Origin of the sequence: Pseudomonas sp. ABFPK (assembly GCF_001586765.1) — a bacterium.
Taxonomy (GTDB): domain Bacteria; phylum Pseudomonadota; class Gammaproteobacteria; order Pseudomonadales; family Pseudomonadaceae; genus Aquipseudomonas; species Aquipseudomonas asiatica.
Genome location: NZ_LQXW01000016.1, coordinates 1 through 56343, shown reverse-complemented (window position 1 = coordinate 56343; position 56343 = coordinate 1). Strand labels below are relative to the sequence as shown.

Genomic DNA, 56343 nt, shown 5'->3' with positions numbered 1-56343 from the left:
CCCCGGGCTTCGAAGGTGACGGCATCGTCCTGACCCAGAACTCGCTGGCCGCCGTGGTCGGTGACTGGGGCCGCGTGTTCGTCAGTGTGGCACTGTCGCTGTTCGTGTTCACCTGCATCCTCTACAACTACTACCTGGGCGAAAACAGCCTGCAGTTCCTCAGCCGCAATCGTGTGGTACTGATGGTATTCCGTGGCCTGGTACTGGCGCTGGTTGTATGGGGCTCGTTGCAGGACCTGTCGACTGTGTTCGCCTTTGCCGATATCACCATGACCTGCCTGGCCTTCGTCAACCTGGTGGCCCTGGCCCTGCTGTTCAAGGTCGGCCTGCGGGTGATGCGCGACTACGACGACCAGCGCAAGGCGGGCGTCGACCAACCGGTGTTCGACTCGGCCAAGTTTGCCGACCTGGACCTGGATCGCAATGCCTGGCCTGCCAATCCGCAGGCGGAAACAGCCACTGACAAAGCAGTCGGCGAAGTCCAGACTCAACGCTGATACTCTCCCCTGCCAGCCGCCCCGTCCGTGGGCGGCTTACCTTCTTCCGCTCACCGCTACGGATACTTCCCATGCGAGCAGTAAAGAATCTCCTCGTGCTCTATACCGGGGGCACCATCGGCATGCTCGAAACCCCCGAAGGCCTGGCGCCCGCCGGTGGCTTCGAAGCACGCATGCGCGAACACTTTGCCCAGTTGGCCGACGCCCCCCAGGTGCAATGGACCTTGCAGGAACTGAACCCGCTGCTCGACAGCGCCAACATGCAACAGCACAACTGGCTGGCGATGCGCGATGCAATCGTCGCAGCGGTAGAGGTGGCTGGCCATGATGGCGTGCTCGTGCTGCATGGCACCGACAGCCTGGCCTACAGCGCCGCGGCGTTGTCGTTCCTGCTGCTGGGCCTGCCGGTGCCGGTGCTGCTGACCGGCTCGATGCTGCCGGCAGGTAGCGCGGACAGCGACGCCTGGGGCAACTTGTGCGGCGCACTGCGCCAGTTCGAACAAGGGCTGGAAGATGGCGTGCAGCTGTACTTCCATGGGCAGCTGCTGCATGGCTGCCGGGCGTCGAAGCTGCGCAGCGAGGCGTTCGATGCCTTTGCCGCGCTGCCGCGTCATCGTGACAGTGAGCGCGCAACGGCGATCCCTGCCGAGCTTGGCTACAAGCACCCGCGCCAGCCGGTCAACCTGGCGGTAGTGCCGGTGTTCCCGGGCCTGCAAGCCGGGCATTTGCAAGCACTGCTGGGCAGCGGCGTGCAGGGATTGCTGCTGGAGTGCTACGGCAGCGGTACCGGGCCGTCGGATGACCAGGCGTTACTGGATGTGCTGAGCGCGGCACGCCAGCGGGGTGTGATGCTGGCGGCTATCAGCCAGTGCCCTGAAGGGTCGGTGGTGTTCGATACCTATGCGGCGGGTAACCGCTTACGCGGGGCCGGGCTGGTCAGTGGCGGGGGCATGACCCGGGAGGCGGCGCTGGCCAAGATGGTTGCGTTGCTGGGGGCCGGGCTGGATGTCGAAACGGCAGAGCGGTGGTTTGCCCTGGACCTGTGTGGGGAACGGGCCTGAGTGTTGCCGACGATAGGGCCCTGACAGGCAAAGGAAAATGGCGGAAGGCAGCGGGAGTCGAACCTGCCCGGGAACGGCTGCCGTCCCCAACCGGGTTTGAAGCCCGGCCGCGCCACCGGGCGCGATTGCCTTCCTTGAACTCAGTGCCTGGCCTGCTGCTGGGCCAGGGCGCTGTCGGCGCGAATGTGACGCTGATCGGCCACCCTCCGGGTCAGGCCGATGCGGTCGAAGTACTCCAGAATCTGCACACTGCGCTTGCGACCGATGCCCAACATATCGCGAAACGCGGCAACCTGCACTATCGGCGTTTCACTGGCCTGCCCCAGCAGCAGCTCTGCCATGCGCTGTAGCGTCGCCTCGGGGTAGAACAGGTCGCGCACCACCTGGTGCACCAGGCCCAACCGGGCCAGCTTGCGCAGCAACAGGCGCACATCGGCTTCGGCACAATTTTCCTCGCTCGCCAGCGTCCGGACCCAGGGCGGATCGTATTGCCCCGCCAGCAACTTCGGTTGCAGACTCGCCCATAATGCACTGTCGGCTTCGCTCAACTGCACCTTGTGATCGGGCAGGTGCAGCCAAGGCCCGCTGCTGGCAATGGCGCCGTCTTCGAGCAACTCATCCAGCAGGCTGACAAAAGCGGGCCGCTCCAGCGGCAAGGCAGCAAAGCGGCGCAGGCGGTCGCGGTCCGGGCCGAGCTGGTCGGGCTCCTGTTCATGGAACCGCACCAACTGCTCCAGCACCTGGCGCTTGAGCGCCTGCCACCGGACACTGGCAAACAGCAGTTGGCCCTGCCGCGTGGCCACCACCAGCACATCTTCCGGCAACTGCCAGGTTTCGCGCAGGCGATTGAACTGCCGTTCCAGACGTTGCGGGTCGATACCCCCGGGTGCGCTGGCAAGCAGTGCCGGCAAGGCCTGCTCCAGGTCCTCGGCATCACGCAGCACCTGCAATTGGCGCAGGCGCTCATCACTGCGACGCTGACGGCTTGGCGCGAACGGATCGAGTACCTTGCCGCCCCCCAGTGTGCGCTGGGCACGCTGATCGCGCAGCACCAAGCGGTCGCCGTGTACCGCCTGCAGCGACGCGTTGAGCAGCAACTGGGCGAACATGCGCTGGCCTGCCACCAAGGTTTCACCCTCGAGCAAGGCTACCCGGGCCGTTACATCCTGGGTGCCCAGGTGCACGTGCACAGCGCTGAAATGCTCGAAGGTACGGGTCTCGCCCGGCAACAGGTTCAGCTCGATATCCACCCGCACGCTAGGCGCATGCAGCCACTCGGGCACCAGCCAGTCCCCCCGGCGCACCTGCTCCACCGCCAGGCGTTCGGCAGCAATGTTCAGTGCCACCCGCTGGCCCGCTTCGGCCACCAGTGCGGCCTGGTTCTGCGCATGCAGGCCACGCACCCGCACCGGTTTGCCGGCCTTGCCCAGTAACAAGGTGTCACCGGCACTGACCCGCCCGGCCAGCGCCGTGCCCGTGACCACCACACCCGCACCGGTAACGGCAAAGGCGCGGTCGACGGCCAGGCGGAAACCGCCGCGCACGCTGCGCTGGCACACGCGCTGTTGCGCGGCCAGCAAGGCCTGGCGCAAGGCATCGATACCTTCGCCGGTCACACTGGACAACGGAAACTGCCGCGCACCGGCATATGGGCCCGGCGCGAGAAGTTCGCTGACCTGTGCCTGCACTTCGGCCAGGCGGGCCGGCTCTACACGGTCGCATTTGCTGATCGCCACCAAGGCTTGTGGGATGCCCAGCAACTCGATGATCGCCAGGTGCTCGCGGGTTTGAGGCATCACCCCGTCGTCGGCCGCGACTACCAGCAGCACCAGATCGATACCATGGGCGCCGGCCAGCATGTTGTGGATAAAGCGCTCGTGACCGGGCACGTCGATGAAGCCGGTCAGCGCTGCGCCCTCGGTCAACGCCGCATAGCGATAGCCAAGGTCGATGGTCATGCCACGGGCGCGCTCCTCCTGGCGCTGGTCACCGGCCTGGCCGGTCAGGGCCTGGAGCAGTGCGGTCTTGCCGTGGTCGATGTGGCCGGCGGTACCAACGATCACTGTACCGGCCCCAATTGCAGGGTGGGCAACTGAACCAGCCACTGGGCCTCGTCATCCAGTTGGCGCAGGTCCAGCCACAGGGCGTCATCGTCGATTCGGCCGAGCACTGGCACGGGCAGACCGCGCAAGGCGCGCTCCAGTACATGCAGGCTGCGCCCGCGCAACTTCTTCGGCACCTGCGGGCGCAGGCACAATGCCGCGCTTGGCAGGCGGGCCACCGGTTGGCTGCCACTGCCAATCATGCCCAACGCCGGCTCCACACTGACCGCCCATTGCTCGCCGAGGCGGGCTTTGATTTCAGGGGCCAGGCGCTCGGCCTGGGCCTGGATTTCGGCCTGGCTGCGGGTCAGCAGGCGCAGGCTGGGCAGGCGCTCGGCCAGGCGGTCGGGGTTGCGGTACAACGCCAGCACCGCTTCGAGTGCGGCAAGGGTGATCTTGTCGACCCGCAGCGCGCGCTTGAGCGGGTTCTTCTTGATTCTGGCGATCAGCTCCTTGCGCCCGACGATGATTCCGGCTTGCGGCCCGCCCAGCAGTTTGTCGCCGCTGAAGGTGACGATATCGGCGCCGTCAGCCAGGGCCTGACGCACAGTAGGCTCGGCGGGCAGGCCCCAGCGGGTAAGGTCAAGCAGGCTGCCGCTGCCAAGGTCTTCAAGCAACGGCAAGTCATGTTGGTGGGCGATACGCGCCAGCTCGGCGGTGGGCACCTGGGTAGTGAAGCCCTGAATGCTGTAGTTGCTGCAATGCACCCGCATCAGCAGGCCCGTACGCGGGCTGATGGCGGCCTCGTAGTCACGGGCATGGGTGCGGTTGGTGGTGCCGACTTCGTGCAGCTTCACGCCGGCGCGGGCCATGATGTCGGGGATGCGGAAGGCACCGCCGATCTCGATCAGTTCACCGCGTGAGATGATCCCCTCCTTGCGCGCACCCAGGCTGTTGAGCGCCAGCAGCACGGCGGCGGCGTTGTTGTTGACCACGGTGACGGCTTCGGCGCCTGTCAGCTCGCGGATCAGGCCCTCGATCAGATCGTCACGGTCGCCGCGCTTGCCGGTGGCCAGGTCGAATTCCAGGTTGAGCGGGTAGCGGGCGGCGGTCTGCATGGCCTCGATGGCCTCCTCCGGCAACAGGGCGCGGCCGAGGTTGGTGTGCAACACGGTGCCGGTGAGGTTGAACACTCGGCGGACCTGGCTGCGTTGCTGGGTGGCCAAGCGTTCGCCAGTGCGGCCCAGCAGGACTTCAGCGGCCAGTTCGGCGGTGCTGAGCTGGCCGGTGCGGGCGGGGTCGCGCAGGTCGTCGAGCAGTTGCCGCAGGGTGGCGAGGACCGCGTCGCGACCGTGGCGGTCGATCAGCGGGAGGCAGGCTGGGTGGCGCAAAAGGGTGTCGATGGAGGGCAGGCGTGGGGTGTCGCTGGCTAGGCTGGAGGACATGCGGTACTACCTTGGACTGATCCGTTGTCTGTACTGGCCTCTCGCGGGTAAACCCGCTCCTACAAGGGCGCGCAAGCCTCAAAAGCTGCGCGGGCCCTGTGGGAGCGGGTTTACCCGCGAAGAAGGCGACTCGGTCTTACAGTGTAGACACTCTCCATTACCCGGGTGCGAGCATCAGGTTCGGTGCCAACCGATGGAAGCCCTCCTCGTCCAGGCGAATGTCCAGTGCCAGGCTGGCCAGGTCATCGGCCAGCGGCTCAGCCGCCGCGTCGTTTTCCAGGTAGTTCTGCTTCAGGTAGCTCTCGCACTCCGGGCAGCACTCCGTCCGTAGCGGCGCCTTGCCCGGCGCATGGCGGTCATCGTCAAGGCTGGTATAGCGCAGGTCCTTGCTCGACTCGCAGTACACGCATTTGACCCGCACCACGTGCCATTCGCAGGCACACAGCGAACAAGCCAGGTAGCGCAGGCCATTGTGCTTGCCGCGGTTGCGCACCACCCCGGCCATCGCCGGCGAACCGCAGGCCGGGCACTGGGCCAGGCTGTCGGCGGGCTTGAGCTCTGGCGCGGGCAGCGCCAGCAACCAGCTGGACCAGGCCGCCTGCAAGGCCGCCCCAATGAACGGCACCAGTGCTGCGGGCACTGCGTCGTACTGGCCGGCGAGCAAGGCGATGCCCCAACCCTTGCGTTGATGGTCGTCACTGCTGCGCAGGGTTTGCAGCGCCTCCCCCAACGGACCGCTGGTGTCCGCGTCGAGGTGCTCAAGCAAGGCCTGCAGCCAGACCAGCCAAGGCCCTTCACGCACCAGGCTGTCCGCCGCCAGTGGCGGCAAACCATGACTTATGCACAGGCGCTGACGCTCCTCGGCCACCGGCATGCCAGCGGGCGGGTTATCCACAAGCTGCTGCTGGATACGGCACAAACGAGCCACCAGCTTCAGGTATTCGCCAAGGGCATTGCCCTCAGCCAGCTGCTCCAGACGCGCGGCGCGCAGTTCGAACAGGTTGGCGGGGGGCAGGTGCAGAAACGGCGGCATCACTGCCGACGCTTCGATCTGCCCGGGTTCGAGTATCGTGCTCAAGCGCTCATCCTTCTTTTCGTCCGTGATTGCCCGGCGTCTTGTCACCAGTCACTTCGCGGTACCACAACTCATGGTGCTTGCGCGCCCAGGCGCGGCTGACCCAGCCATGCAGCATGGCGCCGATCGAGCCCTTGATCCAGATACCGGCGTAGATGTGCACGATGATGCTGAGGATCAGCACGAACGCCGCCAGGGCGTGGAGCAGCGCAGACAGGCGAATGACCTCGATGCCGAACAAATGGCTGAAGTATGCGCGCCAGATCACCACGCCGCTGACCAGCAGAACCAGCATGCACACCAGCAGGGTCCAGAACAACAGCTTCTGCCCGGCGTTGTACTTGCCGATCGGTGGCACACCCTCCTCCTTGTTGAGCATCACCCGGTCCACCCGGCGCAGCCACAGTCGGTCATTGGCAGTGATGAAATTGGCGCGCCAGAAACGCAGCACCAGGCCGAGGAAGAACACGAACATCGCCACCCCGAGGAAGGGGTGCAGGATGCGTGTCCAGGGCCCACCGCCGAACAGGTTGCTGAGCCAGAACAGCGCCGGATGGAACAGCGCCAGCCCCGACAGGCCAGCCAGGATGAACAGGATCGCGACGACCCAGTGGTTGCTGCGCTCGTTGGCGTTGTAGCGCAGGATGGGTTTGTTGTCGTTCATGGTCGCTGCTCCCCTTGCCCACCGGGCTTGGTCGGATCATAGACATGGACCGACGGGTCCACCTGGTGCACGCTTTCATCCGCGGGTGTCGGGTGTTCGTCCTCCTCCACCCGCTGTGGCCCCACCCGCACATAGTGGAAGAACCCTGCCAGCACCGCAGCCCCCATGGCCAGCAGCGCCAGCGGCTTGGTAAAGCCCTTCCACAGCCCCACCAGCGGGCTGATCACCGGCTGGTCCGGCAGGCCGGCGTACAGCTTCGGCGTGTCGGCATGGTGCAGCACATACATCACGTGGGTGCCACCGACGCCGTCCGGGTCGTACAGCCCAGCCTTGTCGTAGCCTCGCGACTTGAGATCGACGATGCGCTCGGCAGCATGCACCTTCATCTCATCCTTGGTGCCGAACACGATCGCCCCGGTCGGGCAGGTTTTCACGCAGGCCGGCTCCAGGCCCACGGTCACGCGGTCGGAACACAGGGTGCACTTGTACGCCTTGTGGTCCTTCTGCGAAATACGCGGGATATTGAACGGGCAACCGGTGATGCAGTACCCACAACCGATGCAGTGGTCCTGGTTGAAGTCGACGATGCCGTTGGCGTGCTTGATGATCGCTCCCGGGCTCGGGCACGCCTTCAGGCAACCTGGCTCGGCGCAGTGCATGCAGCCATCCTTGCGAATCAGCCACTCCAGGTTGCCGTCGTCGCGCTCGTGCTCGGTGAAGCGCATCAGGGTCCAGGTCTCGGCGGTGAGGTCCTGGGGGTTGTCGTAGGTGCCGTAGTTGTGGCCGACCTCGTCACGCAGTTCGTTCCACTCCGAACACGCCACCTGGCAAGCCTTGCAGCCGATGCACTTGGTGGTGTCGATCAGCTTGGCGACTTCCTGCTGCTGGCGTACCGAAGGCGGTACGGTGGTGGTGGCCGAGCGGGCGATGATGTCTTGGCTGGCCATCAGAGTTTCTCCACTTTGACGAGGAACGACTTGGACTCTGGCGTCTGGGTATTGCCGTCACCCAGGAAAGGCACCAGGGTGTTGGTCAGGTAGCCATGCCGCGTAGCCCCGGTGAAGCCCCAGTGCAGCGGGATGCCGATCTGGTGCACGGTCTGGTTGTTGACCTGGAGCGGGCGAATCCGCTTGGTCACTACCGCCACCGCATCGATGTGCCCGCGCTTGCTCGATACCCGCACCCGGTCACCGGCCTTGATACCTTTCTCGTTGGCCAGCACCTCGCCGATTTCGACGAACTGCTCGGGCTGGGCAATGGCGTTAAGCCGGCAATGCTTGCTCCAGAAGTGGAAGTGCTCGGTCAGCCTGTACGTGGTCGCCGCGTACGGGAACTCGTCGTGCTTGCCGAGGGTGTCCCACACCGAGTCGAACACCCGCCCGGCCGGGTTGCTGGTGGCCTTCTTGTTCTGCGGGTGCAGCGGGTTGATGCCAATCGGCGTCTCGAACGGCTCGTAGTGCTCGGGGAACGGACCTTCGGCCATCTTGTCGATGGCAAAGAACCGCGCCACGCCTTCGGGGTTCATGATGAACGGGTTCATCCCCGCCTCGGGCGGCGAGTCGACCTTGAAGTCGGGCACATCGGTCCCGGTCCAGGCCTTGCCGTTCCACCACACCAGGCGCTTCTTCTCCGGGTCCCACGGCTTGCCTTGCGGGTCGCTGGAAGCACGGTTGTAGAGGATGCGGCGGTTGGCCGGCCAGGCCCAGGCCCAGTTCTGCACTTGGTGCATGCCGTACGGGTCGCTGTTGTCACGGCGAGCCATCTGGTTACCCTGCTCGGTCCAGCTGCCGGAGAAGATCCAGCAACCGGAAGCAGTGCTGCCGTCGTCCTTGAGCTGGCCAAAGCCCGCCAGTTGCTGGCCGGCCTTGAGCACTGCGCCAGTCGGATCGGTGACGTCCGTCACCGCCCAGCCGTTCATTTCCTTGGCCAGCTCCTCCGGGGATGGCTCTTCAGGGACCTTGTATGGCCAGTTGATGTTCATCAGCGCGTCAGGATAGGCGCCGCCTTCGGCCTGGTAGCGTCGGCGCAGGCGCAGGAACAGCTCGCTCATGATGTGAACGTCGGTGCGGGTCTCGCCCGGGCCATCGGCGCCCTTCCAGTGCCACTGCAGCCAGCGGCTGCTGTTGACCAGCGAGCCGTCTTCCTCGGCGAAGCAGGTAGTGGGCAGGCGGATCACTTCGGTCTGGATGTTGGCCGTGTCGACATCGTTGAACGGCCCGGCGTTGCGCCAGAACTCCGAGGTCTCGGTGGCCAGCGGGTCCATGATCACCAGCCACTTGAGTTTGCTCAGGGCGGCAGTGACACGGTTCTTGTCCGGCAGCGCGGCAATCGGGTTGAAACCTTGGCACATGTAGCCGTTTACCTTGCCCTGGCCCATCATCTCGAACATGCGCAGCACGTCGTAGGCCGGCACATCGAGCTTGGGCAGCCAGTCGTAGCCCCAGTTGTTCTCCGCCGTGGCATTGGCGCCGTACCACGCCTTCATCAGGCTGACATGGAACTTGCCGTAGTTCTGCCAGTACGACAGTTGGCCAGGACGCAGTGGCTTGGAGGCGCGCTTGTCGATATAGGCGGCATAGTCCTGCTCGGCATCGCCGGCAAGGGTCAAGTAACCCGGCAACGAGTTGGACAGCAGGCCGAGGTCGGTCAGGCCCTGGATGTTGGAGTGCCCGCGCAAGGCGTTGACCCCGCCACCCGGCATGCCGACGTTGCCCAGCAGCAACTGCACCATGGCCGCACTGCGGATGATCTGCGCACCGATCGAGTGCTGCGTCCAGCCCAGCGCGTAGAGGATCGTCATGGTCTTGCCCGGTACCGAGCAGGTGGCGATCTCTTCCCAGATCTTCAACATGGCGTCCTGCGGCATGCCACAGGTCATGCTTGCCAGTTCCGGTGTATAGCGGCTGTAGTGCTGCTTCATCAACTGGAACACGCAGCGCGGGTGCTGCAGCGTCGGGTCAACCTTGGCAAAGCCGTCTGCACCCAGCTCGTAACCCCAGCCGGACTTGTCGGAATACACGCGCTTGGCCTCGTCGTACCCGCTGAACAGGCCATCCTCGAAGCCATAGTTCTCTTTGACGATGAACGACACATCGGTGTAGTTGCGCACGTACTCGTGCTGGATCTTGTCATTGCTCAGCAAGTAATTGATCAACCCGCCCATGAAGGCGATGTCGGTACCGGTACGAATCGGTGCGTAGTAGTCGGCCACCGAAGCGGTACGGGTAAACCGCGGGTCGACCACGATCAGCCGCGCCTTGTTGTGCGCCTTGGCCTCGGTCACCCACTTGAAGCCGCACGGATGCGCTTCTGCTGCGTTGCCACCCATCACCAGGACCAGATTCGCATTGGCGATATCGGACCAGTGGTTGGTCATGGCGCCACGGCCGTACGTCGGGGCAAGACTTGCCACCGTCGGGCCATGTCAGACACGAGCCTGGTTATCGAACCCCAGCATGCCTGTTGCGCGGATGACCTTGTGGGTCAGGTAGCCGGCCTCGCTGGAGGCAGCGGAAGCAGCAAGAAAACCGGTGGTGAGCCAGCGGTTGACCGTTTGCCCCTGGGCGTTCTTTTCGATGAAGTTGGCGTCGCGGTCCTGCTTCATCAGGTCGGCGACGCGATCGAGCGCCTCGTCCCAGCTGACCCGCACCCACTCCTTGCTGCCCGGCTTGCGTACCTCGGGGTACTGCAGGCGGCTCGGGCTGTGGATGAAGTCCAGCAAGCCGGCGCCTTTCGGGCAGAGGGTGCCGCGGTTGACCGGGTGGTCGGCGTCACCTTCGATATGGATGATGTTCTGTTTGACGTTCTTGCCCGCATCGCCCTGGCTGTACATGATCAGGCCGCAGCCGACCGAGCAGTAAGGGCAGGTGTTACGGGTTTCCTTGGTATGCGCCAGCTTGAAGTGACGCACCTGCTCGGCAAATGCTGGTGTCGGGGCCATGCCCAACGCCGCAAGGCTCGAGCCTCCAAGGCCGACGGCGGCGACCTTGAAGAACTGCCGACGGTTCAGGTCCATCGTGCACTCCTGATCAGGTGGTGGACGCACGGAACATGGCCGGCGCCTCTTGGTAGTCACGGTGGCGGCCAATTGATGGCCGCCAACAGTAAAGACTAGCCAAGAATCGAGAAGGTGCGATGACATGGGTCAGCTGAAGGCGCTGTGCTGCCTGATTCGCGGGTGAACCCGCTCCCACAGTTACTGCACATGCCCGAAGCAGGGCGCCATTCCTGTTGGAGCGGGCGTGCCCGCGAACACCGGCAACACCGGTGCCATCCACCACCGGCCGATCAGCAAGCCGGCAGGTTGCGCACCACGTTCAGCGCCGCACTGCTCTGGGCCACCGGCATGATCTCGATGGTATTGATGTTCACATGCGCCGGCTGCTCGGCAATCCAGGCCACCGTGGCCGCGATGTCCTCGGGCAGGATGGCCTCCACGTCCCGATACAGCGCCTGCACGGCATCCAGATCACCGTTCAGGCGCACCACCGAGAAATCGGTCCCCGAGCACAGCCCAGGCTCGATGTTGCTCACTCGAACGCGGGTGCCCGCCAGATCGGCGCGCAGGTTGAGGCTGAACTGGCGAACGAAGGCCTTGCTGGCGCCATACACGTTACCGCCCGGGTAGGGATAGGTGCCGGCGATCGAGCCGATATTGATGATCATGCCGCTGTCAGCTTCCACCATCTGCGGCAGGATCTTGTGGGTGACCATGGCCAGGCCAGTGATGTTGGTGTCGATCATCCGCTGCCAGTTTTCCGCACTACTGGCCTGGGCACGGTCCACGCCCAGCGCCAGCCCGGCATTATTGACCAGCAGGTCGACCTGCAGTGACGCATCAGTAATCTGCTCGACCGCCTTCTCGAGCGACACCGGGTCGGTGACATCCAGCGCCAGCGGAATGAAATTGACGCCTAGCTCGGCGGCCAGCGCTTGCAGCTTGTCCATGCGCCGGGCGCCACCGATCACGCGGTAGCCTTTGCCGATCAAGGTACGGCAGATGGCGCGGCCAAAGCCCGAGGAGGCGCCGGTTACGAATGCAGTTTTCATCAGTTGTCTCCTGTGGAAGGGTCAGGCCAGGTACTTCACGCCCAGGCTGGTGAACAGGCAGAGCATCGAGAACACCAGCGCCTTGCGCACCACTTCGTTGCCCTTGCGCAGGGCCAGTGCACTGCCAAGGTGGTTACCGAGGATGTTGCAGGCCACCAGCGGCACCGCCAGCAGGTAGACGACCTTGCCGGCAATGACGAAGGCCACCAAAGCGCCGATGTTGGATGCGAAGTTGAAGGTTTTTGAATTGGCCGAGCTGGAGACCAGGTCCATGCGCAGCAGGTAGTGGAACGCGATGATGAACATGCTGCCGGTACCCGGGCCGAAGAAGCCGTCGTAGAAGCCGATGACCAGGCAGGTCAGCGGCACCACGGTGAAGAGCATGCGCGATGACAGTTCGCGCTCCTCGACCGGGCGGTCCTTAGGGGTGAGGAAGATGAGGATGCCGAAGGGGATCAGCGCCAGGATGATCTTGCCCACGGCTTCCTGGGAGATCGAGACGATCAGGTGCGCTCCCAGGTAGGCACCGAGCAACGAGAATGGCACGCCGACCAGCGCCACCTGCCAGACCATCTTGCTATTGGCCAGGAAGTTGCGAATGGCTGCCAGTGTGCCAAGGGTACTGACCAGTTTTTCCTGGCCGAGGGCAACCTGCGGCGGCATGCCGACCAGCAGAAAGCCCGGCACCAGGAACAACCCGCCGCCACCGGCAATGCTGTCTACGAAGCCGGCAACGAAAGCGATAGCCCCAAGCATGAGCACCGCCAGCAACCAGTGTTCCGCCCAGAAAGCGCCCAGAATTTCCATAGCGAAGTCCATCCAGTGGAGTGTCCGGCCAAGCACAACGCAAGTGTGCATGTCCCAATCAGCGCGATGATTGTAATTACAAAAATTGAATCGATGCAATATCGAATTAAATCGACTCAATGACGAAGATTGCCATCATTACCCGCATCCTGGCTTTCATGTTAGGCTGCGCGCAATTGCAGAATCTGGTGCCATTTCCATGTGGGTCCCTCAATACGGCGATCAAACCCAGCCGGTTTACCTGATGATCGCTAATGCCCTTGAACAGGACATCGAAAGTGGTCGGCTTGCAGCAGGCGATCGTTTGCCCACCCTCAAAGACCTTGCCGAGGCACTGAATGTAACCCCCGGCACCGTTGGAAGAGCCTACGACGAAGCCGCCAAGCGCGGCCTGGTGGTTGGAGAGGTAGGCCGTGGCACATTTGTCAGGCAGTTGCGACAGCGGTTATCCGCCCCGTCGGTGCCTACACCAGTTACTGGCGAAAGCAGCCAGATCGATCTCTCGATCATCAAACCCAACGACGCCCACATGAGTGAGTGGCTGGGTGCAGCCATCAGCGAGCTGGCCACCTCTGCGGACCTGGGACAGGTACTCGACTATGTGACAGAAGGTGGTCACACCTCCCACAAACAAGCAGGTGCAGACTGGATTCGGCGCTGGCTGCCTGGCGCGCGCTGGCAACAAGTTGTACTGACCTCTGGCGCCCAGCATGGACTATTGGTGGCCATAAGCAGCCTGTCGAAGAGCGACGATGTGGTGCTGTGCGAATCGTTCTGCTACCCAGGCATCATCTCCCTGGCCCACAGCATGGGCCGACGCCTGCGTGGCGTGGCCATGGACGAGCATGGCCTTATTCCCGAGGCATTGCGCGCGGCCTGCCTGGAGCATCGCCCTTCCCTGCTGGTGTGTGTCACCACCCACCAGAACCCCACCAACTCAATCATGCCCCACGCACGGCGCCAGGCCATCGCAGAGATCGCCCGCGAGTTCGACCTGTTCATCGTCGATGACGATATCTACGGCTTCCTTGAACCCGCACCGGATTACCAGCCACTGGCGGCGTACGCGCCAGAACGTTCGGTGTATCTCACCAGCCTGTCCAAAAGTGTGCTGCCGGCGCTGCGTATCGGTTACCTGTACGCCCCACCGCAAACCCTCTCGCGGCTATCGTCGATGGTACGCAGCAGCGTCTGGATGCCATCGCCGTTGATGGCACAACTGGCCAGCAACCTGATCAACAGCGGCATGGCCGACCAGTTGGTGCGAGAACAACAGGAAGAGGCTGCCGCGCGCCAGCAAATGGCCCAGGAGATCCTTGGCAAGTACAAGATCCGCAGCCAGCCCAACAGCTTCCACATCTGGCTGGAGTTGCCCGAGCCGTGGACCAGCGACGAATTCGCCAACCTGGCGCGTAACAACGGCGTCACTGTAGTCAGTGGCAGCCAGTTCCTGCCAGAGCGCAGCCACGCCAGCTGCGGCGTGCGCATCGCCTTGATGGCCCCCAGCCGTCAGGAGTTGGGCTTTGCCCTGACCAAGCTGGTCAGCCTGCTGGACTCGCCGGAGCCACGGTTGTTCTATTGATCAGGCTCGCTACTGGAGTGGCAGTCGGTACCAATTCATTCTCGGGCAAACCCGCCCACAAAAAGGTACGCGGCACCGCCCATAAAAAAACCCAGGGCAACTGCCCTGGGTTTCTGGTCTTGCCAGACGCCTAACCGTTCTGATCAGAACGGAATATCGTCATCGAAGCTGTCGAAGTCAGCCGCCGGCTGCGGGGCTGGCTGCTGCGGGGCCGGGCGCTGAGGAGCCTGTTGCGGGCGCGGGGCCTGCTGGCGTGGGGCCTGGTTGTACTGCTGCGGCTGGCCGCCACCGTAGTTGCCGCCACCCTGGTTGTACGGGTCACCGCCCTGCTGCTGGTTCTGCGGACGACCGCCGAGCAGCTGCATGGTGCCGTTGATGTCGACGATGATCTCGGTGGTGTAGCGCTTGATGCCGTCTTTTTCCCACTCGCGGGTCTGCAGCTTGCCTTCGATGTAGCACTGCGAACCTTTGCGCAGATATTCGCCGGCGATTTCGGCAACCTTGCCGAACAGCGACACACGGTGCCACTCGGTACGCTCGACCTTCTGGCCCGACTGCTTGTCGGTCCACTGCTCGCTGGTAGCCAGGCTCAGGTTGGTCACGGCGTTACCGTTGGGCAGGTAGCGGACTTCGGGATCCTGGCCACAGGTGCCGACCAGAATGACTTTGTTAACCCCACGGGCCATAACGTTCTCCTAGGCTTCGCACGCCGAAGAGGCCGGGTTCACCAGGCGCTCGAGGGTCGTACGGTCCAAAATTTTCGTATCCAGTTTGATATAGATGGCGGCTTCTTCCGCCACCACGACGGCGTCGGTCACACCTGGCACAGCCATCAGGCGCTCGGTCAGGCCGGCTTCCCGGACTGCCTCTGGCGTCAGCGGCATGCGCAGGCTGGTCACATAGGGCGGCTCGTTCATGCGCAAGGCGACGACCAACCAGATGGCACACAGTACCGCACAACCGAGGAACACCATGTTCAGCCCGCCGTGCTGGAACAACCAGCCACCGAGGATTCCTCCCAGGGCAGCGCCGAGGAACTGGCTGGTGGAGTAGACCCCCATTGCCGTCCCCTTGCCACCTGCAGGCGACACCTTGCTCACCAGCGAAGGCAGCGATGCCTCCAGCAGGTTGAATGCAGTAAAGAATACCACGGTGCCGATCACCAGTCCGCGCAAACCGTCAGCCCACTGCCAGAAGAACACCTCCACCAGCAGCAACACACTGACCGCCCCGGCCAGCACGCGTTTCATCTTGCGCTTTTTTTCGCCATAGATGATGAACGGGACCATTGCAAAAAATGAGATGAACAACGCGGTCAGGTACACCCACCAGTGCTGTTCCTTCGGAAGACCGCCGCGCTCGACAAAGGCCAGTGGCAATGCGACGAAGCTGGCCATGAGGATGGCGTGGAGGATGAAGATGCCCACATCCAGGCGCAGAAGGTCCGGATGGCGCAGGGTCGGGCCGATGGCCTGGCGCGCCACACCCGACTCACGGTGCTGCAGGATGCTGTGGGTATTGGGCACCACAAAGGCGATCAGCAGGATGCCGACCAGGGCAAGTCCTGCCGTGGCGAGGAACAATCCTGACAAGCCAAAGGCACGAGTCAGCAATGGGCCGACGACCATGGCGACAGCAAACGAAAGGCCGATGCTCATGCCGATCATGGCCATGGCCTTGGTCCGATGCTGCTCGCGGGTGAGGTCGGACAGCAGCGCCATGACCGCAGCGGAAATCGCCCCGGCACCCTGCAGGATACGCCCGGCAATCACACCCCAGATGGAGTCGGCCTGGGCCGCCAATACACTGCCCAGGGCAAAGATGACCAGCCCCAGGTAAATCACAGGCCGGCGGCCGATGCGATCGGAAATGATCCCGAACGGGATCTGCAATACGGCCTGGGTCAGGCCATAGGCACCAATGGCCAGGCCGATCAGCGCAGGCGTGGCACCGGCCAGGTCCATGCCGTAGGTGGCCAGCACCGGCAAGACCATGAACATGCCCAGCATACGAAAGGCAAAGACCAGGGCCAGGCCGCCAGCGGCGCGGGTTTCGCCGCCACTCATACGCTCGTTGTGGGTGTCGTGCATGGATTAACCTCGTGTGAACCGGCGGCGATTCTATCAGTCCGACAGCTTGACGGCATCTACGCGACGCTTTGCCGCGTAATGGCAGGGCGCCGTATACTTCCTTGTTTATGCCCGCCGAGCGAGGCCGCAGTGGACAAGATCCTGATTCGTGGGGCACGTACCCACAACCTGAAGAACATCGACCTGACCCTGCCCCGGGACAAGCTGATCGTGATCACCGGCCTGTCCGGTTCCGGCAAGTCGTCCCTGGCATTCGACACCCTGTACGCCGAAGGCCAGCGCCGCTATGTGGAATCGCTGTCGGCCTACGCCCGGCAGTTCCTGTCGATGATGGAAAAGCCCGACGTCGACACCATCGAAGGCCTGTCGCCGGCCATTTCCATCGAGCAGAAGTCGACCTCGCACAACCCCCGCTCCACGGTCGGCACCATCACCGAAATCTACGACTATCTGCGCCTGCTGTACGCTCGCGTGGGTACCCCACGCTGCCCGGATCACGATATCCCGCTGGAAGCGCAAACGATCAGCCAGATGGTCGACCTGGTGCTGGAGCGACCGGAAGGCAGCAAGCTGATGCTGCTGGCGCCGGTGGTGCGCGAGCGCAAGGGCGAGCACCTGGCGGTGTTCGACGAGCTGCGCGCCCAGGGCTTCGTGCGCGCCCGGGTAAACGGCAAGCTCTACGAACTCGACGAACTGCCCAAGCTGGACAAGCAGAAAAAACACAGCATCGATGTGGTGGTGGACCGTTTCAAGGTCCGCGCCGACCTGCAACAGCGCCTGGCCGAGTCGTTCGAGACCGCGCTCAAGCTGGCCGACGGCATAGCCCTGGTAGCGCCGATGGATGACGAGCCAGGCGAGGAGACGATTTTCTCCGCGCGTTTCGCCTGCCCGGTCTGTGGCCACGCCATCAGCGAGCTGGAGCCGAAGCTGTTCTCCTTCAACAACCCCGCCGGCGCCTGCCCTACCTGCGATGGCCTGGGGGTGAAGCAGTTCTTCGACACCAAGCGCCTGGTCAATGCCGAGCTCACCTTGGCCGAAGGCGCGATCCGCGGCTGGGACCGGCGCAACGTGTACTACTTCCAGATGCTCGGCTCGCTGGCCGCGCATTACGGCTTCAGCCTGGAGGAACCATTCGGCCAGCTTTCGGCCGAGCACCAGAAGGTGATCCTGCAGGGCAGCGGCAAGCAGAGCGTCGACTTCAAGTACCTCAACGACCGTGGCGACATCGTCAAGCGCTCGCACCCGTTCGAAGGCATCGTGCCGAACCTGGAGCGTCGCTACCGCGAGACCGAGTCGGCCACCGTGCGCGAAGAACTGGCCAAGTTTCTCGGCACCCAGCCGTGCCCCGATTGCCGCGGCACCCGCCTGCGCCGTGAGGCAAGGTATGTGTGGGTGGGCGAAAAAACGCTACCGGCAGTGACCAACCTGCCGATCGGTGAAGCCAGCAACTACTTCGGCGAGCTGACTCTGACCGGACGCCGTGGCGAGATTGCGGCGAAGATCCTCAAGGAAATCTGCGAGCGCCTGCAGTTCCTGGTGAACGTCGGTCTCGACTATCTCACCCTGGACCGCAGCGCTGATACCCTGTCCGGTGGCGAAGCGCAGCGTATCCGCCTGGCCAGCCAGATCGGTGCTGGCCTGGTGGGAGTGATGTACATCCTCGATGAGCCGTCCATCGGCCTTCATCAGCGTGACAACGACCGCCTGCTGGCCACCCTCAATCACCTGCGCGACCTGGGCAACACGGTGATCGTGGTGGAACACGACGAGGACGCCATTCGCCTGGCCGACTACGTGGTGGACATCGGCCCTGGGGCCGGCGTGCACGGCGGTCAGATCGTCGCCGAGGGGTCGCCGCAGGAGGTCATGGAGCACCCCGACTCGCTGACCGGCAAGTACCTGTCAGGGCGCAAGAAGATCGTAGTGCCGGCCAAGCGCACGCCGCGCAACAAGAAGCTGCAACTCAAGCTCAAGGGCGCGCGTGGCAACAACCTGCAAAACGTCGACCTTGAAATCCCGATCGGCCTGCTGACCTGCGTGACGGGGGTGTCCGGTTCGGGCAAGTCGACACTGATCAACAACACCCTGTTCCCACTGGCCGCGACCGCCCTGAATGGCTCAAGCAGCCTGGAAGCGGCGCCGCATGCCAGCATGGATGGCCTGCAGCACCTGGACAAGGTAGTGGACATCGACCAGAGCCCGATCGGCCGCACCCCTCGCTCGAACCCGGCGACCTACACCGGCATCTTCACGCCGATCCGCGAGCTGTTCTCCGGTGTGCCGGAATCGCGTTCGCGCGGCTATGGTCCGGGGCGTTTCTCGTTCAACGTCAAGGGAGGCCGTTGCGAGGCCTGCCAGGGCGATGGCCTGATCAAGGTGGAGATGCACTTCCTGCCGGACATCTATGTGCCGTGCGACGTGTGCAAGAGCAAGCGCTACAACCGCGAAACCCTGGAGATCAAGTACAAGGGCAAGAACATCCACGAGGTGCTGGAAATGACCATCGAGGATGCCCGCGAGTTCTTCGACGCAGTGCCGGCGCTGGCGCGCAAGCTGCAGACGTTGATGGATGTGGGGCTGTCATACATCAAGCTGGGCCAGTCGGCGACCACGCTGTCGGGCGGTGAGGCACAGCGAGTGAAGCTGTCGCGCGAACTGTCCAAGCGTGACACCGGCAAGACCCTGTACATCCTCGACGAGCCGACCACGGGCCTGCACTTTGCCGATATTCAGCAGTTGCTGGACGTGCTGCATCGCCTGCGCGACCACGGCAATACCGTGGTGGTGATCGAGCACAACCTGGATGTGATCAAGACCGCGGATTGGCTGGTGGATCTGGGGCCGGAGGGTGGTTCGAAAGGCGGGCAAATCATTGCCTGCGGTACGCCGGAAGAACTGAGTACGATGAAGCAGTCGTATACCGGGCACTACCTGAAACCGTTGCTGGAGCGGGATCGGGCATAAGGCCTTGGGGGCGCTTTGCGCCCTTTTCGCGACAAAAGGCCGCTCCACAGGAGGAATGCATTTCCCTGTGGGAGCGGCCTTTTGTCGCGATAGGGCTGCAGAGCAGCCCCAGCCTTTTACATCTGCGACTGCAGGTAATTCTCGAGGCCAATGGCCTTGATCAGCCCCTGCTGCTTCTCCAGCCAGTAGGTGTGATCTTCTTCGGTATCAGCCAACTGAGCGCGCAGGATGTCGCGGCTGATGTAGTCCTTGTGCAATTCGCACAGTTCGATGCCTTTGCACAGCGCGCCGCGTACCTTGTACTCGAGCTTGAGGTCGGCCTCGATCATTTCCGGCACGGTGCTGCCCACTTCCAGGTCATCCGCGCGCATGTCAGGGGTGCCTTCGAGCATGAGGATGCGACGCATCAGGGCATCGGCGTGCTGCGTCTCTTCTTCCATTTCGTGGTTGATGCGCTCGTAGAGCTTGGACAGGCCCCAGTCTTCGTACATACGCGAGTGAATGAAGTACTGGTCGCGAGCCGCCAGTTCGCCCTTCAGCAGCGTAACGAGGTAGTTGATTACGTCCGGGTGACCTTGCATCGCCCTGCTTCTCCATGTGAAAACGTCTATGCCATATAGTGTGAACCAGCTTTTGCCCGCGGTCACTGAAAACCGCGCAATTAGAAGCAAAAAATCGGTTAAACAGTAGTGATATTCATTGAAAAACCGCCCAAATGAGGGCGGTTCTTCTTATCACTTCGACTTAGGCGAGATTGATGCCCAAGGCCTTGGCAACCCCTTCGCCATAGGCCGGATCGGCCTTGAAGAAGTATTGCAGCTGACGCTGGATAACGTCTTCGCTGACGCCTGCCATGGTGCCGGCAATGTTGTTTATCAGTAGGGCTTTCTGCTCATCGCTCATCAGGCGGAACAGCGCGCCGGCGTGGCTGTAGTAGTCGGTGTCCTCGCGGTGGTCGTAGCGGTCTGCCGAACCATTCAGGGCCAGTGCAGGCTCGGCGTGGCCTGGTGACTGCTTCGGCGCATCGCTGTAGCTGTTGGGCTCATAGTTCGGCGCGCTGCCGTAACTGCCAGCGGCCATGGAACCATCACGCTGGTAGCTGTTGACCGGGCAGCGTGGTGCGTTCACCGGCAGCTGCTGGTGGTTGGTACCCACCCGGTAGCGATGCGCGTCGGCGTAGGCGAATACCCGCCCTTGCAGCATGCGGTCCGGCGACAGGCCAACACCCGGCACCATGTTGCTCGGGCCAAACGCAGCCTGCTCGACCTCGGCAAAGTAGTTGAGCGGGTTACGGTTGAGCTCCAGCACACCCACTTCAATCAGCGGGTAGACCTTCTGCGACCAGGTCTTGGTAACGTCGAAGGGGTTTTCGTCGCGGCTGGCAGCCTCGGCTTCGCTCATCACCTGGATGCATACGGTCCAGCGTGGGTAATCGCCCCGCTCGATGGCTTCGAACAGGTCGCGCTGGGCGTAGTCCGGGTCAGTACCTGCCAGACGCGCAGCATCTGCCGGAGCGAGGTTCTTGATGCCTTGCTGGGTCTTGAAGTGCCATTTGACCCAGGTGCGTTCACCCTTGGCATTGATCAGGCTGTAGGTATGGCTACCGAAGCCGTGCATGTGGCGGTAGCCGTCCGGAATGCCGCGATCGGAGAACAGAATGGTGACCTGATGCAGCGCCTCGGGAGAGTGCGACCAGAAGTCCCACATCATCTGAGCGTTCTTCAGGTTGGATTGTGGGTGACGCTTCTGGGTGTGGATAAAGTCCGGAAACTTCAGTGGGTCGCGGATGAAGAACACCGGCGTATTGTTGCCGACGATATCCCAGTTGCCCTCCTCGGTGTAGAACTTGACGGCAAAACCACGGGGATCGCGCTCGGTATCAGCGGAGCCACGCTCACCACCAACGGTCGAGAAGCGCAGGAAGGTTTCGGTCTCCTTGCCAACCTGTTCAAACAACTTGGCACTGGTGTAATCGGTGATATCGCGGGTGACGGTAAAGGTGCCGTAAGCTCCCGAGCCTTTTGCGTGTACGCGGCGCTCAGGAATGTTCTCGCGGTTGAAGTGGGCAAGCTTCTCGATCAGATGGAAGTCGTCGAGCAGCAGCGGGCCGCGCGGGCCGGCGGAACGGGAATTCTGGTTGTCTGCTACAGGTGCACCGCTGGCGGTGGTGAGAATCTTGCTCATGGGCTCTCCTTATCGGTCTTCAAGCGCCGGCTAATCGGCTCTGGAGAGAGTATTGACGAGCAAGGTTACAAGAACAAATGCATTACATGACTTGAATCAATAGAAATAAACAATACATGTTGAAACAAAAAACCGGGCACTAGGCCCGGTTCTTTGTAGCAGACAGAACGTCTTACTCAGCAGCTTCTACAGCGCCGCCGACCGGACGATCAACCAGCTCGACGTACGCCATAGGAGCGTTGTCGCCAGCGCGGAAACCGCACTTCAGGATGCGCAGGTAGCCGCCCTGACGGGTGGCGTAACGCTTGCCCAGGTCGTTGAACAGCTTGCCAACAGCGGACTTCGAACGGGTACGATCGAAGGCCAGACGGCGGTTAGCTACGCTGTCTTCCTTGGCCAGGGTGATCAGCGGCTCGGCAACGCGGCGCAGTTCCTTGGCTTTCGGCAGGGTGGTTTTGATCAGCTCGTGCTCGATCAGCGACACTGCCATGTTCTGGAACATAGCCTTGCGGTGAGAGCTGGTACGGCTCAGGTGACGTCCACTTTTACGATGACGCATGATTCATTCCTTACCAAACACTACGTTCGGTGATTACGACGATCAGGCGGTCGCCTTGTCGTCTTTCTTAAGACTTGCAGGCGGCCAGTTGTCGAGGCGCATGCCGAGAGACAGACCACGAGAGGCCAGGACGTCCTTGATTTCAGTCAGGGACTTCTTGCCCAGGTTAGGAGTCTTCAACAGTTCTACTTCGGTACGCTGAATCAGGTCGCCGATGTAGTAGATGTTCTCCGCCTTGAGGCAGTTGGCCGAACGTACAGTCAGTTCCAGGTCGTCAACCGGACGCAGCAGGATCGGATCGATCTCGTCTTCCTGCTCGACTACGACAGGCTCGCTGTCACCTTTGAGGTCGACGAACGCGGCCAGCTGCTGTTGCAGGATGGTCGCAGCGCGGCGGATAGCCTCTTCAGGATCCAGGGTGCCGTTGGTTTCCAGATCAATGACCAGCTTGTCCAGGTTGGTACGCTGTTCAACACGGGCGTTCTCGACCACATAGGCGATACGACGCACCGGGCTGAACGAAGCGTCCAACTGCAGACGGCCAATGCTACGGCTTTCGTCTTCGTCGGTTTGACGGGAGTCGGCCGGCTCGTAACCACGACCACGAGCTACAGTGAGCTTCATGTTCAGGGCGCCGTTCGACGCCAGGTTCGCGATTACGTGATCGGGGTTGACGATCTCGACATCGTGATCCAGCTGAATATCGGCAGCGGTAACCACCCCCGAACCCTTTTTCGACAAGGTCAGCGTAACTTCGTCACGACCGTGCAGTTTGATAGCCAGGCCTTTCAGGTTCAACAGGATTTCAATGACGTCTTCCTGAACACCTTCGATCGCGGAGTACTCGTGGAGTACGCCGTCGATCTCGGCCTCGACTACTGCACAGCCAGGCATGGAGGACAACAGGATGCGGCGCAGCGCGTTGCCCAGGGTATGGCCGAAACCACGCTCGAGAGGCTCGAGCGTAATCTTGGCGCGGGTCGGACTGACTACCTGCACATCAATGTGGCGGGGAGTCAGGAACTCATTTACCGAAATCTGCATGGATGCACCTATTTTCTAGCCCTTACTTGGAGTAGAGCTCGACAATCAGGTTCTCGTTGATGTCGGCAGACAGGTCACTGCGAGCAGGAACGTTCTTGAAAACGCCCGACTTTTTAGCAGCATCCACGTCAACCCACTCAACGCGGCCACGCTGGGCGCACAGTTCAAGGGCTTGAACAATGCGCAGCTGGTTCAGCGACTTCTCGCGAACCGCGACCACGTCACCCGGACGAACTTGGTAGGATGGAATGTTTACAGTCTTACCGTTGACGCTGATCGCTTTGTGCGAAACCAGCTGACGGGACTCGGAACGAGTCGAGCCGAAGCCCATACGGTAGACGACGTTATCCAGACGGCACTCGAGCAGTTGCAGCAGGTTCTCACCGGTTGCGCCTTTTTTCGAGGCTGCAGCCTGGTAGTAACCGCGGAACTGACGCTCCAGAACACCGTAGATACGACGAACTTTTTGCTTCTCGCGCAGCTGGGTACCGTAGTCGGACTGACGGCCACGGCGCTGGCCGTGGATACCTGGGGCTGCTTCGATGTTGCACTTCGATTCCAGAGCGCGAACGCCGCTCTTCAGGAACAGGTCAGTGCCTTCACGACGAGACAGTTTGCATTTTGGACCAATGTAACGTGCCATTTATCTGTCTCCTGATTACACGCGACGCTTCTTCGGCGGACGGCACCCGTTGTGCGGGATTGGCGTCACGTCGGTGATGCTGGCGATCTTGTAGCCGCAGCTGTTCAGTGCACGAACGGCGGACTCACGACCTGGACCTGGACCCTTGACGTTTACGTCGAGGTTCTTCAGACCGTATTCCAGCGCAGCTTGACCAGCACGCTCAGCAGCGATCTGGGCTGCGAACGGGGTGGATTTGCGCGAACCACGGAAACCCGAACCACCGGAGGTCGCCCAGGACAAAGCGTTGCCCTGACGGTCGGTGATGGTCACGATGGTGTTGTTGAAAGAGGCATGGATGTGGGCGATGCCATCAACCACTGTCTTTTTGACTTTCTTACGAGGACGAGCAGCAGGTTTTGCCATGTCTATATTCCTGGGCGATTACTTGCGGATCGGCTTACGCGGGCCCTTACGGGTGCGTGCGTTGGTCTTGGTGCGCTGACCGCGAACCGGCAGACCTTTACGATGACGCAGGCCGCGGTAGCAACCCAGGTCCATCAAGCGCTTGATCTTCATGTTGATGTCACGACGCAGGTCACCTTCGGTGGTGAACTTCGCGACTTCGCCACGCAGGGTTTCGATTTGCTCGTCGCTCAGATCCTTGATCTTAGCGGCTGGGTTTACACCAGCGTCTGCACAGATCTTCTGTGCAGTAGTGCGACCGACACCATAGATGTAGGTCAGCGAGATAACAGCATGCTTGTTATCTGGAATGTTGACGCCTGCAATACGGGCCATTCAGTGGGACTCCAATTGACAGCTACCTACGCCCCGGAAGCCAAGAAATAGGGCGCGAGATAATATCGCTGTAGAAACGAATAATCAACCCAGCAGCACACTAGCTGCTGGGTTTGAAGCGCAGATCACACTCAGCCTTGGCGCTGTTTGTGACGCGGTTCCGCGCTGCAGATCACTCGTACGACGCCTTCGCGACGGATGATCTTGCAGTTACGGCACAGCTTTTTCACCGATGCACGAACTTTCATTACCGACTCCTCGAACCTTAGGGGCGTATCAGCGCAGCAGACCGCTGCCACCGTAGCCTTTCAGGTTGGCTTTCTTCATCAGGGATTCGTACTGGTGCGAAACGAGGTGCGATTGTACTTGGGACATGAAGTCCATCACAACCACTACCACAATCAGCAACGAGGTCCCGCCAAGGTAGAACGGCACATTTGCTGCCACCACCAGGAACTGGGGCAGAAGGCAGACGGCCATCATGTAAAGAGCACCGAACATGGTCAGACGGGTCAGAACGCCATCAATGTAGCGTGCCGACTGCTCACCAGGACGGATACCCGGAATAAAGGCACCGGACTTCTTCAGGTTTTCCGCTACGTCTTTCGGGTTGAACATCAGCGCTGTGTAGAAGAAGCAGAAGAAAATGATCCCTGCACTAAACAGCAGAATGTTCAACGGCTGACCAGGAGCGATCGACTGCGAGATGTCCTGCAGCCAGCCCATACCTTCGGACTGACCGAACCAGGCACCCAGCGAAGCCGGGAACAGCAGAATGCTGCTCGCGAAAATGGCCGGGATAACCCCCGCCATGTTCACCTTCAGCGGCAAGTGGCTGGTCTGCGCAGCGAAGACCTTGCGGCCCTGCTGACGCTTGGCGTAGTGAACGGCGATACGACGCTGACCACGCTCAATGAACACCACAAAACCGATAATCGCTACTGCCAGCAAACCGATAGCGACCAGGGCGAAAATGTTGATATCGCCTGTGCGCGCAGACTCGAAAGACTGCCCGATTGCTCTCGGAAGACCGGCAACGATACCCGCGAAGATCAACATCGAGATACCGTTGCCCACACCGCGCTCGGTGATCTGCTCGCCCAGCCACATCATGAACATCGCGCCTGCCACGAAGGTGGAGACGGCAACGACATGGAAGCCCAGGCCTACAGAAAACGCCACGCCCTGGTTGGCCAGGCCAATGGACATGCCAATGGCTTGAACCAGTGCCAGGATAACGGTGCCGTAGCGGGTGTACTGGCTGATCTTGCGACGGCCAGCTTCACCTTCCTTCTTCAACTGTTCCAGTTGCGGGCTGACCGCCGTCATCAGCTGCATGATGATCGATGCCGAGATGTACGGCATGATCCCCAGTGCAAAGATGCTCATGCGCTCAAGCGCGCCACCGGAAAACATGTTGAACAAGCTAAGAATGGTCCCCTCATTCTGCCGAAACAGATCCGCCAGACGGTCTGGATTGATGCCAGGAACCGGGATATGCGCACCTATCCGATAGACGATGATCGCCATGAACAGAAAGCGCAGACGAGCCCAGAGTTCCGACATCCCGCCCTTACCGAGCGAAGAGAGAGCACCTTGCTTAGCCATTTATTCCTCGAACTTGCCGCCAGCTGCTTCGATAGCCGCACGCGCACCCTTGGTGGCTGCGATACCCTTGATGGTGACTGCGCGAGTGACTTCGCCAGACAGCATGATTTTCACGCGCTGTACGTTCTGGCCGATCACGTTGGCATCCTTCAGGGATTGCACGGAGATCACGTCGCCTTCCACCTTGGCCAGCTCGGACAGACGCACTTCGGCGCGATCCATGGCTTTCAGGGAAACGAAGCCGAACTTCGGCAGACGACGGTGCAGCGGCTGTTGACCGCCTTCGAAGCCAGGAGCGATCGAACCACCTGAACGGGAAGTCTGACCTTTGTGGCCACGGCCGCCGGTCTTACCCAGACCGCTACCGATACCACGACCTGGACGATGCTTCTCGCGACGGGAACCCGGCGCTGGACTCAGATCATTGAGTTTCATCGATTAACCCTCGACCTTCAGCATGTAGTAAGCCTTGTTGATCATCCCGCGGTTTTCGGGAGTATCCTGGACTTCTACAGTGTGACCGATGCGACGCAGACCCAGGCCCTTAACGCACAGCTTGTGGTTAGGCAGACGGCCCGAGACGCTCTTGATCAGCGTTACTTTTACGGTTGCCATGATCAGAAGATCTCCTCGACGCTCTTGCCGCGCTTGGCAGCAATGGATTCAGGAGATTGCATGGCTTTCAGACCCTTGAAGGTGGCGTAAACCACGTTCACTGGGTTGGTCGAACCGTAGCACTTGGCCAGAACGTTCTGAACACCAGCAACTTCCAGGACAGCACGCATTGCGCCACCGGCGATGATACCGGTACCTTCCGAGGCAGGCTGCATGTAAACCTTCGAGGCGCCGTGGGCAGCCTTGGTGGCGTACTGCAGGGTGGTGCCCTTCAGGTCAACCTGGATCATGTTGCGGCGAGCAGCTTCCATGGCTTTCTGGATCGCGGCAGGTACTTCGCGCGACTTGCCACGGCCGAAGCCAACACGGCCCTTACCATCACCTACCACGGTCAGCGCGGTGAAGGTGAAGATACGGCCGCCTTTTACGGTTTTGGCAACGCGGTTAACTTGAACCAGCTTCTCGATGTAGCCTTCGTCGCGCTTTTGATCGTTATTTGCCATAACTTAGAACTCCAGCCCGCCTTCACGAGCAGCATCAGCCAGCGCTTTGACGCGGCCGTGGTACTTGAAGCCGGAACGGTCAAAGGCAACTTGAGATACACCGGCGGCTTTCGCACGCTCAGCTACCAGCTTGCCAACCTTAGTGGCCGCGTCGATGTTGCCAGTGGCGCCATCACGCAGTTCTTTGTCCAAGGTCGAGGCGCTTGCCAGAACCTTGCTGCCGTCGGCCGAAATGACCTGGGCGTAGATGTGCTGCGAGGAGCGGAACACGCACAGGCGCACGACTTCGAGTTCGTGCATCTTGAGACGTGCTTTGCGAGCGCGACGCAGTCGAGTAACTTTTTTGTCGGTCATTTGCTAGGCCCTACTTCTTCTTGGCTTCTTTACGACGGACTACTTCGTCCGCGTAACGCACACCCTTGCCTTTGTAAGGCTCTGGCGGACGGAAGTCGCGGATTTCAGCGGCCACCTGACCCACCAGCTGCTTGTCGATACCCTTGATCAGGATGTCGGTCTGGCTTGGGGTTTCAGCGGTGATACCGGCTGGCAGTTCGTAGTCCACTGGGTGCGAGAAGCCCAGGGCCAGGTTCAGGACGGTGCCCTTGGCCTGTGCCTTGTAACCAACACCGACCAGCTGGAGCTTGCGCTCGAAGCCTTGGCTTACGCCCTGGACCATGTTGTTCACCAGAGCGCGGGTGGTACCGGCCATGGCGCGAGCTTGCTGGTCACCGTTACGAGCGACGAAACGCAGCTCGCCAGACTCTTCGGTAACTTCAACAGACGAGTGAACGTTCAGTTCGAGAGTGCCTTTGGCACCCTTCACCGAAAGCTGCTGGCCGGCGAATTTGACTTCGACGCCTGCTGGCAGCTTAACGGGGTTCTTAGCGACGCGAGACATGCCTATCTCCCCTTAGAACACTGTGCACAGAACTTCGCCGCCGACACCGGCAGCGCGCGCAGCGCGATCAGTCATCACACCTTTGTTGGTGGAGACGATAGACACGCCCAGACCGCCACGTACTTTCGGCAGTTCTGCGACGGACTTGTACTGGCGCAGGCCTGGACGGCTGGAGCGCTTCAGCTCCTCGATGACCGGACGGCCTTCGAAGTACTTCAGTTCGATCGACAGGGAAGGCTTGGCCTCACCAGTTACCTGGTAGCCGGCGATGTAACCTTCGTCTTTCAGAACTTTGGCAACCGCGACCTTCAGGGTGGAGGAAGGCATGCTTACGACGGACTTTTCAGCCATCTGGGCATTACGGATGCGAGTTAGCATGTCCGCTAACGGGTCCTGCATACTCATGGGCTAGATGCTCCTGATACAAGAATTATTAGCCTTGCGGCTATCACAACCACCCGAGCGGACAGGGCAAAAAACCCAGGCTCAGGTGAGCCGGTCATTCTAGACACAAGGTAGAAACGAAACAAGCCCCATATAGGGGCTTGTTTGTTGGCGAGGTCACCGGCGGTCGGAAGATTGCTCCCCTTCCGCCGGGATCCAGCCTGCAGCGATTACCAGGAGGCCTTGACCAGACCTGGTACGTCACCGCGCATTGCAGCTTGACGCAGCATGTTACGGCCCAGGCCGAACTTACGGTATACACCGTGAGGACGACCGGTCAGGCGGCAACGGTTGCGCAGACGCGAAGCGCTGGCATCACGTGGCTGCTTCTGCAGGGCGACAACGGCAGCGAAACGCTCTTCAGGAGAGGCGTTCAGGTTGACGATGGTCGCTTTCAGCTCGGCACGCTTTTTGGCGTACTTGGCTACCGTGAGCTGACGCTTCAGCTCGCGGTTTTTCATGCTCTTCTTGGCCATTTTCCTACTCCAATCAGTTGCGGAACGGGAACTTGAAAGCACGCAGCAGAGCGCGGCCTTCGTCGTCCGAACGAGCAGTGGTGGTCAGGGTGATGTCCAAACCGCGCAGAGCATCGATCTTGTCGTAGTCGATTTCCGGGAAGATGATCTGCTCTTTCACGCCCATGCTGTAGTTGCCACGGCCGTCGAAGGACTTGGCATTCAGGCCGCGGAAGTCGCGAACCCGAGGCAGGGAGATCGCCAGCAGGCGGTCCAGGAATTCGTACATTTTGTCGCGACGCAGGGTCACCTTGACACCGATCGGCCAGCCTTCACGGACTTTGAAGCCCGCGATGGATTTACGAGCGAAAGTCACAACCGGCTTTTGACCAGTGATCTTTTCCAGGTCGGCAACAGCGTGCTCGATGACTTTCTTGTCGCCGATCGCTTCGCCCAGACCCATGTTCAGGGTGATCTTGGTAACGCGCGGAACTTCCATCACGTTCGACAGCTTAAGTTCTTCCTTAAGCTTAGGAGCGATTTCGTTCCGGTAAATCTCTTTCAGTCGTGCCATGGTCTTCTACCTAGCAGTGTTCAAGCATCAACCGCTTTTTGGGTCGACTTGAAGACACGAATTTTTTTACCGTCTTCTACTTTGAAACCAACGCGGTCAGCCTTGTTGGTTTCGCCGTTGAAGATGGCAACGTTGGAAGCGTGCAGAGGCGCTTCTTTTTCGACGATACCGCCCTGTACGCCCGCCATCGGGTTAGGCTTGGTATGACGCTTGACCAGGTTCACACCACCAACAACCAGACGGTTGTCAGCCAGAACCTTCAGCACCTTACCGCGCTTACCTTTGTCTTTGCCGGCGATCACGATGATCTCGTCGTCACGACGAATCTTTTGCATGTCGGATCTCCTTACAGCACTTCAGGGGCGAGCGAGACGATCTTCATGAACTTCTCGGTACGAAGTTCACGGGTCACTGGCCCGAAGATGCGAGTGCCGATCGGCTCTTGCTTGTTGTTCAGCAGAACAGCAGCGTTGCCGTCGAAACGAATGATGGAACCGTCAGCGCGACGAACACCGTGACGGGTGCGCACGACAACAGCAGTCATCACTTGGCCTTTCTTGACCTTACCGCGCGGAATTGCTTCCTTGACGGTTACCTTGATGATGTCACCGATGCCGGCGTAACGGCGGTGCGAACCACCGAGCACCTTGATGCACATGACGCGACGAGCGCCGCTGTTATCGGCCACATCGAGCATGGATTGAGTCTGAATCATAAAATTTCTCCGACCCCTAGCCCTTAGACTTCAACAGCGCGTTCGAGGACTTCAACCAGTGCCCAGGACTTGGTCTTGGCCAGCGGACGGGTTTCACGGATGGAAACCTTGTCGCCGATCTTGCACTGGTTGGCTTCGTCGTGCGCGTGCAGCTTAGTCGAACGCTTAACGTATTTACCGTAGATCGGGTGCTTTACGCGACGCTCGATCAGAACGGTGATGGTCTTGTCCATTTTGTCGCTGACGACACGGCCAGTCAGCGTACGGACGGTTTTTTCAGCTTCAGCCATGATCACTTACCTGCCTGCTGGTTGAGCACAGTTTTCACGCGAGCGATGTCACGCTTAACTTGCGAGAGCAGGTGCGACTGCCCCAACTGGCCAGTTGCTTTCTGCATACGCAGATTGAACTGGTCGCGCAGCAAGCCGAGCAGTTGCTCATTCAGTTGCTGTGCCGATTTTTCACGAAGTTCATTCGCTTTCATCACATCACCGTCCGCTTAACAAAGGAGGTGGCGAGAGGCAGCTTTGCAGCAGCCAGGGCGAAAGCTTCGCGCGCCAGCTCTTCAGAAACACCCTCGATTTCATACAGGACTTTGCCTGGCTGAATCTGGGCAACCCAGTATTCCACGGAACCCTTACCTTTACCCATACGAACCTCGAGAGGCTTCTTGGAGATCGGCTTGTCCGGGAACACACGGATCCAGATCTTACCGCCACGTTTTACGTGACGGGTCAGCGCACGACGTGCGGACTCGATCTGGCGAGCGGTGAGGCGACCGCGAGCAACAGCTTTCAGGGCGAATTCGCCGAAGCTGACTTTGCTACCGCGCAGTGCCAGACCACGGTTGTGGCCAGTCATCTGCTTGCGGAATTTTGTACGCTTTGGTTGCAACATTTGGCGTACCCCTTACTTAGCAGCTTTTTTACGAGGCGCTGGTGCTTGTGGTTTCAGTTCTTCTTGGCGACCACCAATAACTTCGCCTTTGAAGATCCAAACCTTCACACCGATCACACCGTAAGTGGTGTGAGCTTCGTAGGTGTTGTAGTCGATATCGGCACGCAGGGTGTGCAGAGGCACACGACCTTCGCGATACCACTCGGTACGAGCAATCTCAGCACCGCCGAGACGACCGCTCACCTGGATCTTGATGCCCTTGGCACCAATACGCATGGCGTTCTGTACGGCGCGCTTCATGGCGCGACGGAACATTACGCGGCGTTCCAGCTGCTGAGCTACGCTCTGCGCAACCAGCATAGCGTCGAGTTCCGGCTTGCGGATCTCTTCGATGTTGATGTGCACAGGCACACCCATCTGCTTGGTCAGGTCCTGACGCAGCTTCTCGACATCTTCACCTTTCTTACCGATAACGATACCGGGACGAGCGGTGTGGATGGTGATGCGTGCAGTTTGAGCCGGACGATGAATATCGATACGGCTTACGGACGCGCTTTTTAGTTTGTCTTGGAGGTACTCACGCGTTTTCAGATCCTTCAACAGGTAATCTGCGTAAGTAGCACCGTCTGCGTACCAGACGGAGGTGTGCTCCTTGACGATTCCCAGGCGAATGCCAGTGGGATGTACTTTCTGACCCATCTGATCGACTCCGTTACTTGTCCGCAACCTTGACAGTGATATGGCAAGACCGCTTGACGATGCGATCAGCACGGCCTTTGGCACGTGGCATGATGCGCTTCAGCGAACGCCCTTCGTTGACGAAGACGGTGGAGACCTTCAGGTCATCAACGTCTGCGCCTTCGTTGTGTTCGGCGTTGGCAACGGCCGACTCGAGGACTTTCTTCATGATTTCAGCGGCTTTTTTGCTGCTGAAGGCCAACAGGTTGAGCGCTTCGCCCACCTTCTTCCCGCGGATCTGGTCGGCGACCAAGCGGGCTTTCTGGGCGGAGATGCGAGCGCCCGACAACTTAGCGGCTACTTCCATTTCCTTACCCCTTAACGCTTGGCTTTCTTGTCAGCCACGTGCCCGCGATAGGTGCGGGTACCGGCGAACTCGCCCAGTTTGTGGCCGACCATGTCTTCGTTCACCAGAACTGGGACATGTTGACGACCGTTGTGTACCGCGATGGTCAGACCGACCATTTGTGGCAGGATCATCGAACGGCGCGACCAGGTTTTAACTGGCTTGCGATCGTTCTTCTCCACCGCCACTTCGACCTTCTTCAGCAGGTGAAGATCGATAAAAGGACCTTTTTTCAGAGAACGTGGCACTGTCGTATCCCTCTAGTTACTTGCGACGACGGACGATCATGTTGTCGGTACGCTTATTACCACGGGTCTTCGCACCCTTGGTTGGGAAGCCCCATGGCGATACCGGATGACGACCACCGGAGGTACGACCTTCACCACCACCATGTGGGTGGTCAACCGGGTTCATGGCAACACCACGAACGGTTGGGCGAACGCCGCGCCAGCGTTTGGCACCAGCTTTACCCAGCGAACGCAGGCTGTGCTCGGAGTTCGAGACTTCGCCCAGGGTCGCACGGCACTCAGCCAGTACTTTACGCATCTCACCGGAACGCAGACGCAGAGTCACGTAGACGCCTTCACGAGCGATCAGCTGAGCCGAAGCACCAGCGGAACGAGCGATCTGAGCACCTTTACCCGGCTTCAGTTCGATGCCGTGAATGGTGCTACCTACTGGGATATTGCGCAGCTGCAGGGAGTTACCGGCCTTGATTGGGGCCAGGGCACCTGCGATCAGCTGGTCGCCAGCGCTCACGCCTTTAGGGGCGATGATGTAGCGACGCTCACCGTCTGCGTAGCACAGCAGGGCGATGTGAGCAGTACGGTTCGGGTCGTATTCGATACGCTCGACAGTGGCTGGGATGCCATCTTTGTCGTTGCGACGGAAGTCGACCAGACGGTAATGCTGCTTATGACCACCACCAACGTGACGAGTGGTGATGCGGCCATTGTTGTTACGACCACCAGACTTCGATTTCTTCTCGATCAGCGGTGCGTGAGGAGCGCCTTTGTGCAGCTCCTGGTTGACCACCTTGACCACGAAACGGCGGCCAGGGGAAGTCGGTTTGCATTTAACGATTGCCATGATGCACCCCTTCCTTACTCAGCACTGCTGCTGAAATCGAGATCTTGGCCTGGCTGAAGGGAGACGATCGCCTTCTTCCAGTCATTACGCTTGCCCAGACCACGTGCGGTACGCTTGGTTTTACCCAGAACGTTAACAGTCGACACGTTTTCAACTTTTACGTTGAACAGGCCTTCGACAGCTTTCTTGATTTCCAGCTTGGTTGCATCGGTAGCAACCTTGAATACGAACTGGCCTTTTTTCTCAGCCAGAACGGTAGCCTTCTCGGAAACGTGCGGGCCAAGGAGGACTTTGAATACGCGTTCCTGGTTCATCCCAGCAGCTCCTCGAATTTCTTCACGGCCGAGACAGTGATCAACACTTTCTCGTATGCGATCAGACTGACCGGGTCGGAACCTTGTACGTCACGTACGTCGACGTGCGGCAGGTTGCGAGCAGCCAGGTACAGGTTCTGATCAACAGCGTCGGAAACGATCAGTACGTCGTTCAGACCCATGCCGTTCAGCTTGTTCAGCAGATCTTTGGTTTTCGGTGCTTCAACAGCGAAGTCCTGAACCACGACCAGACGGTCGCTACGCACCAGCTCAGCGAGGATGGAGCGCAGGGCTGCGCGATACATCTTCTTGTTGAGCTTCTGCGAGTGATCTTGAGGGCGAGCTGCGAAGGTTACACCACCGCCACGCCAGATCGGACCACGAGTGGTACCAGCACGAGCACGGCCAGTACCCTTCTGACGCCATGGGCGCTTACCGCCACCAGCCACGTCGGAACGGGTCTTCTGCTGCTTGGTGCCCTGACGGCCGCCGGCCATGTAGGCCACGACTGCTTGGTGTACCAGCGTCTCGTTGAATTCGCCACCGAAAGTCAGTTCGGAAACTTCGATCGCCTGAGCGTCATTTACATTGAGTTGCATGTCAGTTTCCCCTTAACCGCGAGCCTTGACAGCTGGACGTACAACCACGTCGCCGCCAGTAGCGCCTGGAACGGCACCCTTGACCAGCAGCAGGTTGCGCTCAGCGTCTACGCGAACTACTTCCAGGGACTGAACAGTCACGCGCTCGGCGCCCATGTGACCGGACATTTTCTTGCCCTTGAACACACGACCAGGAGTCTGGCACTGGCCGATGGAACCTGGGACACGGTGCGACACGGAGTTACCGTGGGTGTTGTCCTGGCCACGGAAGTTCCAGCGCTTGATGGTACCGGCGAAGCCTTTACCTTTGGACTGACCAGTAACGTCTACCAGCTGGCCTGCAGTGAAGAGTTCAGCTTTGATCAGATCGCCAGCCTGGAAATCGCCTTCTTCAAGACGGAACTCCCAGACACCGCGACCAGCGGCAACGTTGGCCTTTGCGAAGTGACCTGCCTGAGCGGCAGTCACACGCGAAGCACGACGCTCGCCGACAGTGACTTGCACTGCACGGTAGCCATCGGTTTCTTCAGTTTTGAACTGGGTGACACGATTCGGCTCGATCTCGATGACCGTGACCGGAATGGAGACACCTTCTTCGGTGAAAATGCGGGTCATACCGCACTTGCGACCGATTACACCAATAGTCATGTTGTAAACCTCATGAGTGTACGGGGCTTTCACCCGCTATGGCCGCCCATTTCAGAGCGTTACACGACCAGACCGAAGTCTTAGCCGAGGCTGATCTGTACTTCCACACCTGCCGCCAGATCAAGCTTCATCAGCGCGTCAACGGTTTTATCCGTTGGCTGGACGATGTCCAGAACACGCTTATGAGTGCGGATCTCGTACTGGTCACGCGCGTCTTTGTTGACGTGCGGGGAAACCAGAACGGTGAAACGCTCTTTGCGGGTAGGCAGTGGAATTGGACCACGCACTTGCGCACCAGTACGTTTCGCGGTTTCCACGATTTCCTGGGTGGATTGGTCGATCAGGCGATGGTCGAAAGCCTTCAACCTGATACGGATTTGCTGATTTTGCATTGGATTTCAGACTCCAGGCTGTTCCCAACGGACGCACTACGCCCGCTAAAAGGAGGCGTGATTCTATAGACGCCCCCATTTAGTGTCAACCCAATAAAAAAAACCCCCGCTGAGCGGGGGTTTTTTCAATCGGTCGAGTGATTACTCGATGATTTTGGCTACGACGCCGGCGCCGACGGTACGACCGCCTTCACGGATAGCGAAGCGCAGACCGTCTTCCATTGCGATGGTCTTGATCAGGGTGACAGTCATCTGAATGTTGTCACCTGGCATTACCATTTCAACGCCTTCCGGCAGTTCGCAGTTACCGGTCACGTCAGTGGTACGGAAGTAGAACTGAGGACGGTAGCCTTTGAAGAACGGAGTGTGACGGCCGCCTTCTTCCTTCGACAGAACGTAGACTTCTGCGGTGAACTTGGTGTGCGGCTTGACCGAACCTGGCTTGACCAGAACCTGGCCACGCTCAACGTCGTCACGCTTGGTACCACGCAGCAGAACACCGCAGTTCTCGCCAGCACGACCTTCGTCCAGCAGCTTGCGGAACATCTCAACACCGGTGCAGGTGGTGGTCGAAGTTTCACGCAGACCAACGATTTCCAGCGGATCCTGAACGCGGACGATACCACGCTCGATACGACCGGTAACAACGGTACCACGACCCGAGATCGAGAATACGTCTTCGATCGGCATCAGGAACGGCTGGTCAACGGCACGAACTGGCTCAGGGATGTAGGCATCCAGAGTTTCTACCAGCTTCTTGACAGCGGTAGTACCCATTTCGTTGTCGTCTTTGCCTTCCAGGGCCATACGAGCCGAACCGATGATGATCGGAGTGTCGTCGCCTGGGAAGTCGTAGGTGGACAGCAGGTCGCGAACTTCCATCTCGACCAGTTCCAGCAGCTCGGCGTCGTCTACCAGGTCAGCCTTGTTCAGGAAGACCACGATGTAAGGAACGCCTACCTGACGGGACAGCAGGATGTGCTCACGGGTTTGTGGCATCGGACCATCGGCGGCCGAGCAAACCAGGATCGCGCCGTCCATCTGGGCAGCACCGGTGATCATGTTCTTCACGTAGTCAGCGTGACCTGGGCAGTCAACGTGAGCGTAGTGACGAATGTTCGAGTTGTACTCGACGTGAGCGGTGTTGATGGTGATACCGCGCGCTTTTTCTTCCGGAGCCGAGTCGATCTTGTCGAACTCAACGACTGCCGAACCGAAAACTTCGGAGCAGACGCGAGTCAGAGCTGCGGTCAGAGTGGTCTTACCGTGGTCAACGTGGCCGATGGTGCCGACGTTAACGTGGGGAAGGGAACGATCAAATTTTTCTTTAGCCACGACAGTGAACCTCTTGCCTAAAGGGGATTAGCCTTGTTTTTTAACGAGTGCTTCGACGATGTTCGACGGAGCTTCGGCGTATTTGGAGAATTCCATGGAGTAGCTTGCGCGACCCTGAGACATGGAACGAACGTCGGTTGCGTAACCGAACATCTCTCCGAGCGGAACTTCAGCGCGGACGACACGGCCAGAGACCGACTCATCCATACCCTGGACCAGACCACGACGACGGTTCAGGTCACCCATCACGTCACCCAGGTAGTCTTCCGGGGTTACAACTTCGACCTTCATGATCGGCTCGAGAACCACGCCACCGCCCTTCTGGGCCAGTTGCTTGGTTGCCATCGAAGCGGCGATCTTGAACGCCATTTCGTTGGAGTCGACGTCGTGGTACGAACCATCGAATACCGCGGCCTTCAGGCCGATCAGAGGATAACCGGCAACAACGCCGTTCTTCATCTGCTCTTCGATACCCTTCTGGATCGCAGGGATGTATTCCTTAGGAATTACACCACCAACGACTTCGTTGGAGAACACCAGACCTTCGGTGATGTTGCCCTTGTCGTCCTGCTCTGGCTCCGAGAAACGGATCCAGCAGTGACCGAACTGACCACGACCGCCCGACTGGCGAACGAACTTGCCTTCGATCTCGACACCGGACTTGGTGATCTTCTCGCGGTACGAAACCTGCGGCTTGCCGATGTTGGCCTCAACGTTGAATTCACGCTTCATGCGGTCAACGATGATGTCCAGGTGCAGCTCACCCATACCGGAGATGATGGTCTGGCCAGTCTCTTCGTCGGTCTTGACGCGGAACGACGGGTCTTCCTGAGCCAGTTTGCCCAGAGCGATACCCATCTTTTCCTGGTCCTGCTTGGTCTTCGGCTCGACAGACAGCGAAATCACTGGCTCCGGGAAGTCCATGCGCTCAAGGATGATTGGCTTGTCAGCGTCGCACAGGGTTTCACCAGTGGTAACGTCCTTCATGCCGATCAGGGCCGCGATGTCGCCAGCGCGCACTTCCTTGATCTCTTCACGCTGGTTGGCGTGCATCTGCACCATACGACCAACGCGCTCTTTCTTGCCTTTGACCGAGTTGATGACCGAGTCACCAGAGGTCAGAACGCCCGAGTAAACGCGAACGAAGGTCAGGGTACCTACGAACGGGTCGGTAGCGATCTTGAACGCCAGGGCCGAGAACGGCTCTGCGTCGTCAGCGTGACGCTCGTCCTGCTGCGCTTCGGTGATTTCATCCTTCGGCACTTCGGCCAGATCAGGGTGGATACCCTTGATCGCAGGAATCTCGGTCGGAGCAGGCAGGAAGTCGATAACGGCGTCGAGAACCAGGGGAACGCCCTTGTTCTTGAACGACGAACCGCAGACAGCCGGAACGATCTCGCTGGCCAGGGTACGCGCGCGCAGACCGGCCTTGATGTCTTCGACGGACAGGTCACCTTCTTCAAGGTACTTGTTCATCAGCTCTTCGTTGGCTTCGGCGGCAGCTTCAACCATGTTGTTGCGCCATTCGTTAGCCAGGTCGACCATATCCGCAGGAATTTCTTCCTCGCGGTAGGTGGTGCCCTTGTCGTCTTCGTTCCAGTAGATGGCTTTCATCTTGATCAGGTCAACCTGACCCTGGAAGTCGTCTTCTGCACCGATAGCCAGCTGGACCGGAACCGGGGTGTGACCCAGGCGGTTCTTGATCTGGCCGACAACGCGCAGGAAGTTGGCACCAGCACGGTCCATCTTGTTCACGTAAACAACACGTGGAACGCCGTACTTGTTGGCCTGACGCCATACGGTTTCGGACTGCGGCTCAACGCCGGAGGTACCGCAGAACACAACGACCGCGCCGTCGAGTACACGCAGCGAACGCTCTACTTCAATGGTGAAGTCAACGTGGCCGGGGGTATCGATGACGTTTACGCGGTAGTTGTCATACTGACCACGGGAACCTTTCCAGAAGGTGGTAACGGCAGCGGAGGTAATGGTGATACCGCGCTCCTGCTCCTGCACCATCCAGTCGGTGGTCGCGGCGCCGTCGTGCACCTCGCCCATCTTGTGGCTCAGACCTGTGTAGAACAGGATCCGCTCGGTAGTGGTAGTCTTGCCCGCGTCAACGTGGGCGCAGATACCGATGTTACGGTAGCGGTTAATTGCTGTAGTACGAGCCATAAAGCCCTCGCAAAATGATTGATGCTTGAATTAGAAGCGGTAGTGCGAGAACGCTTTGTTGGCCTCGGCCATACGGTGCACGTCTTCACGCTTCTTGACTGCAGCACCCTTGCCTTCAGCAGCATCCAGCAGCTCGCCGGCCAGGCGCAAAGCCATCGACTTCTCGCCGCGCTTGCGGGCGTAGTCTACGAGCCAGCGCATTGCCAGAGCGTTACGACGGGATGGACGAACTTCAACCGGAACCTGGTAAGTGGCACCGCCGACACGACGGGACTTAACTTCGACCAGCGGAGCGATGGCGTCGAGAGCTTTCTCGAAGATTTCCAGGGGGTCGCTGTTCTTGCGTGCTTTGACGGTATCCAGGGCACCGTAAACGATGCGCTCGGCTACAGCCTTCTTGCCGCTTTCCATCACGTGGTTCATGAACTTGGCGAGAATCTGGGATCCGTACTTCGGATCGTCAAGGATCTCACGTTTTGCTGCTACACGACGTCTTGGCATGATAAGCCCTCAAACGGTCTTCAGGTTAGCCCGGGACCAGGTCTTTCGACCCCTGCCCGACCTTACTCTTATCGACTCAAATAAATGGATGTCTGCAAACGACCGATTACTTCGGACGCTTGGTACCGTACTTCGAACGACCCTGGTTACGGCCTTTAACGCCCGAAGTATCCAGAGAGCCGCGAACGGTGTGGTAACGAACACCTGGCAAGTCTTTTACACGGCCGCCACGGATCAGGACGACGCTGTGCTCTTGCAGGTTGTGGCCTTCACCACCGATGTACGAGGAAACCTCGAAACCGTTGGTCAGACGCACACGGCATACTTTACGCAGTGCCGAGTTAGGTTTTTTCGGCGTGGTGGTGTACACGCGGGTGCACACGCCACGACGCTGCGGGCAGTTCTGCAGCGCAGGAACGTCGGACTTCTCGACCGAACGCTTACGCGGCTGACGTACCAGCTGGTTGATAGTTGCCATCTACTAGCTCCACTGATTGTCTTGCGACTCTATTGTCTTGCAAGAAAGCCAAAAATTGGCGAGACGGAGCCTCACCAAATTTAAGGGTACAAAAGTCTAAAGAGGATCTTGCACCCAGTCAAGACGAGGCCCCGGCCCTCCCCGTCCGATCATCGGCAACATTTCATGTCGTCGATGACCGTTCGGGGCTTGCCGGGGCCCTGCCCTGTACTTAGTTACCGCTGGAATTCAGCGCTTCGGTCAGTGCGGCTTCCACCTCACTGGCGCTCACACGCAGCGGTTTGTCGGCATCACGGCGACGTTTGCGCTCGCTGTGGTAGGCCAGACCAGTACCGGCCGGGATCAGACGACCCACGACCACGTTCTCTTTCAGGCCGCGCAGGTAGTCGCGCTTGCCGGTTACCGCCGCTTCGGTCAGTACGCGGGTGGTTTCCTGGAAGGAAGCCGCGGAGATGAACGACTCGGTCGACAGCGACGCCTTGGTGATACCCAGCAGCACGCGGGTGAACTTGGAGACGAACTTGTCCTCGGCGGCGAGACGCTCGTTCTCTACCAGTACCTGGGTCAGTTCCATCTGGTCGCCCTTGATGAAGCTGGAGTCACCCGACTCGGTGATCTCGACCTTGCGCAGCATCTGACGCAGGATGGTCTCGATGTGCTTGTCGTTGATCTTAACGCCTTGCAGACGGTAAACGTCCTGGATCTCGTTGACGATGTACTTCGCCAGCGCACTCACACCCAGCAGACGCAGGATGTCGTGCGGATCGCTCGGGCCGTCGGAGATAACTTCGCCGCGGTTTACCTGTTCGCCTTCGAAGACGTTCAGGTGGCGCCACTTCGGAATCAGCTCTTCGTACGGATCGCTACCGTCGGTCGGGGTGATGACCAGACGACGCTTGCCCTTGGTCTCCTTGCCGAACGCGATGGTGCCGCTGACTTCAGCCAGAATCGAGGCCTCTTTCGGACGGCGCGCTTCGAACAGGTCGGCAACGCGCGGCAGACCACCGGTGATGTCACGGGTCTTCGACGTTTCTTGCGGGATACGCGCGATAACGTCACCAACACCGATCTGGGCACCGTCAGCCACGCCGACGAGGGCGTTGGCCGGCAGGAAGTACTGGGCAGGTACGTCGGTACCTGGCAGGTACAGATCCTTGCCAGAAGCGTCGACCATCTTGATAGCAGGACGGATTTCCTTGCCAGCGGCAGGGCGATCCTTGACGTCCAGTACTTCAATGTTGGTCAAACCCGTCAATTCGTCAGTCTGACGCTTGATGGTGATGCCTTCTTCCATGCCAACGAAGGTCACGGTACCTTTCAGTTCGGTAACGATCGGGTGGGTGTGCGGGTCCCACTTGGCGACGATAGCGCCAGCTTCGACCTTTTCACCTTCCTTGACCGAAATTACCGCACCATAAGGCAGCTTGTAGCGCTCACGCTCACGACCGAACTCGTCGGCAATGGCCAACTCGCCCGAACGCGATACGGCAACCAGGTTGCCATCGGCACGTTCTACCTGCTTCAGGTTGTGCAGACGCACCATACCGCCGTTCTTCACCTGGACGCTGTCGGCAGCCGAGGTACGGCTTGCAGCACCACCGATGTGGAACGTACGCATGGTCAGCTGGGTACCCGGCTCACCGATCGACTGCGCAGCGATAACGCCGACAGCTTCACCGATGTTCACCTGGTGACCGCGAGCCAGGTCACGACCGTAGCACTTGGCGCAGATGCCGTAGCGGGTTTCGCAGTTGATCGGCGAACGCACGACCACTTCGTCGATGCTGTTCAGCTCGATGAATTCGACCCACTTCTCGTCGACCAGGGTACCGGCCGGAACGATGACGTCCTCGGTGCCTGGCTTGAACACGTCACGGGCGATGACACGACCCAGCACACGCTCACCCAGCGGTTCTACAACGTCGCCGCCTTCGATGTGCGGGGTCATCAGCAGGCCCTGGTCGGTGCCGCAGTCGATCTCGGTAACAACCAGATCCTGGGCAACGTCTACCAGACGACGAGTCAGGTAACCGGAGTTGGCGGTCTTCAGTGCGGTATCCGCCAGACCCTTACGAGCACCGTGGGTCGAAATGAAGTACTGCAGAACGCTCAGACCTTCACGGAAGTTCGCAGTGATCGGCGTCTCGATGATGGAGCCGTCCGGCTTGGCCATCAGGCCACGCATACCGGCCAGCTGACGGATCTGGGCTGCGGAACCCCGCGCACCGGAGTCAGCCATCATGTACATCGAGTTGAAGGACTCTTGCTCGACTTCCTTGCCTTCGCGATCGATGACCTTCTCTTTCGAGAGGTTGGCCATCATCGCCTTGGACACTTCGTCGTTCGCCTTCGACCACAGGTCGATGACCTTGTTGTACTTCTCGCCCTGGGTTACCAGACCGGAGGCGTACTGGCTCTCGATTTCCTTCACTTCGTCGGTAGCGGTACCGATGATGCGTGCTTTCTCGTCCGGGATAACGAAGTCGTTAACACCGATCGAAACGCCGGAAATGGTCGAGTAAGCGAAACCGGTGTACATCAGCTGGTCAGCGAAGATAACGGTCTCTTTCAGACCAACCACGCGGTAGCACTGGTTGATCAGCTTGGAGATCGCCTTTTTCTTCATCGGCTGGTTGACCACGTCGTAAGGCAGGCCTGCCGGTACGACCTGGAACAGCAGCGCACGGCCGACGGTGGTGTCGACGATGCGGGTGTTCTTGACCACGGAGCCGTCACGCTCTTTCACGGTTTCGTTGATACGAACCTTGATTTTCGCGTGCAGGGCAGCCTCGCCGGCGCGGAATACGCGGTCGACTTCCTGCAGGTCGGCGAATACGCGACCTTCGCCCTTGGCGTTGATGGCTTCACGGGTCATGTAGTACAGACCCAGTACCACGTCCTGCGACGGAACGATGATTGGCTCACCGTTGGCTGGCGACAGGATGTTGTTGGTCGACATCATCAGCGCGCGCGCTTCGAGCTGGGCTTCCAGGGTCAGCGGCACGTGAACGGCCATCTGGTCACCGTCGAAGTCGGCGTTGTACGCGGCACAGACCAGCGGGTGCAGCTGAATAGCCTTGCCTTCGATCAGAACCGGTTCAAATGCCTGGATACCCAGACGGTGCAGGGTCGGTGCGCGGTTGAGCAGCACGGGGTGTTCGCGGATCACCTCGGCGAGCACGTCCCACACCTCTGGCAGCTCACGCTCGACCATCTTCTTGGCAGCCTTGATGGTGGTCGCCAGACCACGCATTTCCAGCTTGCCGAAAATGAACGGCTTGAACAGCTCGAGAGCCATCTTTTTCGGCAGACCGCACTGGTGCAGACGCAGGGTCGGGCCTACGGTAATTACCGAACGGCCGGAGTAGTCCACACGCTTACCGAGCAGGTTCTGACGGAAGCGACCTTGCTTACCTTTGATCATGTCGGCCAGGGACTTCAGCGGACGCTTGTTCGAGCCAGTGATGGCGCGACCGCGACGGCCGTTGTCCAGCAGGGCGTCGACCGCCTCCTGCAGCATGCGCTTTTCGTTGCGCACGATGATGTCCGGCGCCGACAGATCCAGCAGGCGCTTCAGACGATTGTTACGGTTGATCACCCGACGATACAGGTCGTTCAGGTCGGAGGTCGCGAAGCGGCCGCCATCCAGCGGTACCAGCGGACGCAGGTCCGGCGGCAGCACTGGCAGGACGGTCAGGACCATCCACTCAGGCAGGTTGCCCGAACCCTGGAACGCTTCCATCAGCTTCAGGCGCTTGGACAGCTTCTTGATCTTGGTTTCCGAGTTGGTCTGCGGAATCTCTTCGCGCAGGCGGCCGATCTCGTGTTCCAGGTCGATAGCGTGCAGCAGTTCGCGGACAGCCTCGGCACCCATGCGGGCGTCGAAGTCATCTCCGAACTCTTCCAGCGCTTCGAAGTACTGCTCGTCGTTCAGCAGCTGGCCTTTTTCCAGGGTGGTCATGCCCGGGTCGATAACGACGTAGCTCTCGAAGTAGAGCACGCGCTCGATGTCACGCAGGGTCATGTCCATCAGCAGGCCGATACGGGACGGCAGCGACTTCAGGAACCAGATGTGGGCAACCGGCGAGGCCAGTTCGATGTGCGCCATGCGCTCACGACGAACTTTTGCCAGGGCAACTTCAACGCCGCACTTCTCGCAGATCACGCCGCGGTGCTTGAGGCGCTTGTACTTGCCGCACAGGCACTCGTAGTCCTTGACTGGGCCAAAGATCTTGGCGCAGAACAGGCCGTCACGCTCAGGCTTGAACGTACGGTAGTTGATGGTTTCCGGCTTCTTAACTTCACCGAACGACCACGAACGGATCATTTCAGGCGACGCCAGACCGATGCGGATGGCGTCGAACTCTTCGACTTGACCCTGGTTTTTCAGCAAATTCAGTAGGTCTTTCAAGGCCTTTCCTCCTGGCGGAGCAGGGAGCGGGCATTACCTGCCCCACTCCCCTTCGCGTCACGTGTTATTCGGTTTCCAGATCGATATCGATACCGAGCGAACGGATCTCTTTGATCAACACGTTGAAGGACTCGGGCATGCCCGGCTCCATACGGTGATCGCCATCCACGATGTTCTTGTACATCTTGGTACGGCCGTTCACGTCGTCCGACTTCACTGTGAGCATTTCTTGCAGGGTGTATGCCGCGCCGTATGCTTCCAGCGCCCACACTTCCATCTCCCCGAAACGCTGACCACCGAACTGCGCCTTACCACCCAGCGGCTGCTGGGTAACCAGGCTGTAGGAACCAGTGGAACGCGCGTGCATCTTGTCGTCCACCAAGTGGTTCAGCTTGAGCATGTACATGTAACCAACGGTCACAGGACGCTCGAACTTGTTGCCGGTACGGCCATCGAACAGCACCATCTGGCCGCTCTCTGGCAGGTCGGCCAGCTTCAGCATGGCCTTGATCTCGCGCTCCTTGGCACCGTCGAAGACCGGGGTAGCCATTGGCACGCCCTTCTTCAGGTTGTGGGCCAGGGCCAGGATCTCTTCGTCGGTGAACTCGTCCAGGTTTTCCTGACGACCGCCGATCTCGTTGTAGACCTCGGTCAGGAACACGCGCAGTTCAGCGGCCTTGCGCTGCTCTTCGATCATGCGGTCGATCTTCTCGCCCAGACCTTTGGCCGCCAGGCCCAGGTGGGTTTCGAGGATCTGACCGACGTTCATACGCGAAGGTACACCCAGCGGGTTCAGTACGACATCGACCGGAGTACCGTTGGCGTCGTGCGGCATGTCTTCGACCGGCATGATTACCGAGACGACACCCTTGTTACCGTGACGACCGGCCATCTTGTCACCCGGCTGGATGCGACGGCGGATTGCCAGGTAAACCTTGACGATCTTCAGTACGCCCGGTGCCAGGTCATCACCCTGCTGCAGCTTGCGCTTCTTGTCTTCGAACTTGTCGTCCAGCAGACGGCGACGATCGACGATGTACTGCTGAGCCTTTTCCAGCTGCTCGTTCAGTGCATCTTCGGCCATGCGCAGTTTGAACCACTGCCCGTGCTCCAGACCATCCAGCACTTCGTCAGTGATCACGGTGCCTTTCTTCAGGCCCGCGCCACCGTCGACCACCTGGCCGTTCAGAGCAGAACGCAGACGCTCGAAGGTTGCACCTTCGACGATGCGGAACTCTTCGTTGAGGTCCTTGCGGATCTCGTCCAGCTGCATCTTCTCGATGGCCAGAGCGCGGCTGTCGCGCTCGACGCCATCACGGGTGAAGACCTGTACGTCGATGACGGTACCCTTGGTGCCGGTTGGCACGCGCAGGGAGGTGTCCTTAACGTCGCTGGCCTTCTCACCGAAGATTGCGCGCAGCAGTTTTTCTTCCGGAGTCAGCTGGGTTTCGCCTTTTGGCGTTACCTTGCCGACCAGGATGTCGCCAGCGCCGACTTCGGCACCCACGTAGACGATACCGGCTTCGTCCAGCTTGTTCAGCGCGGCTTCACCCACGTTCGGGATGTCCGCAGTGATTTCCTCTGGGCCAAGCTTGGTGTCACGCGCCACACAGGTCAGTTCCTGGATGTGGATGGTGGTGAAGCGGTCTTCCTGAACCACACGCTCGGACAGGCAGATGGAGTCTTCGAAGTTGAAGCCGTTCCACGCCATGAACGCGATGCGCATGTTCTGACCCAGTGCCAGTTCACCCATGTCGGTGGACGGGCCGTCGGCCATGATGTCACCACGCTGAACCTTGTCACCCTTGCTCACCAGCGGACGCTGGTTGATGCAGGTGTTCTGGTTCGAACGGGTGTACTTGGTCAGGTTGTAGATATCCACACCTGCTTCGCCGGTTTCCACTTCGTCGTCGGCAACGCGAACAACGATACGGCTGGCGTCGACCGAGTCGATCACACCACCGCGGCGAGCAACCACGCATACACCGGAGTCACGGGCAACGTTGCGCTCCATGCCGGTACCTACCAGCGGCTTGTCGGCGCGCAGGGTCGGTACAGCCTGACGCTGCATGTTGGAACCCATCAATGCACGGTTGGCGTCGTCGTGCTCGAGGAACGGAATCAGCGACGCAGCGACGGAAACAACCTGCTTCGGCGAAACGTCCATCAGGGTGACGTCTTCCGGCGCCTTGACGGTGAATTCGTTCAGGTGACGAACAGCTACCAGCTCATCGATCAGCTGCTTCTTCTCGTTCATCGCGGCCGAAGCCTGGGCGATGACGTGATCCGCTTCTTCAATGGCCGACAGGAACACGATCTCGTCGCTGACCACGCCTTCCTTCACCACGCGGTACGGGCTTTCCAGGAAGCCGTACTGGTTGGTGCGGGCATAGGCTGCCAGGGAGTTGATCAGACCGATGTTCGGACCTTCTGGGGTCTCGATCGGGCACACACGGCCGTAGTGGGTCGGGTGTACGTCACGGACTTCGAAGCCGGCACGCTCACGGGTCAGACCGCCTGGGCCGAGTGCGGAGACGCGGCGCTTGTGGGTGATCTCGGAGAGCGGGTTGTTCTGGTCCATGAACTGGGACAGCTGGCTGGAACCGAAGAACTCTTTCACCGCCGCCGCAACCGGCTTGGCGTTGATCAGGTCTTGCGGCATCAGGCCTTCGCTTTCCGCCATCGACAGGCGTTCCTTGACCGCGCGCTCGACACGCACCAGGCCAACGCGGAACTGGTTCTCGGCCATCTCGCCGACGCAACGTACACGACGGTTACCCAGGTGGTCGATGTCGTCGACGATGCCTTTGCCGTTACGGATGTCGACCAAGGTCTTCAGAACCTCGACGATATCTTCCTTGCTCAGCACGCCCGAACCTTCGATCTCGGTACGACCGATACGACGGTTGAACTTCATGCGGCCAACGGCGGACAGGTCGTAACGCTCGGCGCTGAAGAACAAGTTGTTGAACAGGGTCTCGGCAGCATCCTTGGTTGGCGGCTCGCCAGGACGCATCATGCGGTAGATCTCGACCAGGGCTTCCAGCTGGTTGCTGGTGGTGTCGATCTTCAGGGTGTCGGAGATGAACGGACCGCAATCGATGTCGTTGGTGTACAGGGTCTCGATACGGACAACCTGTGCCTTGGCGACCTTGATCAGCAGTTCGGTGGTCATCTCGGTGTTGCATTCGGCCAGGATCTCGCCGGTAGCCGGATGCACGATGGCCTTGGCGGTAGTGCGGCCCAGGACGTATTCCATAGGAACGTCCAGCTGCTTGACGCCGGCCTTCTCGAGCTGGTTGATGTGGCGCGCGGTAATACGGCGGCCCTGCTCGACGATGACTTTGCCGGTTTCGTCATGGATATCCATGACTGCAACCTCACCACGCAGACGCTGCGGTACCAGCTCCAGGCTGAGTTTCTCGCCGGAAATATGGAACACGTTGGTGGTGTAGAAGGTATTCAGCACTTCTTCAGTGCTGTAACCCAGGGCACGCAGCAGCACCGAGGCCGGCAGCTTGCGGCGACGGTCGATACGTACGAACACGCAGTCCTTCGGGTCGAACTCGAAGTCCAGCCAGGAGCCGCGGTAAGGGATGATGCGAGCGGAGTACAGCAGCTTGCCGGAGCTGTGAGTCTTGCCACGGTCGTGGTCGAAGAACACACCAGGCGAACGGTGCAGCTGGGAAACGATCACACGTTCGGTACCGTTGATAACGAAGGTACCGTTCTCAGTCATCAGGGGGATTTCACCCATGTAGACTTCTTGCTCTTTGATGTCCTTGATCGCTTTGTTCGACGATTCCTTGTCGAAGATGATCAGGCGCACCTTGACCCGCAGTGGGACCGCGAAGGTCACGCCACGCAGGACACATTCCTTCACATCGAAGGCGGGTTCGCCCAGGCGATAGCCTACGTACTCCAGGGCAGCATTGCCGGAGTAGCTGATGATCGGGAATACCGATTTGAAGGCCGCGTGCAGGCCGACGTCGCGGAACTGATCCTTGGATGCTCCCGCTTGCAGGAATTCGCGATACGAATCCAGCTGGATGGCCAGGAGGTAAGGCACATCCATGACGTCCGGCAACTTGCTAAAGTCCTTGCGGATACGTTTTTTCTCAGTGTATGAGTAAGCCATCAGCGTTCCCCAGCTTGGTCACCTGCTTGTTTGGCTTCTCCCGGCGGGAGCAGCCAGAAAATCGTGCAAACCCCTTGGTTTGCGCCACCCACATGGGTGTCTTGCAGCTTGTTATCGGGGCCGGCCTGACCGGCCACCAATAACGGAAAAAGGCCGGTGGCATAAGCCACCAGCCATCAGCCCTTCGCTCAACGCTCGGACTGGAGTCGCAAGGTCGAGATTACTTCAGCTCGACTTTAGCGCCAGCTTCTTCCAGCTTCTTCTTCGCGTCTTCAGCGGCTTCTTTCGAAACGCCTTCAGCGATAACCTGAGGAGCGCCGTCGACTTTCTCTTTGGCTTCTTTCAGGCCCAGACCGGTCAGTTCACGAACGGCCTTGATCACGTTTACTTTCTTGTCGCCAGCTTCGGTCAGAACGACGTTGAACTCGGTCTGCTCTTCAACAGCGGCAGCAGCGCCAGCAGCTGGGCCAGCAGCAACAGCGGCAGCAGCGGTAACGCCGAAGGTTTCTTCCATCGCTTTGATCAGTTCAACAATTTCCAGAACAGTTTTCTGGCCGATCGCTTCGATGATTTGTTCGTTAGTCAGAGACATGACTTAAATCCTGTATTGGGGTGACAGCCTACGCAGCCATCAAATTAAACGTATGATTTTGAAAGAGTTGCGCGTGCCTTAGGCAGCAGCAGCTTCTTTCTGGTCGCGCAGAGCTGCCAGGGTACGAGCCAGCTTGCTGGTTGCACCTTGGATTACGCTCATCAGCTGTGCGATAGCCTCGTCGCGAGTTGGCAGGGTTGCCAGCACGTCGATCTGGTTAGCGGCAAGGAACTTGCCGTCGAACGCAGCTGCCTTGATCTCGAACTTGTCCTGACCCTTGGCGAACTCTTTGAACAGACGAGCAGCAGCGCCCGGGTGTTCGTTGGAGAAAGCAATCAGGGTCGGGCCTTTGAACGCGTCGTTGAGGATCGAGAATTCGGTGCCTTCAACAGCGCGCTTCAGCAGGGTGTTACGTACGACACGTACGTATACGCCAGCTTCGCGGGCCTCTTTACGGAGTCCGGTCATTGCGCCTACAGTCACACCACGGGCATCAGCCACGACAGCGGACAGAGCGACTTTGGCAGCCTCGTTGACTTCAGCGACGATGGCCTTCTTGTCTTCGAGTTTAATTGCCACGGGTTTACTCCTGGTTTTTACCGTTTCATCTGGCCGAAGCCGGATGTCGTTTTGGTGTCTGATTCGGTAACGAATCGGGAGCACCATCTGCGTGGGCTGGTATTTTAAGGCTTGCGCCGCCTACGGTCTTGGATAGCCCCCGCCAGGCAGGGACCCCAATTTTTGCTGGTGGCGCGACAGGTCGCGCCACCATGTTCTTACACGTTCAGCGAGCTCTGATCGATGACCAGACCTGGGCCCATGGTGGTGCTCAGGGTAACGCGCTTGACGTAGATACCTTTCGAGGAAGCTGGCTTGATACGCTTCAGATCAGCGATCAGGGCTTCAACGTTTTCCTTCAGCTTGCCAGCTTCGAAGCCGACCTTGCCAACGGAGGTGTGGATGATACCGTTCTTGTCGGTACGGTAGCGAACCTGACCAGCCTTGGCGTTCTTGACGGCGCCGGCTACGTCTGGGGTCACGGTACCAACTTTCGGGTTAGGCATCAGGCCGCGAGGACCCAGAACCTGACCCAGTTGACCTACAACGCGCATGGCATCAGGCGATGCGATGACGACGTCATAGTTCAGGTCGCCGCCTTTCATTTCGGCAGCCAGATCGTCCATACCTACGCGGTCAGCGCCGGCAGCCAGAGCGGCTTCAGCAGCTGGACCCTGGGTGAAGACAGCAACGCGAACGGTCTTGCCAGTGCCGTGTGGCAGCACGGTAGCGCTACGTACGACCTGGTCGGATTTACGCGGGTCAACACCAAGGTTAACGGCGATGTCGTAGGACTCTACGAACTTGGCAGCCGGCAGCGAAGCCAGCAGAGTGGCCGCTTCTTCGAAGTTGTAGGCCTTGCCTGCTTCGATTTTCTCGGCGATTGCCTTTTGGCGTTTGGTCAGCTTAGCCATTACACACCCTCCACGTTCAGGCCCATGCTGCGGGCAGAGCCAGCGATGGTGCGTACAGCAGCGTCCAGGTCAGCGGCAGTCAGATCAGCCTGTTTAGCTTTGGCGATGTCTTCCAGCTGAGCACGGGTAACGGTACCGACTTTAACGGTGTTCGGGCGAGCCGAACCACTGGTCAGGCCAGCAGCTTTCTTCAGCAGAACCGAGGCAGGGGTGCTCTTGGTCTCGAAGGTGAAGCTACGGTCGCTGTAGACAGTGATGATCACAGGAGTCGGCAGGCCGGCTTCTTGACCCTGGGTACGGGCGTTGAAGGCCTTACAGAATTCCATGATGTTCACACCGTGTTGACCCAGTGCTGGACCAACGGGTGGGCTTGGGTTGGCCTGGCCGGCCTTAACTTGCAGCTTGATGTAAGCCTGAATCTTCTTAGCCATGAGCTACTCCAAAATCGGGTACGAACGCCTGTTGGCTCCCCGGATGACTTGCGTTTTATCCCAGTGACGACAAAACCCCGCAGCACACAGGGCTGCGGGGTATGGGATGCTTCGTCCGCCTAGACCTTTTCGACCTGGCTGAACTCGAGCTCCACCGGAGTAGAGCGACCGAAAATGAGCACCGCCACCTGCAGGCGACTCTTTTCGTAGTTAACCTCTTCGACACTACCATTGAAGTCAGCGAACGGACCGTCAATGACTCGAACCACTTCACCCGGCTCGAACAGCGTCTTGGGCTTCGGCTTGTCGCTACCGTCGGCAACGCGACGCAGGATAGCCTCCGCTTCTTTATCGGTGATCGGCGCAGGCTTGTCTGCGGTGCCACCAATAAAGCCCATCACACGAGGGGTATCCTTGACCAAGTGCCAAGTCCCTTCGTTCATCTCCATCTGGACCAGTACATAGCCAGGGAAGAATTTACGCTCACTCTTGCGCTTCTGGCCGTTGCGCATTTCGACGACTTCTTCGGTCGGGACCAGGATCTCGCCGAAACCGTCTTCCATGCCAGCCAGCTTGACGCGCTCGATCAGGGAGCGCATTACATGCTTCTCGTAACCCGAGTAAGCATGCACAACATACCAACGCTTAGCCACGGGACACCTTTAGCCAACGATCAAGGAGACCGCCCAGCCGAGCAGGGAATCAAGACCCCACAACAGCAGTGCCATAACCAGCACGACAGCCACGACAATCAGCGTGGTCTGGGTGGTTTCCTGGCGGGTCGGCCACACGACTTTACGAATCTCGGTACGAGCTTCCTTCGCCAGCGCAAAGAACGACTTGCCCTTCGCAGTCTGCAGAGCTACAAAGCCCGCGACAGCAGCCAGGACGAGAAGTACAAGGACGCGATACAGAATCGGGGAGGCGGAGTAATACTGGTTACCCACTACACCAACAACCACCAAAGCCACTACAGCCAGCCACTTGAACAGATCAAAACGCGATTCTTGGGCTTCAGTTTTGGGAGTCATCGAGGAGGATCCTGTGAGAAGAAAGCCATCACACCGAGGTGAAATGGCAGGTCAGGAGGGAATCGAACCCCCAACCTACGGTTTTGGAGACCGTCGCTCTGCCAATTGAGCTACTGACCTGTAACGCTGTATCAGGCCGGCCATTATACCGGCCTGATCAAGTAAATCAACTACTTATTCAATAATTTTTGCTACGACGCCGGCGCCGACGGTACGACCGCCTTCACGGATAGCGAAGCGCAGACCGTCTTCCATTGCGATGGTCTTGATCAGGGTGACAGTCATCTGAATGTTGTCACCTGGCATTACCATTTCAACGCCTTCCGGCAGTTCGCAGTTACCGGTCACGTCAGTGGTACGGAAGTAGAACTGAGGACGGTAGCCTTTGAAGAACGGAGTGTGACGGCCGCCTTCTTCCTTCGACAGAACGTAGACTTCTGCGGTGAACTTGGTGTGCGGCTTGACCGAACCTGGCTTGACCAGAACCTGGCCACGCTCAACGTCGTCACGCTTGGTACCACGCAGCAGAACGCCGCAGTTCTCGCCAGCACGGCCTTCGTCCAGCAGCTTGCGGAACATCTCAACACCGGTGCAGGTGGTGGTGGTGGTGTCACGCAGACCAACGATTTCCAGCGGATCCTGAACGCGGACGATACCACGCTCGATACGACCGGTAACAACGGTACCACGACCCGAGATCGAGAATACGTCTTCGATCGGCATCAGGAACGGCTGGTCAACGGCACGAACTGGCTCAGGGATGTAGGCATCCAGAGTTTCTACCAGCTTCTTGACAGCGGTAGTACCCATTTCGTTATCGTCTTTGCCTTCCAGGGCCATACGAGCCGAACCGATGATGATCGGGGTGTCGTCGCCTGGGAAGTCGTAGGTGGACAGCAGGTCGCGAACTTCCATCTCGACCAGTTCCAGCAGCTCGGCGTCGTCTACCAGGTCAGCCTTGTTCAGGAAGACCACGATGTAAGGTACGCCTACCTGACGGGACAGCAGGATGTGCTCACGGGTTTGTGGCATCGGACCATCGGCGGCCGAGCAAACCAGGATGGCGCCATCCATCTGGGCAGCACCGGTGATCATGTTCTTCACGTAGTCAGCGTGACCTGGGCAGTCAACGTGAGCGTAGTGACGAATGTTCGAGTTGTACTCGACGTGAGCGGTGTTGATGGTAATACCGCGCGCTTTTTCTTCCGGAGCCGAGTCGATCTTGTCGAACTCAACGACTGCCGAACCGAAAACTTCGGAGCAGACGCGAGTCAGAGCTGCGGTCAGAGTGGTCTTACCGTGGTCAACGTGGCCGATAGTGCCGACGTTAACGTGGGGAAGGGAACGATCAAACTTTTCCTTAGCCATCGATACAATCCTCCGCAGAAGAAATAGTCTTGCGCTGATAAAACAAAGGCAGATATTTTCATATCTGCCTTGTTTATATGGAGCTCTTGAGCGGACTTGAACCGCTGACCTCACCCTTACCAAGGGTGTGCTCTACCAACTGAGCTACAAGAGCGAAACACTTTGTGCAAAATCCAGCAAACTTGGAGCGGGTAGCGGGAATCGAACCCGCATCATCAGCTTGGAAGGCTGAGGTTCTACCACTAAACTATACCCGCGGAGCTTGCGGCTCTCGCTAAAACTGGTGGAGGGAGAAGGATTCGAACCTTCGAAGCTCTCGCAACGGATTTACAGTCCGTCCCCTTTGACCGCTCGGGAATCCCTCCAGATGTGGCCGGCATTCTATTTGTCTGCCGTCCTAGTGTCAAGCTTTTTTTCAAATTTTTTCAATCAAATCTGAAACTTAGCTACTTTGACACTGCTTCCAGTTCTGCCACCTGAGTGGTGTTCCCTGTGAAGCGGGCGCCATTCTATCAAGCTATTCGCCAGTTGCAATACCCTGGCAGAAAATAATTTTGTGTTTTAAGTCTTTGAAATCGTTGGAAAGAGTTGCAAGGACGGTTTGGTCCAGCAAACGCTCGCTTTCCGGGGCAACCTTGAGCCAACGACCGTCCGCCCCTGGCAGCTGCCCCACCACCGGCAGCGTGGAAATATCCAAGGTCACCAGGCGCTGACGCAGCGCATCGAGCTGACCCTGCCCCATCACACCACCGACCACCAGGCACTCATCCCGGCGCTTGGGCGGCGCCGACACCCCTGTTTCGCGCAACAGGCGGATTTCTTGCTGATTGCCCTTGTACAGCGACAAGGGCGCGACTTCCTTGACCTTCAGCGGGGCTTCCTGCTGGTGCCACACGTAATAGAAGACGTTAAGCACCAGTAACAGCAGAAACAACCAACGCATAGGCACCTCAATCCAATGGGCAGGCCATGGCCAGGCCTACGAAAACCAGGTCAGGCACGACACGCGCCTGGGGGACGGCCTCCCTTACCAGCGGCGCATCACCTCCTGTAAGAAACACTGTGAAATCCTGCCCCCACAACGCACGCGCCTGTTCGAGCTGGGTACGCGCAAAACCCTGAAGCATCAACACGCAACCGCGCTCGACCGCCTCGACCGTCGAACGGCCCGGCTCCAGACTGGCCAACGCCCGCTCTGCGGAGGCATCGTCATAACGGATACGCCGGGTGTGCGTACGCAACTGGCCACGCATCAATGGCATCCCCGGGCAGATGTAGCCACCCAGATGCTCGCCATCCGCCGCAACGAAATCCGCTTTTGCAGCGGTCCCCAGATCAATGACCAGGCAGGCACCCCTGGCCAAGTGAAAGGCTCCCAGCACCGCCAACCAACGGTCCATGCCCAGGCGCTGGTAGTCGTCATAGCCATTGCGCACACCCGCCATTTCCCGGGCCGGGTGCGCCACCCGAGCTTGCACGGCAAACGCCTGGGCAATCAGCGCGCAAAGCGCATCTGTTTCTTCCTCACTGCGCACACTGACAATGCGGCAACCGCTGAGACGCACCGAAGCCAGTGCAGCCACTTCGGCCACCAGCGCCTGATCGGAGTCGACGATACCGCCGCTTTCAATCACTGCATCAGCGACATGGATTACCCGCCACTTGATGAAGCTGTTACCGCAATCGAGCTCAAGAATCATCACGCAACCTCAAACTGAGCTCACCACCACTGAAGCTCTTCTCCACCCCGTCCACCTCAAGGCGTAAACCGCCCTGCCCATCGACGCCAAGAACCACGCCATCAATACGCGTGCTACCGGCAACCAGAGAAACCTTGCGCCCCTGCCAGAGGTGCGCCTGCTCCCATTCTTCCTGGAATGCGGCAAACCCATAGCGACGATGCCGTGCCAATTCGTGCTGCAACTGCTGACTGAGCAACGCTACCAGCCGGTTACGGTCTATTGCCGCACCTATTTCGCGACGCATCGAGGTCCACATCTGGTCGACCTGATCGTTGGTCTGCATGTTCACATTGATGCCAATACCTAGTACCACGTGACAAACATCTGCCGGGTCGCCCACTAACTCCAGGAGGATACCGGTGATCTTTTGCCCGCGAACGAGGACATCGTTGGGCCATTTGAGGCCCACATCCTTTACGCCAAAAGCCTGCAGGGTACGCATTACCGCCAATCCAACCACCAGGCTCAAGCCCTCGAGCTGGCGCATGCCACCATCCACGCGGAGAACCAGGCTGTAATAGAGGTTTTCGGCAAACGGGCTGACCCACTGCCGACCGCGCCGACCACGGCCGGCGCTCTGGCGCTCGGCCAGGACCAGGAATGGAGCGATCTTCCCTTCCCCGGCGAGCCGCAAGCCTTCGGCATTGGTCGAGTCGATGGTTTCGTGGATGAAAACGGGCCACTGCTCGCCGTCGGCAAACCCGGCAATCGCTTGTGCATCGAGCAAAGCCAGTGGCGCCGCCAGCTGATAGCCGCGCCCACGAACCTTGTGAATGGTGAGGTTCAGTTCGCTCTCCAGGTGCTGCAGCTGCTTCCAAACGGCGCTGCGACTTACCCCGAGGGCCGACCCCAGAGCTTCTCCGGAATGGAACCGACCATCCTTGAGGAGATTCAACAACTTCAGCATGCCAGTCTCGACTTGGAATAAGGCAGGCATGATAGCTATGGGCTGTTGGCTTGCATAGGAAAAGGGCTGCCGGCGGCAGCGAACGGCCGCTCCCACAGGGATCGCGCAAGCCTGAAGAATGCCATCAGGCTGATGTGATCGGTGTGGGAGCGGGCGAGTCGAGGCGTCGAACCGCCGCGAAACAGACGACGCGGTGTATGGCACCGGCTTCGCCGGTGTTCGCGGCGGTTCGACGCCTCGGCGCGCCCGCTCCCACAGGGGCTGCGTATGCCCGGGAGTTTTTGCACCACAAAGACAAAACCCCTACCTGCATACGCAGATAGGGGTTTTGCGAAATGAATCTTGACGATGACCTACTCTCACATGGGGAAACCCCACACTACCATCGGCGATGCATCGTTTCACTGCTGAGTTCGGGATGGGATCAGGTGGTTCCAATGC

60 protein-coding genes, 5 tRNA genes and 1 rRNA gene (1 of these 66 only partly in view) are annotated in these 56343 nt (G+C 59.7%); 4 read left to right on the top strand and 62 right to left on the bottom strand.

All coding sequences use genetic code 11. The features are described 5' to 3' along the window. A protein-coding gene (locus tag WM94_RS12890; protein WP_013970656.1) for a sodium:alanine symporter family protein crosses the window boundary here: on the top strand, positions 1-497 show its end. It extends 946 nt beyond the left edge of the window; the window shows 497 of its 1443 coding nt (coding positions 947-1443); its start codon lies beyond the left edge, outside the window; the stop codon is at positions 495-497. A gap of 71 nt (positions 498-568) precedes the next feature. Beyond that, positions 569-1558, top strand: coding sequence for an asparaginase (locus WM94_RS12885; RefSeq protein WP_039614609.1), 990 nt, complete (start codon positions 569-571; stop codon positions 1556-1558). Between the two features lie 38 nt (positions 1559-1596). On the opposite strand, the gene WM94_RS12880 is transcribed toward WM94_RS12885, so the two are convergent. The 9 genes from WM94_RS12880 to WM94_RS12835 form a co-directional block, all read right to left on the bottom strand. Further along, positions 1597-1692 (bottom strand) — tRNA-Sec (locus WM94_RS12880). 6 nt (positions 1693-1698) lie between these two features. Then, positions 1699-3621, bottom strand: a complete 1923-nt coding sequence (gene selB / locus WM94_RS12875; protein ID WP_061551345.1) for a selenocysteine-specific translation elongation factor — start codon at positions 3619-3621, stop codon at positions 1699-1701. Further along, on the bottom strand, positions 3618-5045 hold the full coding sequence (gene selA, locus WM94_RS12870; protein WP_061551344.1) for an L-seryl-tRNA(Sec) selenium transferase: 1428 nt from the start codon (positions 5043-5045) through the stop codon (positions 3618-3620). Before selA ends, selB begins: the two co-directional genes overlap by 4 nt. A 157-nt stretch (positions 5046-5202) precedes the next feature. Next, positions 5203-6123, bottom strand: coding sequence for a formate dehydrogenase accessory protein FdhE (fdhE, locus tag WM94_RS12865; RefSeq protein WP_061551343.1), 921 nt, complete (start codon positions 6121-6123; stop codon positions 5203-5205). A gap of 4 nt (positions 6124-6127) precedes the next feature. Further along, positions 6128-6784, bottom strand: a complete 657-nt coding sequence (locus WM94_RS12860; RefSeq protein WP_013970651.1) for a formate dehydrogenase subunit gamma — start codon at positions 6782-6784, stop codon at positions 6128-6130. Next, positions 6781-7731: a formate dehydrogenase subunit beta gene (gene fdxH / locus WM94_RS12855; protein ID WP_061551342.1), complete on the bottom strand. Its 951-nt coding sequence runs from the start codon at positions 7729-7731 to the stop codon at positions 6781-6783. Before fdxH ends, WM94_RS12860 begins: the two co-directional genes overlap by 4 nt. After that, positions 7731-10799 carry a formate dehydrogenase-N subunit alpha gene (gene fdnG / locus WM94_RS12850; protein WP_156485968.1) on the bottom strand — a complete coding sequence of 1023 codons (3069 nt, stop codon included), beginning with the start codon at positions 10797-10799 and terminating at the stop codon, positions 7731-7733. The genes fdxH and fdnG overlap by 1 nt, the downstream gene beginning before the upstream one ends. 272 nt (positions 10800-11071) lie before the next feature. Then, positions 11072-11833 (bottom strand): SDR family NAD(P)-dependent oxidoreductase, encoded by a 762-nt coding sequence (locus WM94_RS12840; RefSeq protein WP_039614603.1) that lies wholly within the window; start codon positions 11831-11833, stop codon positions 11072-11074. Positions 11834-11854: 21 nt separating this feature from the next. Then, a complete protein-coding gene (locus tag WM94_RS12835; RefSeq protein ID WP_061551340.1) occupies positions 11855-12640 on the bottom strand; it encodes a TSUP family transporter in 786 nt (261 codons plus the stop codon). 199 nt (positions 12641-12839) lie between these two features. On the opposite strand from WM94_RS12835, the gene WM94_RS12830 reads away from it, so the two are divergent. Next, positions 12840-14222 carry a PLP-dependent aminotransferase family protein gene (locus WM94_RS12830; RefSeq protein WP_061551339.1) on the top strand — a complete coding sequence of 461 codons (1383 nt, stop codon included), beginning with the start codon at positions 12840-12842 and terminating at the stop codon, positions 14220-14222. 143 nt (positions 14223-14365) lie between these two features. Here WM94_RS12830 and WM94_RS12825 read toward each other — a convergent pair whose 3' ends face one another. Both WM94_RS12825 and WM94_RS12820 read right to left on the bottom strand, forming a co-directional pair. After that, positions 14366-14908 (bottom strand): single-stranded DNA-binding protein, encoded by a 543-nt coding sequence (locus WM94_RS12825; RefSeq protein ID WP_013970644.1) that lies wholly within the window; start codon positions 14906-14908, stop codon positions 14366-14368. Between the two features lie 9 nt (positions 14909-14917). Continuing rightward, on the bottom strand, positions 14918-16312 hold the full coding sequence (locus WM94_RS12820; RefSeq protein ID WP_061551338.1) for an MFS transporter: 1395 nt from the start codon (positions 16310-16312) through the stop codon (positions 14918-14920). Between the two features lie 129 nt (positions 16313-16441). Between WM94_RS12820 and uvrA the strand changes: the two genes are divergently transcribed. Further along, positions 16442-19276: an excinuclease ABC subunit UvrA gene (gene uvrA, locus WM94_RS12815; protein WP_061551337.1), complete on the top strand. Its 2835-nt coding sequence runs from the start codon at positions 16442-16444 to the stop codon at positions 19274-19276. Between the two features lie 116 nt (positions 19277-19392). On the opposite strand, the gene bfr is transcribed toward uvrA, so the two are convergent. The 51 genes from bfr to rrf form a co-directional block, all read right to left on the bottom strand. Continuing rightward, positions 19393-19857 carry a bacterioferritin gene (gene bfr, locus WM94_RS12810; RefSeq protein WP_003257116.1) on the bottom strand — a complete coding sequence of 155 codons (465 nt, stop codon included), beginning with the start codon at positions 19855-19857 and terminating at the stop codon, positions 19393-19395. Between the two features lie 163 nt (positions 19858-20020). Next, a complete protein-coding gene (locus tag WM94_RS12805; protein WP_039614598.1) occupies positions 20021-21460 on the bottom strand; it encodes a catalase in 1440 nt (479 codons plus the stop codon). A 172-nt stretch (positions 21461-21632) separates the two neighbouring features. Beyond that, entirely contained in the window at positions 21633-22019 is a 387-nt protein-coding gene (gene rplQ / locus WM94_RS12800; protein WP_003255451.1) for a 50S ribosomal protein L17, read from the bottom strand. 42 nt (positions 22020-22061) lie between these two features. Next, positions 22062-23063, bottom strand: coding sequence for a DNA-directed RNA polymerase subunit alpha (gene rpoA, locus WM94_RS12795; RefSeq protein ID WP_003255452.1), 1002 nt, complete (start codon positions 23061-23063; stop codon positions 22062-22064). Positions 23064-23085: 22 nt separating this feature from the next. Then, entirely contained in the window at positions 23086-23706 is a 621-nt protein-coding gene (rpsD, locus tag WM94_RS12790; RefSeq protein ID WP_003257114.1) for a 30S ribosomal protein S4, read from the bottom strand. Between the two features lie 15 nt (positions 23707-23721). Continuing rightward, complete coding sequence (gene rpsK, locus WM94_RS12785; RefSeq protein ID WP_003255454.1) at positions 23722-24111, bottom strand: 30S ribosomal protein S11; 390 nt, start codon at positions 24109-24111, stop codon at positions 23722-23724. An 18-nt stretch (positions 24112-24129) separates the two neighbouring features. After that, positions 24130-24486 (bottom strand): 30S ribosomal protein S13, encoded by a 357-nt coding sequence (gene rpsM / locus WM94_RS12780; protein ID WP_003257112.1) that lies wholly within the window; start codon positions 24484-24486, stop codon positions 24130-24132. A 131-nt stretch (positions 24487-24617) separates the two neighbouring features. After that, complete coding sequence (gene rpmJ, locus WM94_RS12775; protein WP_002555468.1) at positions 24618-24734, bottom strand: 50S ribosomal protein L36; 117 nt, start codon at positions 24732-24734, stop codon at positions 24618-24620. Between the two features lie 28 nt (positions 24735-24762). Further along, a complete protein-coding gene (gene secY / locus WM94_RS12770) occupies positions 24763-26094 on the bottom strand; it encodes a preprotein translocase subunit SecY (RefSeq protein ID WP_003257108.1) in 1332 nt (443 codons plus the stop codon). After that, a complete protein-coding gene (rplO, locus tag WM94_RS12765; RefSeq protein WP_003257107.1) occupies positions 26095-26529 on the bottom strand; it encodes a 50S ribosomal protein L15 in 435 nt (144 codons plus the stop codon). Positions 26530-26532: 3 nt separating this feature from the next. Next, positions 26533-26709 (bottom strand): 50S ribosomal protein L30, encoded by a 177-nt coding sequence (rpmD, locus tag WM94_RS12760; protein ID WP_003255463.1) that lies wholly within the window; start codon positions 26707-26709, stop codon positions 26533-26535. 2 nt (positions 26710-26711) lie between these two features. After that, entirely contained in the window at positions 26712-27212 is a 501-nt protein-coding gene (gene rpsE / locus WM94_RS12755) for a 30S ribosomal protein S5 (protein WP_003255465.1), read from the bottom strand. 3 nt (positions 27213-27215) lie between these two features. Beyond that, the gene (gene rplR / locus WM94_RS12750; protein ID WP_009397496.1) at positions 27216-27566 is read right to left on the bottom strand and encodes a 50S ribosomal protein L18; all 351 of its coding nucleotides are present in this window, start codon (positions 27564-27566) and stop codon (positions 27216-27218) included. A gap of 10 nt (positions 27567-27576) precedes the next feature. Next, positions 27577-28110 (bottom strand): 50S ribosomal protein L6, encoded by a 534-nt coding sequence (rplF, locus tag WM94_RS12745; protein WP_009681972.1) that lies wholly within the window; start codon positions 28108-28110, stop codon positions 27577-27579. A 12-nt stretch (positions 28111-28122) separates the two neighbouring features. Further along, complete coding sequence (gene rpsH / locus WM94_RS12740) at positions 28123-28515, bottom strand: 30S ribosomal protein S8 (protein ID WP_009681971.1); 393 nt, start codon at positions 28513-28515, stop codon at positions 28123-28125. A 209-nt stretch (positions 28516-28724) separates the two neighbouring features. Next, on the bottom strand, positions 28725-29030 hold the full coding sequence (gene rpsN, locus WM94_RS12735) for a 30S ribosomal protein S14 (protein ID WP_013970638.1): 306 nt from the start codon (positions 29028-29030) through the stop codon (positions 28725-28727). Positions 29031-29043: 13 nt separating this feature from the next. Beyond that, positions 29044-29583, bottom strand: coding sequence for a 50S ribosomal protein L5 (gene rplE, locus WM94_RS12730; RefSeq protein WP_003257095.1), 540 nt, complete (start codon positions 29581-29583; stop codon positions 29044-29046). 20 nt (positions 29584-29603) lie between these two features. Further along, the gene (rplX, locus tag WM94_RS12725; protein ID WP_013970637.1) at positions 29604-29918 is read right to left on the bottom strand and encodes a 50S ribosomal protein L24; all 315 of its coding nucleotides are present in this window, start codon (positions 29916-29918) and stop codon (positions 29604-29606) included. Between the two features lie 11 nt (positions 29919-29929). Beyond that, complete coding sequence (gene rplN / locus WM94_RS12720; RefSeq protein ID WP_002555479.1) at positions 29930-30298, bottom strand: 50S ribosomal protein L14; 369 nt, start codon at positions 30296-30298, stop codon at positions 29930-29932. Between the two features lie 23 nt (positions 30299-30321). Continuing rightward, positions 30322-30588 carry a 30S ribosomal protein S17 gene (rpsQ, locus tag WM94_RS12715; protein ID WP_003255478.1) on the bottom strand — a complete coding sequence of 89 codons (267 nt, stop codon included), beginning with the start codon at positions 30586-30588 and terminating at the stop codon, positions 30322-30324. Between the two features lie 2 nt (positions 30589-30590). Continuing rightward, on the bottom strand, positions 30591-30782 hold the full coding sequence (gene rpmC / locus WM94_RS12710; protein ID WP_002555481.1) for a 50S ribosomal protein L29: 192 nt from the start codon (positions 30780-30782) through the stop codon (positions 30591-30593). Further along, positions 30782-31195, bottom strand: a complete 414-nt coding sequence (rplP, locus tag WM94_RS12705; protein ID WP_003255479.1) for a 50S ribosomal protein L16 — start codon at positions 31193-31195, stop codon at positions 30782-30784. Before rplP ends, rpmC begins: the two co-directional genes overlap by 1 nt. A 12-nt stretch (positions 31196-31207) precedes the next feature. Continuing rightward, on the bottom strand, positions 31208-31894 hold the full coding sequence (gene rpsC / locus WM94_RS12700) for a 30S ribosomal protein S3 (RefSeq protein ID WP_003255481.1): 687 nt from the start codon (positions 31892-31894) through the stop codon (positions 31208-31210). Positions 31895-31907: 13 nt separating this feature from the next. Next, positions 31908-32240 carry a 50S ribosomal protein L22 gene (rplV, locus tag WM94_RS12695; protein ID WP_003103908.1) on the bottom strand — a complete coding sequence of 111 codons (333 nt, stop codon included), beginning with the start codon at positions 32238-32240 and terminating at the stop codon, positions 31908-31910. An 11-nt stretch (positions 32241-32251) separates the two neighbouring features. Further along, on the bottom strand, positions 32252-32527 hold the full coding sequence (gene rpsS, locus WM94_RS12690; RefSeq protein ID WP_003255482.1) for a 30S ribosomal protein S19: 276 nt from the start codon (positions 32525-32527) through the stop codon (positions 32252-32254). A gap of 16 nt (positions 32528-32543) precedes the next feature. Further along, complete coding sequence (rplB, locus tag WM94_RS12685) at positions 32544-33368, bottom strand: 50S ribosomal protein L2 (protein ID WP_015268750.1); 825 nt, start codon at positions 33366-33368, stop codon at positions 32544-32546. A 14-nt stretch (positions 33369-33382) separates the two neighbouring features. Continuing rightward, positions 33383-33682 carry a 50S ribosomal protein L23 gene (rplW, locus tag WM94_RS12680; RefSeq protein WP_003255484.1) on the bottom strand — a complete coding sequence of 100 codons (300 nt, stop codon included), beginning with the start codon at positions 33680-33682 and terminating at the stop codon, positions 33383-33385. Next, positions 33679-34281 (bottom strand): 50S ribosomal protein L4, encoded by a 603-nt coding sequence (gene rplD, locus WM94_RS12675; protein ID WP_008089819.1) that lies wholly within the window; start codon positions 34279-34281, stop codon positions 33679-33681. The genes rplW and rplD overlap by 4 nt, the downstream gene beginning before the upstream one ends. A gap of 12 nt (positions 34282-34293) precedes the next feature. Continuing rightward, entirely contained in the window at positions 34294-34929 is a 636-nt protein-coding gene (rplC, locus tag WM94_RS12670; RefSeq protein ID WP_003257089.1) for a 50S ribosomal protein L3, read from the bottom strand. An 80-nt stretch (positions 34930-35009) separates the two neighbouring features. Then, positions 35010-35321, bottom strand: coding sequence for a 30S ribosomal protein S10 (gene rpsJ, locus WM94_RS12665; RefSeq protein ID WP_003186070.1), 312 nt, complete (start codon positions 35319-35321; stop codon positions 35010-35012). 141 nt (positions 35322-35462) lie between these two features. Further along, on the bottom strand, positions 35463-36656 hold the full coding sequence (tuf, locus tag WM94_RS12660; protein ID WP_023382632.1) for an elongation factor Tu: 1194 nt from the start codon (positions 36654-36656) through the stop codon (positions 35463-35465). 27 nt (positions 36657-36683) lie between these two features. After that, positions 36684-38831 (bottom strand): elongation factor G, encoded by a 2148-nt coding sequence (gene fusA, locus WM94_RS12655; protein WP_061551336.1) that lies wholly within the window; start codon positions 38829-38831, stop codon positions 36684-36686. Positions 38832-38861: 30 nt separating this feature from the next. After that, positions 38862-39332, bottom strand: a complete 471-nt coding sequence (rpsG, locus tag WM94_RS12650) for a 30S ribosomal protein S7 (RefSeq protein WP_003246741.1) — start codon at positions 39330-39332, stop codon at positions 38862-38864. A 106-nt stretch (positions 39333-39438) separates the two neighbouring features. Then, a complete protein-coding gene (gene rpsL, locus WM94_RS12645) occupies positions 39439-39810 on the bottom strand; it encodes a 30S ribosomal protein S12 (RefSeq protein WP_003255492.1) in 372 nt (123 codons plus the stop codon). A gap of 211 nt (positions 39811-40021) precedes the next feature. Beyond that, positions 40022-44221 carry a DNA-directed RNA polymerase subunit beta' gene (rpoC, locus tag WM94_RS12640; RefSeq protein ID WP_061551335.1) on the bottom strand — a complete coding sequence of 1400 codons (4200 nt, stop codon included), beginning with the start codon at positions 44219-44221 and terminating at the stop codon, positions 40022-40024. A 64-nt stretch (positions 44222-44285) separates the two neighbouring features. After that, positions 44286-48359 (bottom strand): DNA-directed RNA polymerase subunit beta, encoded by a 4074-nt coding sequence (gene rpoB / locus WM94_RS12635; protein WP_046617162.1) that lies wholly within the window; start codon positions 48357-48359, stop codon positions 44286-44288. Between the two features lie 220 nt (positions 48360-48579). Further along, positions 48580-48951 carry a 50S ribosomal protein L7/L12 gene (gene rplL / locus WM94_RS12630; RefSeq protein WP_013970630.1) on the bottom strand — a complete coding sequence of 124 codons (372 nt, stop codon included), beginning with the start codon at positions 48949-48951 and terminating at the stop codon, positions 48580-48582. Between the two features lie 78 nt (positions 48952-49029). Further along, positions 49030-49530, bottom strand: a complete 501-nt coding sequence (gene rplJ / locus WM94_RS12625) for a 50S ribosomal protein L10 (RefSeq protein ID WP_003257082.1) — start codon at positions 49528-49530, stop codon at positions 49030-49032. 197 nt (positions 49531-49727) lie between these two features. Next, positions 49728-50423, bottom strand: a complete 696-nt coding sequence (gene rplA / locus WM94_RS12620; RefSeq protein ID WP_013970629.1) for a 50S ribosomal protein L1 — start codon at positions 50421-50423, stop codon at positions 49728-49730. Then, entirely contained in the window at positions 50423-50854 is a 432-nt protein-coding gene (gene rplK / locus WM94_RS12615; RefSeq protein WP_003255500.1) for a 50S ribosomal protein L11, read from the bottom strand. The genes rplA and rplK overlap by 1 nt, the downstream gene beginning before the upstream one ends. Before the next feature lie 119 nt (positions 50855-50973). Further along, entirely contained in the window at positions 50974-51507 is a 534-nt protein-coding gene (nusG, locus tag WM94_RS12610; RefSeq protein ID WP_003255501.1) for a transcription termination/antitermination protein NusG, read from the bottom strand. Between the two features lie 9 nt (positions 51508-51516). Then, entirely contained in the window at positions 51517-51885 is a 369-nt protein-coding gene (gene secE, locus WM94_RS12605; protein WP_003255502.1) for a preprotein translocase subunit SecE, read from the bottom strand. A gap of 44 nt (positions 51886-51929) precedes the next feature. After that, a tRNA-Trp gene (locus WM94_RS12600) sits at positions 51930-52005 on the bottom strand. A gap of 54 nt (positions 52006-52059) precedes the next feature. Continuing rightward, positions 52060-53253, bottom strand: coding sequence for an elongation factor Tu (tuf, locus tag WM94_RS12595; RefSeq protein ID WP_013970626.1), 1194 nt, complete (start codon positions 53251-53253; stop codon positions 52060-52062). A 78-nt stretch (positions 53254-53331) separates the two neighbouring features. Next, positions 53332-53407 (bottom strand) — tRNA-Thr (locus tag WM94_RS12590). A gap of 29 nt (positions 53408-53436) precedes the next feature. Continuing rightward, positions 53437-53510, bottom strand: a tRNA-Gly gene (locus tag WM94_RS12585). Positions 53511-53534: 24 nt separating this feature from the next. Beyond that, positions 53535-53618 (bottom strand) — tRNA-Tyr (locus tag WM94_RS12580). A 152-nt stretch (positions 53619-53770) separates the two neighbouring features. Continuing rightward, positions 53771-54196 carry a hypothetical protein gene (locus WM94_RS12575; protein WP_039614594.1) on the bottom strand — a complete coding sequence of 142 codons (426 nt, stop codon included), beginning with the start codon at positions 54194-54196 and terminating at the stop codon, positions 53771-53773. Positions 54197-54203: 7 nt separating this feature from the next. Beyond that, positions 54204-54953, bottom strand: coding sequence for a pantothenate kinase (locus WM94_RS12570; protein WP_061551334.1), 750 nt, complete (start codon positions 54951-54953; stop codon positions 54204-54206). Next, positions 54943-55902, bottom strand: coding sequence for a bifunctional biotin--[acetyl-CoA-carboxylase] ligase/biotin operon repressor BirA (gene birA / locus WM94_RS12565; protein WP_061551333.1), 960 nt, complete (start codon positions 55900-55902; stop codon positions 54943-54945). Before birA ends, WM94_RS12570 begins: the two co-directional genes overlap by 11 nt. A 340-nt stretch (positions 55903-56242) precedes the next feature. Then, positions 56243-56343: ribosomal RNA gene (rrf, locus tag WM94_RS12560) — 5S ribosomal RNA — on the bottom strand; the annotation flags it as partial.

What these genes read in the sequence shown, in the direction of transcription:
- secY (WP_003257108.1), bottom strand. Translation starts at nt 26,094, where the DNA reads ATGGCTAAGCAAGGTGCTCTCTCTTCGCTCGGTAAGGGCGGGATGTCG.
- rpsH (WP_009681971.1), bottom strand. Translation starts at nt 28,515, where the DNA reads ATGAGTATGCAGGACCCGTTAGCGGACATGCTAACTCGCATCCGTAAT.
- rpsQ (WP_003255478.1), bottom strand. Translation starts at nt 30,588, where the DNA reads ATGGCTGAAGCTGAAAAAACCGTCCGTACGCTGACTGGCCGTGTCGTC.
- rplV (WP_003103908.1), bottom strand. Translation starts at nt 32,240, where the DNA reads ATGGAAGTAGCCGCTAAGTTGTCGGGCGCTCGCATCTCCGCCCAGAAA.
- bfr (WP_003257116.1), bottom strand. Translation starts at nt 19,857, where the DNA reads ATGCAAGGTCACCCGGACGTAATCAACTACCTCGTTACGCTGCTGAAG.
- rplF (WP_009681972.1), bottom strand. Translation starts at nt 28,110, where the DNA reads ATGTCTCGCGTCGCTAAGAACCCCGTTAAGCTGCCAGCAGGCGTCGAA.
- WM94_RS12825 (WP_013970644.1), bottom strand. Translation starts at nt 14,908, where the DNA reads ATGGCCCGTGGGGTTAACAAAGTCATTCTGGTCGGCACCTGTGGCCAG.
- rpsN (WP_013970638.1), bottom strand. Translation starts at nt 29,030, where the DNA reads ATGGCCAAGAAGAGCATGAAAAACCGCGAGCTGAAGCGTCAGCTCACG.
- fusA (WP_061551336.1), bottom strand. Translation starts at nt 38,831, where the DNA reads ATGGCTCGTACTACAGCAATTAACCGCTACCGTAACATCGGTATCTGC.
- rplB (WP_015268750.1), bottom strand. Translation starts at nt 33,368, where the DNA reads ATGGCAATCGTTAAATGCAAACCGACTTCCCCTGGCCGCCGTTTCGTG.
- rplO (WP_003257107.1), bottom strand. Translation starts at nt 26,529, where the DNA reads ATGAAACTCAATGATCTGAGTCCAGCGCCGGGTTCCCGTCGCGAGAAG.
- rpsL (WP_003255492.1), bottom strand. Translation starts at nt 39,810, where the DNA reads ATGGCAACTATCAACCAGCTGGTACGTCAGCCGCGTAAGCGTTCGGTC.
- rpsJ (WP_003186070.1), bottom strand. Translation starts at nt 35,321, where the DNA reads ATGCAAAATCAGCAAATCCGTATCAGGTTGAAGGCTTTCGACCATCGC.
- tuf (WP_013970626.1), bottom strand. Translation starts at nt 53,253, where the DNA reads ATGGCTAAGGAAAAGTTTGATCGTTCCCTTCCCCACGTTAACGTCGGC.
- rplD (WP_008089819.1), bottom strand. Translation starts at nt 34,281, where the DNA reads ATGCAACTCAATGTAAATGACGCTCAGGCGATCGAAGTTTCCGAACTG.
- rpoA (WP_003255452.1), bottom strand. Translation starts at nt 23,063, where the DNA reads ATGCAGATTTCGGTAAATGAGTTCCTGACTCCCCGCCACATTGATGTG.
- WM94_RS12570 (WP_061551334.1), bottom strand. Translation starts at nt 54,953, where the DNA reads ATGATTCTTGAGCTCGATTGCGGTAACAGCTTCATCAAGTGGCGGGTA.
- rpmJ (WP_002555468.1), bottom strand. Translation starts at nt 24,734, where the DNA reads ATGAAAGTTCGTGCATCGGTGAAAAAGCTGTGCCGTAACTGCAAGATC.
- WM94_RS12885 (WP_039614609.1), top strand. Translation starts at nt 569, where the DNA reads ATGCGAGCAGTAAAGAATCTCCTCGTGCTCTATACCGGGGGCACCATC.
- rpoB (WP_046617162.1), bottom strand. Translation starts at nt 48,359, where the DNA reads ATGGCTTACTCATACACTGAGAAAAAACGTATCCGCAAGGACTTTAGC.
- WM94_RS12835 (WP_061551340.1), bottom strand. Translation starts at nt 12,640, where the DNA reads ATGGAAATTCTGGGCGCTTTCTGGGCGGAACACTGGTTGCTGGCGGTG.
- WM94_RS12840 (WP_039614603.1), bottom strand. Translation starts at nt 11,833, where the DNA reads ATGAAAACTGCATTCGTAACCGGCGCCTCCTCGGGCTTTGGCCGCGCC.
- WM94_RS12805 (WP_039614598.1), bottom strand. Translation starts at nt 21,460, where the DNA reads ATGAGCAAGATTCTCACCACCGCCAGCGGTGCACCTGTAGCAGACAAC.
- birA (WP_061551333.1), bottom strand. Translation starts at nt 55,902, where the DNA reads ATGCTGAAGTTGTTGAATCTCCTCAAGGATGGTCGGTTCCATTCCGGA.
- rpsD (WP_003257114.1), bottom strand. Translation starts at nt 23,706, where the DNA reads ATGGCACGTTACATTGGTCCAAAATGCAAACTGTCTCGTCGTGAAGGC.
- rplK (WP_003255500.1), bottom strand. Translation starts at nt 50,854, where the DNA reads ATGGCTAAGAAGATTCAGGCTTACATCAAGCTGCAAGTTAAGGCCGGC.
- rpmD (WP_003255463.1), bottom strand. Translation starts at nt 26,709, where the DNA reads ATGGCAACCGTAAAAGTAACGCTGATCAAGAGCGTCTCGGGCCGTCTG.
- rpsK (WP_003255454.1), bottom strand. Translation starts at nt 24,111, where the DNA reads ATGGCAAAACCTGCTGCTCGTCCTCGTAAGAAAGTCAAAAAGACAGTG.
- selA (WP_061551344.1), bottom strand. Translation starts at nt 5,045, where the DNA reads ATGTCCTCCAGCCTAGCCAGCGACACCCCACGCCTGCCCTCCATCGAC.
- rpmC (WP_002555481.1), bottom strand. Translation starts at nt 30,782, where the DNA reads ATGAAAGCGAATGAACTTCGTGAAAAATCGGCACAGCAACTGAATGAG.
- rpsC (WP_003255481.1), bottom strand. Translation starts at nt 31,894, where the DNA reads ATGGGTCAGAAAGTACATCCCACTGGCATTCGCCTGGGAATCGTCAAG.
- rpsM (WP_003257112.1), bottom strand. Translation starts at nt 24,486, where the DNA reads ATGGCCCGTATTGCAGGCGTCAACATTCCAGATAACAAGCATGCTGTT.
- rplP (WP_003255479.1), bottom strand. Translation starts at nt 31,195, where the DNA reads ATGTTGCAACCAAAGCGTACAAAATTCCGCAAGCAGATGACTGGCCAC.
- rplQ (WP_003255451.1), bottom strand. Translation starts at nt 22,019, where the DNA reads ATGCGTCATCGTAAAAGTGGACGTCACCTGAGCCGTACCAGCTCTCAC.
- secE (WP_003255502.1), bottom strand. Translation starts at nt 51,885, where the DNA reads ATGACTCCCAAAACTGAAGCCCAAGAATCGCGTTTTGATCTGTTCAAG.
- WM94_RS12820 (WP_061551338.1), bottom strand. Translation starts at nt 16,312, where the DNA reads ATGCACGACACCCACAACGAGCGTATGAGTGGCGGCGAAACCCGCGCC.
- WM94_RS12575 (WP_039614594.1), bottom strand. Translation starts at nt 54,196, where the DNA reads ATGCGTTGGTTGTTTCTGCTGTTACTGGTGCTTAACGTCTTCTATTAC.
- rplX (WP_013970637.1), bottom strand. Translation starts at nt 29,918, where the DNA reads ATGCAAAAGATTCGTCGTGACGACGAGATCATCGTGATCGCCGGCAAA.
- rpsG (WP_003246741.1), bottom strand. Translation starts at nt 39,332, where the DNA reads ATGCCAAGACGTCGTGTAGCAGCAAAACGTGAGATCCTTGACGATCCG.
- rplN (WP_002555479.1), bottom strand. Translation starts at nt 30,298, where the DNA reads ATGATTCAGACTCAATCCATGCTCGATGTGGCCGATAACAGCGGCGCT.
- rpsE (WP_003255465.1), bottom strand. Translation starts at nt 27,212, where the DNA reads ATGGCAAATAACGATCAAAAGCGCGACGAAGGCTACATCGAGAAGCTG.
- rplL (WP_013970630.1), bottom strand. Translation starts at nt 48,951, where the DNA reads ATGTCTCTGACTAACGAACAAATCATCGAAGCGATCGGCCAGAAAACT.
- rplR (WP_009397496.1), bottom strand. Translation starts at nt 27,566, where the DNA reads ATGACCGACAAAAAAGTTACTCGACTGCGTCGCGCTCGCAAAGCACGT.
- fdxH (WP_061551342.1), bottom strand. Translation starts at nt 7,731, where the DNA reads ATGGCCAGCCAAGACATCATCGCCCGCTCGGCCACCACCACCGTACCG.
- WM94_RS12860 (WP_013970651.1), bottom strand. Translation starts at nt 6,784, where the DNA reads ATGAACGACAACAAACCCATCCTGCGCTACAACGCCAACGAGCGCAGC.
- WM94_RS12830 (WP_061551339.1), top strand. Translation starts at nt 12,840, where the DNA reads ATGTGGGTCCCTCAATACGGCGATCAAACCCAGCCGGTTTACCTGATG.
- rplE (WP_003257095.1), bottom strand. Translation starts at nt 29,583, where the DNA reads ATGGCACGACTGAAAGAGATTTACCGGAACGAAATCGCTCCTAAGCTT.
- rplC (WP_003257089.1), bottom strand. Translation starts at nt 34,929, where the DNA reads ATGACTATTGGTGTAATCGGTCGCAAGTGCGGTATGACCCGCATTTTC.
- rplA (WP_013970629.1), bottom strand. Translation starts at nt 50,423, where the DNA reads ATGGCTAAGCTGACCAAACGCCAAAAGGCAATCGCCGAGAAAATCGAA.
- rplW (WP_003255484.1), bottom strand. Translation starts at nt 33,682, where the DNA reads ATGAACCAGGAACGCGTATTCAAAGTCCTCCTTGGCCCGCACGTTTCC.